We start from the raw sequence: 55,723 nt of genomic DNA, 5'->3' as shown, positions 1-55,723 counted from the left end.
TCCGCACCGTACGCCGCCTCGAGGCGCTCGAGGAAGGACGCGCGGCCGAGCACGTACTCCTGGGTGCCGACCTGCTCCACGACGTACACGGCGAGGAGGCAGCCCAGCTGCGCGGCGCGCTCGTGGTCGAGGCCCCAGCTGAGGGCGGCGAGGAAGCCCGCCCGGAAGGCGTCGCCCACACCGGTGGGCTCGACCTTGGCGATCTCGGGCACGGCACGCACGACGACGGGCTCGGACCCCTTCGTCTCCAGCCGGACGCCGTCCGGGCCGAGCGTGACGACCCACGTGCCGACGCGGTCGAGGACCTCGTCGTGGCTCCAGCCGGTCTTCGACTCGATGAGGGCGGCCTCGTACTCGTTGGAGAACAGGATCGCGGCGCCGTCGATGAGGGGGCGGATCAGGTCGCCGTCACCGAACGCCAGCTGCTGCGAGGGGTCGGCGACGAAGGCGTAGCCACGCTGGCGGCACTCGTCGGTGTGGCGCAGCATCGCGTCGGGGTCGTTCGGGCCGACCAGCACGAAGTCCACCGACCCCGCGCGGTCGACGATGGGCTTCAGCTCGATCTCGCGCGCCTCGCTCATCGCCCCGGCGTAGAAGGTCGCGAACTGGGCCATCGCGGCGTCGTTCGTGCAGACGAAGCGCGCCGTGTGACGCGTCTCCGAGACGTGGACGGAGTCGCAGTCGACGCCGTGGCGCTCGAGCCAGGCGCGGTAGTCGACGAAGTCCTCGCCGACCGCGCCGACGAGCACGGGCCGCAGGCCGAGGTTGCCGAGACCGAACGAGATGTTGGCCGCGCACCCGCCCCGCCGGACCTCGAGGTCGTCGACCAGGAAGGAGACCGACAGCTTGTCCAGCTGGTCCACCACGAGCGAGTCCGAGAACTTGCCGGAGAAGGTCATCAGGTGGTCGGTGGCGATGGAGCCGGTGATGAGAAGCGACACGTCGGCCGACCCTACGCGACGCGCGCGAACACTACCGATCGGTACCCCTCGGCCTACCCGGCGGTAGTGCCTACCGTCGAGGTCATGAGCACCGCCACCCCCGCCGACCGCCTCGCGTACGACGACCACGCGGCCCCCGCCGACCTGCAGCGCGACTGCCGCGAGACGCGCGCCGCGCTCCGCCCGAGCGACGTCGACGCGATCGCCGCCGCCGCACGTCGCCCCGCGCCCTCGCTCGACTACGCCGACCAGCGCCGCGACCTCAAGCCGCAGATCGAGGTCAGCGAGGCGGCCGCCCGGCTCGCCGCCGCGCTCTACCAGGACTGACCCGCACCTCCGCCCGCCCCCGGGCGCACGCGAACGGCCCCCGTCCTCCTCGCGGAGGACGGGGGCCGTTCGGCGTCAGCGGCGCGGGGCCGGACGACTCAGTGGAACGAGTCGCCGCAGGCGCAGGAGCCCGTCGCGTTGGGGTTGTCGATCGTGAAGCCCTGCTTCTCGATGGTGTCGACGAAGTCGATCTCCGCACCGTTCAGGTAGGGCACGCTCATCCGGTCGACGACGACGGAGACGCCGTCGAAGTCGGTGACGATGTCGCCGTCGAGCGTGCGCTCGTCGAAGAAGAGCTGGTAGCGCAGGCCCGAGCAGCCGCCCGGCTGCACGGAGATGCGGAGCGCGAGGTCGTCGCGACCCTCCTGCTCCAGCAGGCTCTTGACCTTGCTCGCGGCCGTCGCGCTCAGGTTGATCTGGTCGGTGCGACGCTCCGTCGCCTGGGTGTCGACCTGCTCGGTCATGTGCGTTCTCCCTACGGGATCTCGACGATTGTGGTGCTGCGGCGCGGTCCTCTGCGTCGTGCAACGTCATCAATGGTTGCACACCGGTGCCCTATTCCCGAGGTCCCGGGGGCACTTTATCCGGACCGCGGTCCGTTCCTCCCGGGTCAGCGTGACCAGGTGCGCGCGACGCGCTCGGTGGTGCGCACGAGCGCGTCGTACGCCGCGGCGACCGCCTCCTCACGGCCCACCTCGTCGACGAGGGAGTACGCCGCCTCGACCCCCAGCGCCCGCATCTCACGCGTGCCGACCAGCACCTCGCCGGCGACCACCACGCACGGTCGGACCGCCGCGGCGGCGAGGAGCGCGACCCCGTGGGGCACGGTGCCGGCACGGCTGGCGAAGTCGAACCGGCCCTCGCCCGTCACCACGAGCTCGGCCCGCCGGCACCGCTCGGCCAGCCCCACGGCCTCCAGCACCTCCTCGGCACCCGGACGGTGGCCGGCCCCGAGGAGCATCGGGCCGAACCCCAGCCCCCCGGCCGCGCCGCTCCCCTCCCGCAGCGACAGCCGACGATCGGTGGCGTGCGCCCAGGCCTCGAGCGCGTGGTCGACCGCCAGCACGCCGTCGTCGCCGAGCCCGAGGTCGGGCCCGAACGTCCTGGCCGCGCCGAAGAGCCCGGTGAGGGTGCAGGCGACGTCGACGGCCATCGTCAGGCCCACCCCCTCCAGCCGACGGCGCGGGGCGCTCAGGTCGACGGTCCGGACGTCGGCCAGCGGGAGCGGGCCGGCGTCCAGGGGCGCGTCGGCGGTGGCCCCCAGGGCGGCGAGCAGCCCGGCACCCCCGTCGAGGACGGCCGAGCCGCCCAGCCCGACGACGACGCGGCGCGCACCCGCGGCCACGGCGTGCCCGACGAGGTCCCCCACACCGACGGACGAGGCCGTCAGGACGCGCGCGGGGTCCCCCACCGCGTGGCCGCACGCCTGCGCCGCCTCGACGTACGCCGCCGGCCCGCCCTCCTCCTCCACCAGGAGCACCGCGGCGGGGGCCGGGGCGCCGAAGGGGTCGCGGGTGGTCACGCCGAGGAGCGATCCCCCGAGGGCGTGGTGGAGCACGTCGAGGAACCCGGGTCCGCCGTCGGCCACGGGGGCGAGGTCGACCTCGTCACCCGGCGAGCGCCGGCGCCACCCCTCCGCCATCGCGCGGGCCGCCTCCACCGCGCTCAACGTGCCGTCGAAGCGGTCGGGAGCCAGGAGCACGCGCACGGGTCCATCCTCACCCACGGCCGGAGCCACCCCTCTAGGATGGAGCCCGTGACCACCGTCGACCTCCCCCTGCTCCCCCTGGGCCGCGGCTCCGACCCGGCCACCGAGCCGGGCGTCGAGTGCCCCGGCGACCTCCCGCCGGCGTCCGACCCGCACCTGGTCGAGCGCGCCCGCGCCGCGAAGGAGGCGTTGGGCGACCAGGTCTTCGTGCTGGGCCACCACTACCAGCGCGACGAGGTCATCCAGTTCGCGGACGTCACCGGCGACTCCTTCAAGCTGGCGCGCGACGCCGCGGGGCGCCCGGACGCGCCGTACATCGTCTTCTGCGGCGTGCACTTCATGGCCGAGTCGGCGGACATCCTGACGACGGACGCGCAGCAGGTCATCCTGCCCGACCTCGCGGCCGGGTGCTCGATGGCCGACATGGCGCTCATCGGGCAGGTCGAGGACGCGTGGGACGCGCTCGTCGACGCGGGGATCGCGGACGACGTCGTGCCGATCACCTACATGAACTCCTCGGCCGACATCAAGGCCTTCTGCGGCCGCAACGGCGGCGCCGTGTGCACGTCCTCGAACGCCGACGTCGCGCTCGAGTGGGCCTTCGGCCAGCGCCCCGAGGGCACGGGCAAGGTGCTGTTCCTGCCCGACCAGCACCTCGGTCGCAACACCGCGGTGCTGCAGATGGGCATCGCGCTGGAGGAGTGCGTGGTCTGGAACCCGCACCGTCCCAACGGCGGTCTCACCGCCGAGGAGCTCCGCAACGCCAAGATGATCCTGTGGAAGGGCCACTGCTCGGTCCACGGCCGGTTCTCCGCCGAGTCCGTCGACCAGCTGCGGGCCACCGTGCCCGGGGTCAACATCCTCGTGCACCCCGAGTGCCGCCACGAGGTCGTCACCCGCGCCGACCTCGTCGGGTCGACGGAGTTCATCATCCGCACCATCGAGGCGGCCGAGCCCGGCTCGTCGTGGGCGATCGGCACCGAGCTCAACCTCGTGAAGCGGCTCGCCGACGCCCACCCGGACAAGAACATCTCGTTCCTCGACCGCACGGTCTGCTACTGCTCGACCATGAACCGCATCGACCTGCCCCACCTCGTGTGGGCGCTGGAGTCGCTCGTGGCGGGCCAGGTGCCGAACGTCATCTCGGTGGACGCCGAGACGCAGGAGTGGGCACGCGTCGCGCTGCAGCGCATGCTCGACCTGCCGGGTCGCACGGCCCGCTGACGCTCAGGCGTCGGGCAGCCACACCCAGGCGACGGTGCCGCCGCCCTCGCGCGGCTCGAGCCCGATCCGGCCGCCGTGGGCCTGCACGACGCGGCGGCAGGTCGCGAGACCGATGCCCGAGCCGTCGGCACCCTCGTCGAGCCGCACCAGCGGCTCGAACACGCGCTCCGCGTCCGACGGCTCGATCCCGAGGCCGCGGTCGGCGACCTCGATGCGCCACCCCTCCCCCGACCGACTGCCGGTGATGGCGATCTCGGCCGGCTGGCCGGGCCGGGTGAACTTGGCCGCGTTGGCGACGAGGTTCTGCAGCACCGCGCGGAGCTGGGTGGCGTCGCCGCAGACGGTGGGCAGGTCGCCCAACGTGACGTCCGCGCCCCGGAGCGCTCCGGCCAGGTCGGCGAGGATCACGGGGACCTCGGCCGCCAGGTGGACGTCCTCCCGGCGGAGCGAGCCCCCGACCCGGGCGAAGGCCAGCAGGTCCTCGATGAGCGCCTGCATGCGCTTCGTGCCGCGCAGGGCCCGCTCGACGGTGCTGGCTCCGGCCGGCACCTCCTCCTCGTCGAGCTCCTCCTGCAACAGGTAGAGCGACATCGCGACCGTCGACAGCGGGTTGCGCAGGTCGTGGCTCACCTGCCCGGCGAACGCGGCCAGGTGCTCGTTGGAGCGCACCAGCTCGTCGCGCATCTCCTCCATCCGCTCGAGGGAGTCGTTAAGCGCCCGGGTGCGGCGCGAGAGCTCGAGGATGTCGACGATCCGGTCCGCCATCGTGCGGAGGGCCGTCTTCTGGTCCTCGTCGAGCTCGCGCGGCTCGGTGTCGAAGATGCAGAGCGTGCCGATCGCGAAGCCGTCCGGGGTCAGCAGCGGCTGCGCGGCGTAGAAGCGGACGCCACCGAGCGGGCCGCTCACGAACGGGTTGTCGCGGTAGCGCTCGTCCCTGCTGGCGTCGGGAACGACGACCTGGCCGCCGATCGACAGCGAGATGGCGCACATCGAGTCCTCACGGCGGCACACGGAGGCCTCGAAGCCGACCGCGGCCACCTGGTGCTGCTCGTGGGAGGTGATGACGTTGACGGTCGCCATGGGGACGCGCGCGACGTACGCCGCCATCTCGACGACCGCCTGGAGCTCCTTGGGCGGAGGGTCGGAGACGATGGCGTAGCTGGCGATCGCCTCGTCCACCCGACGCAGCTGCTCGTGGGTCATCCTCGTTCCTCCCCGCGGCCCCAGCCGCTTGCCTCGGACCTCGCCGGCCCCCCGCTACAGACCCGGTGCTCCCCAGAGCGCCAGCCACCGCTGCAAGCTCTCCTCGACGGGGAGCTCGCCGGCCAGCTGGTCGCGCACGTTGATCTCGAGAAGGTTGTCACGCTGCTGGGGTCCGGTGGGCGCGAACGGGTAGAAGGTGCCCTGCTTGTAGAGGTACACCAGCCCCACGGTCCGCCCGTCCGCCCCGGCGAAGCCGACGACCGAGCACAGGAGCGCCGGGCCGAACCCCTGCTCCTCCAGCAGCACGTTGACGGCGTGCAGGTCGGTGCACAGGCCCGCGACGTCCTCCGGTGCCCGGCGGACGACCAGCCAGGTGAACCCGAAGTCGTCCACGGTGCGCTCCACCGGCGGCGTGCGTGGGTCGGCCTCGAGCAGTGCCTCGATGTCGTGCTGGGTCGCCGCGAAGGCAGCCCCCTCGGCGGCGCGGAAGCAGACCGAGCCCACGCCCGTCGCCCGCATCCCGAGAGCCGTCTCCAGCGTGATCGCCGCGCTCGGCACCCCGAAGAGCGCGTCGAGGTCGGCCTGCCGCGGCGCCCGGCGACCCAGGATGGCGTCCCAGAAACCCATCGTCGTCCTGCTCAGGCGCCCGGGCCGGGACGGCTCAGGTCGGCCTGGATCCGCGCCAGCTGCTCGAGCCGCTGCTCGAGCGAGGGGTGGGTCGAGGTCAACGTCGAGAGGGACGCACCGCTGATCGCGGGGGCGATGAAGAAGGCGTTCATGGCGCTCGTCGTGCGGAGGTCGCGCTGCGGGATCGAGGCCATCTCGCCGGTGATCTTCTGCAGCGCCGAGGCGAGCTTGGCCGGCTTCATCGTCAGGTAGGCGCCCGCCCGGTCCGCGCACAGCTCCCGGTAGCGCGAGAGCAGGCGCGTCAGGAAGAAGCTGATCGCGTAGACGACGAGCGAGACGACGAGCGCCACCAGCAGGAGCGCCCCGCTGTTCTTGTCGTTGCGACCGCGGCCGCCGGACAGCGCCCCGAACTGCGCGCCGCGGGTCACCATGCCCGCGACGATGCCCGCGGACGAGGCCACCGTCATGACCATGACGTCGCGGTGGGCGACGTGGGACAGCTCGTGGGCGAGGACCGCCTCGAGCTCCTCCGCGTCGAGCCGGCGCAGGATGCCGGTCGTCACGCAGACCACGGCGCGGTTGGGCGAGCGGCCGGTGGCGAACGCGTTGGGGATGTCCATGTCGGCGACCCCGACGCGGGGCTTGGGCATGTCCGCCAGCGCGCAGAGACGGTCGATCATCCCGTGCAGCTCCGGGGCCTCCTGCGGGCTGACCTCCCGTGCGCGCATGGCCCGCATGGCCATCGTGTCGGAGGTCCACCACTGGAAGAACGCGATGCCCAGGCCCACGATGCCGACGATCACCGCGAGGCCGGGGCTGCGGACGGCGACCATGATCGCCACCACCAGGGCGACGAAGAGGCCGCCCAGCAGGAACATGACGAGCGTCATCCGGGCGGTGAGCCCGGAGTCGGGGAGGAAGCGCGTGCGCGCCATCGGCGACCCGGCGTCAGCCGGGGATCAGGCCCTCGTCACCCAGCATCTCCCGCACCTCGTCGATCGAGGCGTCCTCGGGGGGCAGGATGAGGTCGGACTCGTCGAGCGACTCCGGGTCGTGGGGCACGCCCTCGGCGCGCACCCCGGCCAGCAGGGCCGCGAGCGCCGGGCGGAAGGCCGCCTCGTCGCCGGCCTCCACCGCCTTCTCGACGGAGTCGTCGAGCACGTTCAGGGACTCGAAGCAGGCGTCGGTGATGTCGAACTGGCCCTCGCCGAGGATGCGGACGATCATGCCTGCCCGCCCTCCTTCTGCTTCTGCGCCTCGCCCTGGAGGATGTCGCCGCTCGCGGAACCTCCCTCGAGCGCCTGGGGCGAGGACGGGGCCGAGAGACCCTTGAGCGCGGCGAGCTCCGCCTCGACGTCGGCGGTCGAGCTCAGCGCGTCGAGCTCACGCGCGATGTCGTCGCCGCGGTTGAGGGACGACGCGTCGTCGAGCGCGCCGGAGGCGAGCAGCTCGTCGATCGCACCGGCGCGCGCCTGCATCTGCGCGGTCTTGTCCTCGGCCCGCTGGATGGCCATGCCGACGTCGCCCATCTCCTCGCCGATGCCGGACATCGCCTCGTTGATGCGCGTCTGCGCCTCGGCGGCCGTGTAAGTCGCCTTGATGGTCTCCTTGCGGGTGCGGAAGGACTCGACCTTCGCCTGCAGGCGCTGCTGGGCCAGGACGAGCTTCTCCTCCTCGCCCTGCAGCTGCGTGTGCTGGGTCTGGAGGTCGGCGATCTGCTGGCCGAGCCCCGACTTGCGGGTCAGCGCCTCGCGCGCCAGGTCCTCGCGGCCGACCTGGATGGCCTTCTGCGCCTGGTCCTGCAGCTTGTCGGCCTGCTGCTGCAGCTGGTTGATCTGCAGCTCGACCCGCTTGCGGCTCGTGGCGACGTCGGCGACGCCGCGTCGTACCTTGCTCAGCAGCTCGATCTGGCGCTGGTAGCTGTAGTCGAGCGTCTCGCGAGGATCCTCGGCACGGTCGAGGGCCTTGTTCGCCTTCGACCTGAAGATCAGGCTCATGCGCTTCATCAGACTCATCGGGGTGCCTCTCCTCGGCGGCTCGCGACCTTCGCTGACGATCGGCCGCGGCGACGCGACCGGCCGACGCTGCGGCTTCCCGCTCAACAGTAGGGGCAAACCTCAAGCGGGGGCGACACCGGTGCCGGGCTCCGCGGAACGGGTCGACCGCTAGGATGCGCACGTGTGGCGCGCCCGTCGGCGTGCCCGTCCCGCCCGATCCACCGGTCCGCCGAGCGGGCCGCCCGTCCCGTGAGGCCCCGTTGTTCCGTCGCAGCTCCACCGCCAGCGAGAAGTCCGCCCCCTCCCCCGCGGAGGAGGTCGGCGCGGGGGACGCACCGCGCCCCGGGGGCAAGGGTCGCCCCACCCCGTCGCGCCGCGAGGCCGAGGCGGCCGCGCGCGCCCGGGCCAAGCCCGCGCGCTCCCGCAAGGAGCTCAACGCCAAGGCCCGCGAGGACCGGATGGCCCGGCAGAACAAGGTGCGCGAGGCGATGCGCACCGGCGACGACCGCTTCATGCCCGCGCGTGACCGCGGTCCCCGCAAGCGCTTCGTGCGGGACCTCGTCGACACCCGCTTCGGGTTCACCGAGCTCGTGCTGCCGCTCATGCTGCTCTCGTTGGTGCTCCAGTGGTCGGGCAACGCCAGCATGGTGAGCGCGGGCTACCTGATCTTCACGGCGCTGCTGCTGCTCATCGTGCTCGACCTGATCTGGCTCCGGCTGCGGCTGCGCCGCGAGGCGCGCAAGCGCCTCGAGGACCCCTCCGCCAAGGGCCTGATGTTCTACGCCGTGACGCGCTCCATGCAGGTCAAGCCCCTCCGCCTGCCCAAGCCGCAGCGCAAGATCGGCGAGCGGATGGCGGACACCTACCGGTGACCCACCGGTGACCGACCACGGCGTGCGGGTCGCCTGGGCCCGCGACGCCGAGGCACTGGCCGAGCTGCAGCTCGCCACCTGGACGGAGCGCCTCGCGGCACCCCGCGCCCTGCCCGAGGCCGCCGACGTCGCCGCGGCCTGGCGACGCTCCCTCACCGCGCCCGGTGACGCCCGGCTCCGCGTGCTGGTCGCCCTCGAGGGCGACCGGCTCGTGGGGTACGCCGTGGTGGGGCCCGACCCCGACCCCGACGCCTCGCCGGCCCGCGACGCCCAGCTGGCGGAGATCGCCGTGGCGCTCCCGTCGCGCGGTCGCGGACACGGCTCCCGCCTCCTCCACGCCTGCGTCGACACCTGGCGCGCCGACGGGTTCGAGCACGCCACCGCCTGGCTGGAGTCGAGCGACGACCCGCGGCGCGCGCTCCTCACCGCGGCGGGGTGGGCGCCCGACGGCGCGCACCGGGCGCTGGCCGACGAGGACGGCACCGAGGTGACCCAGGTCCGGCTGCACACCGCGCTGGCTTGAGGCAGGTCTCACCCGGACGGGGATGGGACCGCGCGGCTCGATGGGGCAGAATGTGATGCCCGTCACCCGCTGCCCCGGGTGGCGCGCACCGACCGCACCGCACCGACCCGAGGAGGAGCAGCGTGCTCGGACCCCTGCCCCGGCGTCACCGGACCCTCCTCGTGCTCGTCGCCGTCGCGGCGGGCGTCGCCGCCGGCCTGCTCGCCAGTGCGGCGAGCGCCGTGCCCGTGGTGCTCCCGACGGGCCTGGCCGCGGGGATCGCGGTCGGCATGCTCGCCGCCGTCGTGCTGCTGCACGACCCCCACCACCACCGCTGACGGACCCCACCGCCCCGCCCCGTCGGTCGGGTGACCCGGTGACCTAGCCTCCGGGGGTGGACGACTCGACCGCAGCACGTCGCGCACTCGTGCGCCAGGGTCTCGCGATCGGGGTCGCCACGGGGCTCTACGGCACGTCCTTCGGAGCCGTCGGCGTCGCGTCCGGACTGAGCGTCCTGCAGACCTGCGCCCTGTCGCTCCTCGTGTTCACGGGCGCCTCGCAGTTCGCCTTCGTGGGCGTGCTCGCCGCCGGCGGGTCGCCCTGGTCGGGCGCCGCGACCGGGCTCATGCTCGGCGCCCGCAACACGCTCTACGGCCTCGGGCTCGCCGACCGGCTGCGGTGGCGCGGCCTCCGCCGGGCGGGGGCCGCCCAGCTCGTCATCGACGAGTCGAGCGCCGTCGCGACCACGCAGGACGACCGGCCGCTGGCCCGGCTCGGCTTCCTCGTGACCGGGGGTGCGGTGTTCGTGCTGTGGAACCTCATGACCTTCGTCGGCGCCCTCGCGGGCACGGCCCTCGGCGACCCGCGCACCTACGGGCTGGACGCAGCCGTCGGCGCCGCCTTCCTCGCCCTGCTCTGGCCCCGGCTCGCGGACGGGTCCGCCGTCGCGGTGGCCCTCGCCGCAGCGGCCCTCGCGCTCGCCCTGGTGCCGCTCACGCCCGCCGGGGTGCCGGTGCTCGCCGCGGCCTCCGTCGCCGTCGTGGCCGCCCTCCTGCCGGCCCGGGTGGTCGCGTGAGTACGACGTGGGCCGCGATCCTGGTGCTCGCGGGCGGTTGCTACGCGCTCAAGCTGGCGGGCCTGTCCCTGCCGTCCGGCGTGCTGGAGCGACCGCTGGTGCGCCGCGTCGCCCTCACCCTGCCCGTCGCCCTGCTCGCCGCGCTCGTCGCGGTGCAGACGGTGGCCGACGGTGCCCGCCTGGTCGTCGACGCGCGGCTCGCGGCGCTGGCCGTGGCCACCGTCGCCCTGACGTTGCGCGCGGGCTTCCTCGTCGTCGTGGTGCTCGCCGCGGCCACGGCCGCGGGGCTCCGGGCCGCCGGGCTCGCCTGAGGGGTCAGTCCAGCTCGAGCAGGTGCTCGAGGCCGACCGTCAGCCCCGGGTGGTCCGCGATGGCGCGCACGCCCAGCAGCACGCCGGGCGCGAACGAGGCCCGGTCCATCGAGTCGTGGCGGATGGTCAGCGTCTCCCCCGGACCTCCCAGCACGACCTCCTGGTGGGCGATCATCCCGCGGATCCGGAGCGCGTGGACGCGCACGCCGTCGACGTCGGCGCCGCGCGCGCCCTCGAGCCCGGTGGAGGTCGCGTCGGGCATGGGCGGGCTGCCCGCCGCCCGGCGGGCGGCGGCGACCAGCTCCGCGGTGCGTCGCGCGGTGCCGGACGGGGCGTCCGCCTTCGTGGGGTGGTGCAGCTCGACGATCTCGACCGAGTCGTAGAAGCGGGCGGCCTCGGCCGCGAACCGCATCATGAGCACCGCACCGATCGAGAAGTTCGGGGCGATGAGCACACCGGTCGACGGCGCGTCGGCCAGCCAGCCGCCGAGCGTCGCGAGCCGGTCGTCGTCGAAGCCCGTGGTGCCCACGACCGCGTGGATGCCGTGGGCGATGCAGAACTCGAGGTTCGCCATCACCACGTCGGGGTGGGTGAAGTCGACGACCACCTGCGCCCCGCTGGTGCGCAGCACGTCGACGTCGTCACCGGCGTCGACCTCCGCGACCAGCGCGAGGTCGTCCGCCGCGTCCACCGCGGCGCAGATCTCGCGGCCCACCTTGCCCCGGGCGCCGAGCACCCCGACGCGGAGGGGGCTGGACGTCGTCGTACCCGCTGCGTTCTCGCTCACGGGGCCCCAACCTAGGGCACGCGGGAGACCGCAGGGCGAGGCGGTCGGTGCAACCGCTCTGGCGAGGTGGCAGGCTGTACCGCATGAGGCAGCAGACCATCCCCGCACGCATCCGCTGGGGCGTGGACGTCATGGACGTCCAGCCCGGCGACCAGCTGCTGGAGATCGGCTGCGGTCCCGGCGCGGCCGCCGAGCTCGTCTGCTCCCGCCTCGAGTCGGGCAAGCTCTTCGCGATCGACCGCTCGGAGTCGGGGGTGGACCGCACGAAGCGGCGCTGTGCGCAGTACGTCGAGGCGGGACGCCTCACGGTGCGCCAGATCGACCTCGCGACGCTGCGCGTCCCGGTCAAGCGGCTGCACAAGGCCTTCGCGTTCAACGTCAACCTGTTCTGGGTGCGGCAGGCCACCGACGAGATCGCGCTGCTCCACGAGAAGCTGCTGCCGGGCGGCCGGGCCTACCTGTTCTACGAGGCCACCATGCCCGAGGGCAAGGCCCGCGTCATCGAGGCGGCGACGAGCGCGCTGGCCGACGGCGGGTTCCGCGTGTCGGTGCTGCAGAGCCAGCAGCCCGCCGCGTTCGCCGTCATCGGCCAGCGCGTCACCGCCCAGGACTGAGCCCAGACGGGCTCAGCCCGGCCGGACGACCGCCAGCACCTCGGGTCCGCGCAGCACCTCCGCCGCGAGCGCGGCGACGTCCTCGGGCGTGACCGCGTCGATGCGGGCGATGACGGCGTCGACGTCGAGCAGGCGGTCACCGACGATCTCCGCCTTGCCGAGGCGGTGCATCCGCGACGCGGTGTCCTCCAGCCCCATGACGAGGCCGGCGCGCAGCTGGCCGGCGCCGCGGCGTACCTCGTCGGCGTCGAGGCCGCGCTCGGCGACGGTCTCGAGCTCCCGGCGCACGACGTCCAGGGTGGCGTCGACCTTGGAGGGGAGCACCCCGACGCCGACCCCCACGAGTCCCGCGCCGACGTGCTGCGTCGTGAACGCGTAGACCGAGTAGGCCAGGCCTCGACGCTCGCGCACCTCCTGGAAGAGGCGCGAGGACGTGCCGCCACCGAGACCGGTGGTGAGGATCCCCATGGCGAACCGGCGCTCGTCGCCGCGGGCCAGGCCACGCCGGCCGAGCACCACGTTGACCTGCTCGAACCCGCGCTCGGCGACGATCGTGCCGGCGCGCACGTCCTGCACGGCCGGGCGCGCGGGGGCGTGCAGCAGTGGCGCCGCCACCGGGTCGGCCGTGCGGTCGAGGAAGCCGCGGCGGTCGAAGGCCGCGGCCACGAGCCGCACCACCTCGTCGTGGTCGACGTTCCCCGCCGCGGACACGACGATCCCGGGTGCCGTGTAGTGCGCCCGCCAGAACTCACGCACCTGCTCGGCGGTGAGCGCCGCGATGGAGGTCTCCGTGCCGGCGATGGGGCGACCGTAGGGCGTGTCGCCCCACGCCTGCTCGGCGAACAGGTTGTGCACGACGTCGTCGGGGTCGTCGTCGTGCATCGCGATCTCGTCGAGGATCACCTCGCGCTCGGCCTCGACGTCCTCGTCCGTGATCGACGAGGAGGTGAGCATGTCGCCGAGCACGTCGATCGCGAGCGGCACGTCGGTGTCGAGCACTCGGGCGTGGAAGCAGGTGTACTCCTTCGCGGTGAAGGCGTTCACCTCCGCGCCCACCTCGTCGAGCTGCACCGAGATGTCGAGCGCCGACCGGGTGTCCGTGCCCTTGAACAGCACGTGCTCCAGGAAGTGCGACCCACCGTGCAGCGCCGGCGACTCGTGGGCCGAGCCCACGCCGATCCAGACGCCGATCGCGGCGGAGCGGACGCCGGCGACGTGCTCGGTGACGATCCTCAGCCCGCTCGGGAGCACCGTGCGTCGCACACCCGCGGGCAGCGGCTGCAACGCGACCGGCCGGTCAGCAGGGGGCTGCTGACCGGCCGGGGCGTGCTCGTGGAGCGAGGTCACTCGGCGGAGTCGCCACCCTCGGCGTCCGCGGCCGGAGCGTCCGCGTCCTCGACGACCGGGACCAGCGACAGCTTGCCGCGGTCGTCGATCTCGCCGATCTCGACCTGGATCTTCTGGCCGACCGAGACGACGTCGTCGACGGACTCGACGCGCTTGCCGTCGTTGAGGGCCCGCAGCTTCGTGATGTGCAGCAGGCCGTCCTTGCCCGGCATGAGGGCGACGAACGCACCGAAGTTCGTCGTCTTCACGACGGTGCCGAGGTAGCGCTCGCCGACCTCGGGCATCGTCGGGTTGGCGATGGCGTTGATCGCGGAGCGCGCGGCCTCGGCGGCCGAGCCCTCGTTGGCACCGATGTAGATCGTGCCGTCGTCCTCGATCGAGATCTGGGCGCCCGTGTCGTCCTGGATCTGGTTGATGACCTTGCCCTTGGGGCCGATGACCTCGCCGATCTTGTCGACGGGGATCTTCACCGTGATGATCCGCGGCGCGGTCGAGGACATCTCCGCCGGGGCCTCGATGGCGCCGGCCATGACGTCCAGGATCGCGAGACGCGCGTCGCGGGCCTGGGTCAGGGCACCGGCCAGGACCTGCGCCGGGATGCCGTCGAGCTTGGTGTCGAGCTGCAGGGCCGTGACGAACTCGCGCGTGCCGGCGACCTTGAAGTCCATGTCGCCCATCGCGTCCTCGGCGCCGAGGATGTCGGTCAGCGCGACGTACTGCGTCTGGCCGTCGACCTCGCCGGAGATGAGGCCCATCGCGATGCCCGCGACGGGCGCCTTCAGCGGCACACCGGCGTGGAGCAGGCCGAGCGTCGAGGCGCAGACCGAGCCCATCGAGGTGGAGCCGTTGGAGCCCATGGCCTCGGAGAGCTGGCGGATCGCGTAGGGGAACTCCTCGCGCGACGGCAGCACCGGCAGGAGGGCGCGGCGCGCGAGAGCGCCGTGGCCGATCTCGCGGCGCTTGGGCGAGCCCACGCGGCCGGTCTCGCCGGTGGAGAACGGCGGGAAGACGTACTTGTGCATGTAGCGGCGGTGCTTCTCCGGCGACAGCGTGTCGAGCTGCTGCTCCATCTTCAGCATGCCGAGCGTGGTGACGCCCAGGATCTGCGTCTCGCCGCGCTCGAAGAGCGACGAGCCGTGGACCCGCGGGATCACGCCGACCTCGGCGTGCAGCGGACGGATGTCGGCGAGGCCGCGACCGTCCATGCGGACCTTGTCGCGCAGGACGCGCTCGCGCATGAGCTGCTTGGTCAGCGAGCGGAAGGCCGCGCCGACCTCCTTCTCGCGACCCTCGAAGTCCGCACCGATCTTCTCGACCAGCTCGGCCTTGACGGCGTCGAGGCGCTCCTCGCGCTCCTGCTTGCCGGCGATGGTCAGCGCGGCGGCGGTCTGCTCGGAGACGGCGCCCTCGACCGCGGCGTACACGTCGTCCTCGTAGTCGAGGAAGATCGGGAAGTCGACGACCGGCTTGGCGGCGGCCTTGGCGAGCTCCGCCTGGGCCTCGACGAGCTGCTTGATGAAGGGCTTGGCCGCGTCGAGACCGCCGGCGACGACCTCCTCGGTCGGCGCCTGCGTGCCGCTGCGCACCAGGTTCCAGCTGCCCTCGGTGGCCTCCGCCTCGACCATCATGATCGCGACGTCGCCGGTCTCCGTGACGCGGCCGGCGACGACCATGTCGAAGACCGCGTCCTCGAGCTGCGTGTGCGTCGGGAAGGCGACCCACTGGCCCTCGATGAGCGCGACGCGCACGCCACCGACGGGGCCGGAGAAGGGCAGGCCGGAGAGCTGCGTCGACATCGACGCGGCGTTGATCGCGAGCACGTCGTAGGGCGCGTCGGGGTTGAGCGCCATGACGGTGATGACGACCTGGACCTCGTTGCGCAGGCCCTTCTTGAAGGTCGGGCGCAGCGGGCGGTCGATCAGCCGGCAGGCGAGGATCGCGTCCTCGCCCGGGCGACCCTCGGAGCGGAAGAACGAGCCGGGGATCTGGCCCGCGGCGTACATCCGCTCCTCGACGTCGATCGTCAGGGGGAAGAAGTCGAAGTGGTCCTTGGGGTGCTTGCCCGCGGTGGTGGCGGACAGCAGCATCGTGTCGTCGTCGAGGTAGGCCGTCACGGAACCGGCGGCCTGGCGGGCCAGCAGGCCCGTCTCGAACTTGATGGTGCGCTTGCCGAAGCGGCCGTTGTCGAGGACGGTCTCGACCGCCGAGATGACGGGGCCGGCAGGAGTGGTCTCGGTCAAGGAGATCCCTGTTCTGTGTGCGGAGCGAACCGCGATGCCCACCCGGCACTCGCCGGGTGGTGGCCGTCCGCGCACGGCGGGGCCGGTAGTAGTGGTTTCCGCGGTGCTGCGTGCCGGTCTTCGATCGAGGCCCGCGGAGCATCCGGGCGGCCTCCGCGAGGAGGCCACCGGGGATCCGAGGGCCACTACCGAGGACCGGGCCGGACGGTGCGGGCCGCTCCTGGTGGATGGAACTTCAGTCACTCAGGTTGTTCAGTTGTGAACCGGCTCCGACGATAGCGGGTCGTCCCGCCGAGGCGGAGCAGGCCTGATGCAGCAGGAGCGGCCGCCCGGCTGGGCGACCGCTCCTGGCGCGATCAACGACGGAGGCCGAGGCGCTCGATGATCGAGCGGTAACGGTTGATGTCCGTCTTGTTGAGGTAGTTGAGCAGACGGCGGCGCTGGCCGACCAGCAGCAGCAGACCACGACGGCTGTGGTGGTCGTGCTTGTGCTGCTTCAGGTGCTCCGTCAGGTGCGAGATGCGGTGGCTCAGCAGCGCGATCTGCACCTCGGGCGAGCCCGTGTCACCGGGCGTCGTGCCGTACTCGGCGATGATCTTCTTCTTGGTCTCCGCATCGGTCCCGATCGACATGCGGGCTCCTCTCGCTCGTTGCGCGGCGCGCCGGGGCCTGTCCACCCGGGCACTACGATCCGCGGCCGTTCTGACGGCAACCGCAGAAAGGTAGCAGCCCCGTGGGAGGCCGCCCAAAACGCCGCCGTCAGTCGACGAGCACCGCGCGGGCCGCGGCCCGCGCCGCCGTCGGGTCGACCGCCCCGAGGACCGCGTCGGCCGCCTCGCGGCACTGCTCCGCCGTCACCCGCGCCAGCTGTGCCCCGACCGCCCGTACGGCGCTGGGCGCCATCGACAGCGACGTGATGCCCATGCCGACGAGCGCGCAGGCGAGCAGCGGGTCGGCCGCGGCCTCGCCGCAGACCCCCACGGGCTTGCCCGCCTGCTGGCCCGCGGCCGCCGTGATGGCGACGAGGTGCAGCACGGCCGGCTGCCACGGGTCGGTGAGGTGGGCGAGGTCGCTGGCGAGCCGGTCGGCGGCCATCGTGTACTGCGTCAGGTCGTTGGTGCCGATCGAGAGGAAGTCGACGACCTCGAGCACGCGGTGGGCGAGCACCGCGACGGCCGGGACCTCGACCATGGCGCCGGCCTTGAGCCCGCGCGCGTGGACCTGCTCTGCGAACGCCTCGGCCTCGTCGCGGGTCGCGACCATCGGCGCCATCACCCACGCCTCGACGCCGGTCGCGGCCGCCGCCTCGGCGACGGCGTCCAGCTGGTGGGTGAGGAGCCCGGGGTTGTCGGCCGCGAGCCGGAGGCCGCGCACGCCGAGCGCCGGGTTCTCCTCCCCCTCGTGGGTCGCGAAGGCGATCGGCTTGTCGGAGCCGGCGTCGAGCGTGCGGACGACCACGTGGTGGCCGGCCTCCGCGTACGGCGCGAAGACGGCCTTGTAGAGCTCCGCCTGCTCCGCGGTGGTGGGCTCGGTCGGGCGGTCGAGGAAGGAGAGCTCCGTGCGGAACAGGCCGACGCCCTCGACGGGCTCCTCCGTGGCCGCCCGGGCGGACGCCGGGTCTGCGACGTTGGCGAGGAGCTTGACGCGCACGCCGTCGCTGGTCGCCGCCGGCCCGGTCCAGGCCGCCGTCGTGGCGCGGAGCTCGGCGTCGTCGCGCACCCGGCGCTCGGCGGAGGCGGGGTCGGGCCGCACCTCGAGCACGCCGGCCGTGCCGTCGACCAGCACGTCGACGCCCGCCTCGACGGCGAGCACCCCGGCGACGCCGACCACGCAGGGGATGCCGAGCTGGCGCGCGATGATCGCGGTGTGGCTCGTGGCGCCGCCGCGCTCGGTCACGAGGCCCACCACGACCGTCGGGTCGAGCCCGGCCGTGTCGGAGGGGGCGAGGTCCGCGGCGACGAGCACCACGGGGCTGCTCGGCATGACCACGCCCGGCTCCGGCACGCCGGCGAGCCGCGCGACCAGGCGGCGCTCGATGTCGCGCAGGTCGGTGACCCGCTCGGCCATGAGCCCGCCCTGCTGCTCGAAGAGGGCGACGAACGTGTCGACCGCGGCCTCGACCGCACCGAGGAGGTCGGCCCCCGCGCGCAGCTGCTTGCGGACCGCGGAGCGCAGGCCGCGGTCACGGGCGAGGCCTGCGCTGGCGGTCAGCACCTGCGCCGCGGCCCCCTCCACGCGCCCCGCCCGTTCGGAGAACCCGTCGGCGACGGCGGCGGCTGCCGCGTCGTACGCCGCGAGAGCGGCCTCCTCGTCGGCCGGCGCGGCGGCGCGGAACCGGGCCACGGCGGCGGGGTCCACCTCGGTCGCCACCCGCAGCACGGGCGCGTGGGCAACACCCGGGACGACGGGGGTACCGCGGAGGACGGGGGCGTCGGTGGAGTCAGCAACGGTGAGCACGCTCACAAATTACCCCCCTACCCCCCTTGACAGTCAACACAATCGGACATAGAACAACACAAACACAGGTTTCAGCCACATGAACCCAGATCGCCAGGAGGTGAACATGTACGCCGAGGAACGTCAGAACGCGATGGCCCAGCGCATCGCGACGGAGGGTCGGCTCTCGGTCGCGGCCCTGGCGAAGGAGTTCGACGTCACCACCGAGACCGTCCGGCGCGACCTCACCTCGCTCGAGCGCCAGGACCTCATCCGCCGGGTCCACGGCGGCGCCGTGCCGTCCAGCGCGCTCCACGTGATCGAGGCGGGCGTGCAGGACCGGGCACGCACCCGGCCCACGGAGAAGGACGCGATCGCCCAGCGTGCGCTGCGCTACCTCCCGGCGCCCGGCAGCACGATCCTGCTCGACGCGGGCACCACCACCGCGGCCCTCGCCGCGGCGCTCCCGCCGGCGCACCGACTCACCGTCGTGACCCACTCGGTCCCGATCGCCGCCCGCCTCGCCGGGCTGCCGCAGGTCGAGCTGCACGTGCTGCCCGGGCGGGTGCGGTCCACGACGCTCGCCGCCGTCGGCACCGAGACCGTGCACGCCCTCGGCCAGCTCCGCGTCGACGTCGCCTTCGTCGGCACCAACGGCGTGTCGACCGACCACGGCCTCTCGACCCCCGACGCCGACGAGGCGCACGTCAAGGCCGCCATCGTCGGCGCGACCCGATCGGTCGTCGTGCTGGCCGACGGCAGCAAGATCGGCGAGGAGCACATCCGCCGCTTCGCCGCCATCGAGGACGTCGACACGCTGGTCACCACCGGCGACGCCGACGACGACGAGCTGGAGGCCCTGCGCGCCAGCGGACTGGAGATCGACCTCGCATGATCCTCACCCTCACCCCCAACCCGAGCGTGGACGAGACGATCGCGCTCTCCGAGCACCTCGAGCGCGGCGCCGTGCACCGGGTCGCGACGACCACGTCGCAGTCCGGCGGCAAGGGCGTCAACATCTCGCGCGCCTCGGTCGCGGCCGGCGAGCCGTCGGTCGCCGTGCTCCCCGCCGACGCCGACGACCCGTTCGTCCTCGAGCTCGCCGCCAGCGGCATCGAGCTGCGCGCCGTGCCGACCGGGGGCGCCGTGCGCGTCAACGTCACGATCGCGGAGCCCGACGGCACCACCACCAAGCTCAACAGCCCCGGCACCGAGATCTCGGGCGCGGTGCTCGACCGCCTCACGGTCGAGCTCGAGGAGCTGGCAGCCGGTGCCGACTGGACCGTCCTCGCCGGGTCGCTGCCGCCGGGCGCGCCCGTCGACTGGTACGCCGCGCTCTCCGCCCGGCTCCGGGCCCGCGGCACCCGCGTCGCGGTCGACACGAGCGACGCCCCGCTGAAGGCGCTCGTCGCGGCCCTGCCCGGCTCCGCCCCGCACCTGATGAAGCCCAACGCGGACGAGCTCGCCTCGTTCACCGGGCTCGACGCCGCGACGCTCGAGGCGGAACCGGAGGCCGCGGCCGGTGCCGCGCGCCACCTGCTCGACCGCGGCGTCGACACCGTGCTCGCCACCCTCGGCGGCAACGGCGCGGTGCTCCTCGAACGAGGCCCCGACGGCACCGTCGGCGCCTGGCACGCGTCCCCGCCGCCGACCACCGTGGTCAGCACCGTGGGCGCGGGCGACTCCAGCCTCTTCGGCTACCTGCTCGGCCACCGGCGCTCCCTGCCCCCGCAGGAGCGTCTGGCCCTCGCCGTCGCGTACGGCAGCGCCGCCGCCGGGCTCCCCGGCACGACCATCCCCCACCCCGACCAGGTCCGCCCGGACCTGGTCATCACCCGCACCGTCCAGTTCACCCGAGGTGACGCATGACCCACGACACCAGCCCCGCGCTGATCACGCCCGACCTGGTTCGGCTCGACGCCGACCTCGGGACGGACAAGGACGGCGCCATCCGTGCGCTCGTCACGGTCCTGGCCGACGCAGGTCGCGCCCGGGACGCCGCCGTCGTGCTCGACGACGTCATGGCCCGCGAGGCCAAGTCGAGCACCGGCCTGCCCGGCGGGATCGCCATCCCCCACTGCCGCACGGCGGGCGTCGAGCACCCGACGCTCACCTTCGCGCGGCTGGCGCCGCCCGTGGACTTCGGCGCGAAGGACGGAGCCGCCGACCTGGCGTTCCTCATCACCGCGCCCGAGGGCGGCGGCTCGCTGCACATGAAGATCCTGCAGCAGCTCGCCCGCGCGCTCGCCAAGCCGGCGTTCACGCAGGCGCTGCGCGCCGCGACCACGCCGGAGGAGGTCGTGGCCGCCGTCGAGTCCGCCGTGACGCTGCCCGCCGAGGCCCCCGCCCCGGCCGCCGCTCCCGCCGCTGCCCCGGCCGCCGCCGCGTCGTCCACGCCGCCCTCGATCGTGGCGGTCACCGCCTGCCCGACCGGCATCGCGCACACCTACATGGCGGCCGAGGCCCTCGAGGCCGCCGCCGCCCGCGCCGGCATCACCATCCACGTCGAGACGCAGGGCTCCGCCGGCTCCACGCCGCTGGCCTCCTCGGTCATCGCCGCCGCCGACGCCGCGATCTTCGCGGTGGACGTGGGGGTGCGCGACCAGGGCCGCTTCGCCGGCAAGCCGCTCGTGCGCTCCTCGGTCAAGCGTCCGATCGACGACGCCGACGCCATGATCGCCGAGGCGCTCCGCGCCGCCAGCGACCCGTCCGCGCGCCGGGTCGAGGGCGGCTCCGGCAGCTCCGCGGGCGACGACGAGGCCACGGAGTCGTGGGGCGGGCGCACGCGCCGGGTGCTCATGACCGGTGTCTCCTACATGATCCCGTTCGTCGCGGCCGGCGGCCTGCTCATCGCGCTCGGCTTCCTGCTCGGCGGCTACGACATCACGAACGCGTACGGCGCGATCGCGGTCGACCACACCCTCACCAACCTGCCGAACCCGGCCGACTACGGCCTCGAGCACGTGCTCTTCGACTCGGGCCTCATGGCCTACCTGGGCGCCCTGCTCTTCATCATCGGCAAGACCGCCTTCATGTTCTTCATCCCGGCGCTCTCCGGCTACATCGCCTACGCGATCGCCGACCGCCCGGGCATCGCCCCCCGGCTTCGTCGTCGGCGGCCTCGCGATGAACATCTTCAACGTGACCGACGGTGCCGAGCAGGCCACGTCCCTCCCCGCGACCGGCTTCCTGGGCGCGATCGTCGGCGGCGTGCTCGCCGGTGTCATCGCCCACTGGCTCGCCGTGCGCAAGGTGCCCAGCTGGCTCCGCGGCCTCATGCCGGTGCTGGTCATCCCGCTCGTCGCCTCGGTCGTCGCCGGCCTGCTGATGATCCTGGTGCTCGGCAAGCCGATCAACTGGCTCATGACGAACCTGACCGACGGCCTCAACTCGCTCTCCGGCTCCAACGCGATCCTGCTCGGCGTGATCCTCGGCCTGATGATGGCGTTCGACATGGGTGGCCCGCTCAACAAGGTCGCCTACAGCTTCGCGGCCGTCGGCGTCGGCTCCGCGAGCCTCGCCAGCGACGCCCCCGAGCTGAAGATCATGGCCTCCGTGATGCTCGCCGGCATGGTGCCCCCGATCGCCATGGCGCTCGCCACGGTGCTGCGCCCCCGCCTCTTCACCGAGGCGGAGCGCGAGAACGGCAAGGCCGGCTGGCTCCTGGGCGCGTCCTTCATCTCCGAGGGCGCCATCCCGTTCGCCGCGGCCGACCCGCTGCGCGTCATCCCCTCCATCATGCTCGGCAGCGCCGTCACCGGCGGTCTCTCGCAGGCCCTCGACGTCACGGTCCGTGCGCCCCACGGCGGCATCTTCGTGCTCTTCGCCGTCGGCAACGTGCTGGGCTTCCTGATCTCGCTGGCCGCCGGTACCGTCGTGGGCGCCCTCGCCGTCCTCGTGGCGAAGACCTTCTTCGGCGCCACCCCCGCGGCCGCCGCCGGCGAGGCCGACACCGACCCGGCCATCCCGCTCACCAGCCCGGAGACCGCCCGGTCCCGCCGGGCCACCGCCTCGGCCTGACCCGGCCGAGCACTCCACCAGAGGAAGGGAACGACATGCCCACCGTGACCGCCGTCGTCGGCTCCGCCGACGGCCTGCACGCCCGCCCCGCCGGTCTCATCGCCGACGCCGCTGACGAGCTCGACGCCGATCTCACCATCGGCCTCCCGGGCGACGAGCCCGTCGACGCCGCCTCGGCGCTGCTCATCATGACGCTGGGCGCCGGCAAGGGTGACACCGTCGAGGTCGCCGGCGACGACGAGGCGGCCGTCGCCGCGATCGTCGCGCTGGTCGAGAAGGACCTCGACGCCTGACCCACGCTCGACGCGAACGGCCCGCACCCCCTCGGGGTGCGGGCCGTTCGTCGTGGGGGGCAGGCAGCATGTGTCACTTTCCCCGGTCGACCGGGGAAAGTGACACTTCGACCATCGAATTTGATGGTCAAAGCGGCGTGTTCCCCGGTCGACCGGGGAAAGTGTCGCGAGCGCCTCAGCCCAGCAGGGCGCGGGCGCGCTCGACGTCGTCGGCCATCTGCTCGACGAGGGCGTCGACGCCGTCGAACCGCACCATCCCGCGAAGGTGCGCGACGAACGAGACCTCGACCTCGACGCCGTACAGCTCCAGGTCGTCCCGGTCGAGCACGTAGGACTCGACGCGCCGCTCGCGGTCGCCCTCGAACGTCGGGTTGGTCCCCACCGAGATCGCCGCGGGCAGCTCCTCGCCGGTGTCCACCCGGCGCAGGCGTCCGGCGTACACCCCGTCCGCCGGGGCGGCGACGAGCGCGGAGGTGGGGACGTTGGCCGTCGGGTACCCCAGCTCGCGGCCCCGCTGGTCGCCCTGCACGACGGTGCCCCGGATCGTGAACGGGCGGCCGAGCGCCTCGGCGGCACCCTCGACGTCACCGGCGGCGAGGCAGGTGCGGATGTAGGTGGAGGACCAGACCTGCGGTCCCCCGTCCAGTGCGATGCCCTCGACGACGAAACCGTCCTGCTCGCCCTGGGCGCGCAGGCTCGCCACGTCGCCCGCGGCGCGTGCGCCGAAGCGGAAGTTGGCGCCGACGACGACGCCCTTGACGTGCAGCGCGTCGACGAGGACCCGCTGCACGAACTCCTCGGGCGACCAGGCCGCCACCGAGCGGTCGAACGGGACGACGAGCGCGTGGTCCACACCGGCCGCGAAGAGCAGCGAGAGCCGCTCGTCGACCGTGGTGAGGGCGAGGGGGGCGTGCTCGGGACGTAGCACCGCCATCGGGTGCGGGTCGAACGTCACGACCACGACGTCCTCGACGCCCAGCTCGGCCGCGAGCTCGCGGGCCCGCCGCACGACCTGCCGGTGCCCGAGGTGCACCCCGTCGAAGTTGCCGATCACCGCCACGGTGGGACCGACGTCCGCCGGGACCTCGCTCCACGATCGCCACGTCGTCACGGCGCCGATCCTAGACCGCGCGCCCTCACCGCCTGCGAGCGCGCTCAACAGAACACCGCGACGGCGCGCGCGGCCCCGTCCCGCGGCTCGTAGAGCGCCAGGAACTCGCCGTCGGGCGCGAACAGCGCGGTCAGCCCGTCCAGCGGTACGTCGAGCGCGCGGCCCACGCGGACCGCCCCGGCCTCGCGGGGGTCGAGGTCGCGGGCCGGGAAGGCGGCTCGGGCCGCGTCGGCCAGGGGCAGCGCCGCGTAGGTCTCCTGGAGCTGCTCGAGGGTGTGCGCCTCCGCGAGCCCGTAGGGCCCCACCGCGGTGCGGCGCAGCGCCGTCAGGTGTCCGCCGAGGCGGAGGGCCGCGCCGGCGTCGCGCGCGATCGCCCGCACGTAGGTGCCGCTCGAGCACCGCAGCGTCACGTCGACGTCGATGACGTCCACGCCGTCGGCCGCGGTCCGTCGCACGTCGCCGACCACCAGCTCGTGGACGGTCACGCGGCGCGCGGCCAGGGCGACCTCCTCGCCGTCCCGCACCCGCTGGTAGGCCCGCTTGCCGTCGACCTTGATGGCCGACACCGCGGTCGGGACCTGGTCGATCTCCCCCACGAAGCCGGCGAGCACCGAGAGCACCGCCGACGCGTCGACCGCCGCGACGGCGCCCGGCTCCGCGGTGGCGGTGACCTCGCCCTCCGCGTCGTCGGTGGTGGTGGCCACACCGAGGCGGATGGTCGCGGCGTACCCCTTCTCCGTCAGCATGAGGTGGCCGAGGAGCCGGGTGGCACGGCCGACGCCGAGCACGAGCACACCGGTCGCCATCGGGTCCAGCGTGCCGGCGTGCCCCACCTTGCGGGTGCCGGCCAGGCGCCGCACGCGCGCGACGACGCCGTGCGACGTGAGGCCCGCCGGCTTGTCGACGACGACGAGTCCGGCAGCGGGCTCGGTCATCGTGCGGCGTCGTCCTCGTCGAGGTCGTCGTCCTCGTCCTCGTCGAGGTCGTCCTCGTCGTCCTCGTCGCGCGGCTTCTTGTACGGGTCCTCGTCGCCGGCGTAGGCCGTGCCCCGGGCCGCCGCGACGGCCTCGTCCTGCGCCTTGGCGCGGGCGAGCACCTCGTCGAGCTGCCGGGCGGACTCGGGCAGCGCGTCCGCGACGAACTCGAGATTCGGGACGTGGCGCATGCCGAGCTGCTTGCCGAGCTCGGAGCGGATCATCCCCTTCGCCGACTCCAGCGCCGCCGCCGTGCCCGCGAGGTCGTCCTGCTCGCCGAGCACCGTGTAGAACACGCTCGCGTGCTGGTTGTCGCCCGTCACCCGCACGTCCGTGATGGTGACGAAGCCCAGGCGCGGGTCCTTGAGCCGGCGCTCGAGCATCTGGGCCACCACGACCTGTACCCGGTCCGCGATCCGCCGCGATCGGGGGTTGCTCATCTCGTTCTCTCCTGTGTCGTGGAACCGACCGCGGGCCGGGGCCGAGGGCTCGCGCCCCGGGCTCCGGCCCGCGTCCGTGTCGTGCCTGTACGCCGCTGGTGTCAGCCGCGCGGGATCTCGCGGAGCTCGAACGCCTCCACGATGTCGCCTTCCTTGATGTCCTGGAAGTTGCGCAGCACCAGACCGCACTCGAAGCCCTCGCGGACCTCGGACGCGTCGTCCTTCTCGCGCTTGAGCGACGCCAGGTCGAGGTTGTCGGCCACGACCTTGCTGTCGCGCAGCACGCGCACCTTGGCGTTGCGACGGATCGACCCGCTGGTGACCATGCAGCCCGCGATGTTGCCGATGCGGGAGCTGCGGAAGATCGCACGGATCTCCGCCTGGCCGAGGGTGTGCTCCTCGTACTCCGGCTTGAGCATGCCCTTGAGGGCCGCCTCGATCTCCTCGATGGCCTGGTAGATCACCGAGTAGTACCGGATCTCCACGCCCTCCTTGTCGGCCATCTCGGTCGCCTTGCCCTGCGGGCGGACGTTGAAGCCGATGATGATCGCGTCGGAGGCCGCGGCGAGGTCGACGTTGGTCTCGGTGATGGCACCGACACCGCGGTCGATGACCCGCAGGTTGACCTCGTCGCCCACGTCGATCTTCGCGAGGGCGTCCTCGAGGGCCTCGACCGAACCGGACACGTCGCCCTTGAGGATGAGGTTGAGCTCCTGGCTCTCGCCCTTCTCCATGGAGGCCATGAAGTCCTCGAGCGTGCGACGGACGCGACGCTTCGCCTGCAGCGCCGCCCGCTCGCGGGCCTCGCGCTTCTCGGCGATCTGGCGCGCCATCCGGTCGTCCTCGACCACGATGAAGTTCTGGCCCGCACCCGGCACCGCCGAGAGGCCCAGGACCATCGCCGGACGGGCGGGGTCGACCTCGGTGAGCTCGTTGCCGTGCTCGTCGAGCATCGCCCGGACGCGGCCGTAGGCCGGACCGGCGACGATCGAGTCGCCCACGCGGAGCGTTCCGCGCTGCACGAGGACCGTGGCCACGGGGCCGCGACCGCGGTCGAGGTGCGCCTCGACCACGAGGCCCTGCGCGTCCTGCGTCGGGTTCGCCCGCAGGTCGAGCGAGGCGTCAGCCGTGAGGATGACGGCCTCGAGGAGACCCTCGAGGTTGAGGCCCGCCTTGGCCGAGACGTCGACGAACATCGTGTCGCCGCCGTACTCCTCGGGCACGAGGCCGTACTCCGTCAGCTGGCCGCGGACCTTGGTCGGGTCGGCGTCCGGCTTGTCGATCTTGTTGACCGCGACCACGATCGGCACGCCGGCGGCCTTGGCGTGGTTGAACGCCTCCACCGTCTGCGGCATCACGCCGTCGTCCGCCGCGACCACGAGGATCGCGATGTCGGTCGCCTGGGCACCACGGGCACGCATGGCGGTGAACGCCTCGTGACCCGGGGTGTCGATGAGGGTGATGCGACGGTCGGCGCCGTCCACCGTCGTGGCGACCTGGTAGGCACCGATGTGCTGCGTGATGCCCCCGGCCTCCTTGTCCACCACGTTGGCGTTGCGGAGCGCGTCGAGCAGCTTGGTCTTTCCGTGGTCGACGTGACCCATGACCGTGACGACCGGCGGGCGGACGACCAGGTCGTCCTCGTCGCCCTCGTCGCTGCCGAACTCGAGGTCGAACGACTCGAGGAGCTCGCGGTCCTCGTCCTCGGGGGAGACGACCTGCACCTCGTAGTTGAGCTCGTCACCGAGCAGCTGCAGCACGTCGTCGTTGACCGACTCGGTGGCCGTGACCATCTCGCCCAGGTGGAAGAGCATCTGCACGAGCTGCGCCGCGTCGACACCGATCTTGTCGGCGAAGTCCGTCAGCGAGGCACCACGGGAGAGACGGATCGTCTCGCCGTTGCCCTTGCGCACGCCCTTGACGCCGAGCGTCGGGGCCTGCATGGCCTCGAACTCCTGACGCCGAGCGCGCTTGCTCTTGCGACCACGACGCGACGGGCCGCCGGGGCGACCGAAGGCGCCCTGCGTGCCACCGCGCTGACCGGGACGGCCACCGCCGGGACGACCGGCACCGGGGCCGCCGCCGTACCCGCCGGGACCACGGCCCGGGGCACCGCCGCCACCGGGAGCGCCACCCGGACGACCGGGACCGCCGGGGCGACCCGGACCACCGGGACGACCGCCGGGACCGCCACGGCCGGGGGCCGGACGGGCGCCGGGGCCCGAGCCGAACGCGGCCGGGGACTTCGGCATCATCGCCGGGTTGGGCCGGGGCATGCCCGGACGACCCGGAGCGCCGCCCTCACGGGCGGCCGGCGGCCGCGGCGGCCGCTGGTCGTTGCCCGCACCGGCAGGCGCGCCGCCACCGGCAGCCGGAGCAGCGGGACGACGGCCCATGCCCTGGTTGGAGGCGAAGGGGTTGTTGCCCGGACGGGGCGAGCCGGGGCGACCGACGGGACGCGGACCGGGGCCCTTGGGACCCGGACGGGAACCGCCACCGGCCGGGCCGGGACGCGGCGCACCACCGGAGGGAGCCCCACCGGACGGGCCGGGACGACCCGGCGTGGGCGCACCCGCACCGCCGGCACGCGCGGCCGGCGCCGACGGCTGGGCCGGGGCAGGACGCGCCGCCGGGCGGGCAGCGGGCTGGGCGGGCTGGGCGGGCTGGGCCGGAGCCGCCGGCTGCGCGGGCGCCGCGGGAGCGGGCTGCGCAGGACGGGCGGCGGGAGCCGCAGGGGCAGCCGGGGCCGGCGTCGCCGGCTTGGGCGCAGGGCGGGGGCCCGGCGTCGCGGGACGCGGGCCGGGGGTCGCCGGGGCACCGCCGGAGGGGCGGGGACCCGGTGCGGCCGGGCGGGCCGTGGGCTGCGCGGGGGCGGCCGGGGCGGAACCGCCGGCCGTCTTCAGCTCGTTGCCGAACTGCTTCTTGAACCGCATCTCGACAGGCGGCTCGATCGTCGAGGAAGCCGACTTGACGAACTCCCCCATCTCCTTGAGCTTGTCGAGAACGAACTTGCTCTCGACGCCGTACTGCTTGGCGAGCTCGTGAACTCGGGTCTTGGCCACGTTTCTCCTTCTGGCCTGCGACCCGGTTCCGGGGGGTCTCAGACCGTTGGTGGGTGTTGCACACTCATTGCGAGTTACTCATCGAGTGCTCATGAGCTGCGTGCTCCAGCTTCTGGTCGCGGTCACCCACGTCGGGCGACCTCGTCGGTCGGTCAGGTCGTGCTGCCACCACTCCTCGAGGGGGTGGTGGTGAGCGTGTCGAGGTGCTCCGCCACGGCGTCGACGGGCAGCCCTCCGCGCCGCAGGGCACGGGAGAAGGCCTTTCGCCGGACCGCGAGGTCGTAGCACTCGCGCACGGGGTGCAGGTGGGCGCCCCGCCCGGGTGCGGTCGCCGACGGGTCCGGCGCCACGACCTCACGGCCGTCGACGCCGAGCCGCACGGTCACCCGCAACAACTCGCTCTTCGCGGCCCGTCGTCGGCACCCGATGCAGGTCCGGACCGGGCCCGATCCCTCGAGGGGGTCGGGCGCACCGTCCATCCCCGCGTCAGCATGCCGACCGCGAGCCACTCGTCACACTCTACTCCTCCGCCCGTCCCGGACCGAAACCGCGTCGGGGAGCAGCGGCGGAGGCCCGGGCGAGCCCGGGGGGCTCAGCCCTCGGAGCCGGGGACGCCGTCGGGCGTCCCCTCCGGAGCATCCTCCGGCGTCTCCTCGTCGGAGCGGATGTCGATGCGCCAGCCGGTCAGCCGAGCGGCGAGACGGGCGTTCTGGCCCTCCTTGCCGATGGCGAGGGACAGCTGGAAGTCCGGCACGACCACCCGGGCGGAGCGTGCCGCCGCGTCGACGACCGTCACGCTCGTCACCTGGGCGGGCGACAGGGCGTTCGCCACGAGGCGGGCGGGGTCGTCGGCCCAGTCGACGATGTCGATCTTCTCGCCGTTGAGCTCGGACATCACGTTGCGGACGCGCTGCCCGACGGGGCCGATGCACGCACCCTTGGCGTTGACGCCGGGCACCGTGGTGCGCACGGCGATCTTCGACCGGTGGCCGGCCTCGCGGGCGATGGCGGCGATCTCGACGGTGCCGTCGGCGATCTCCGGCACCTCGAGGGCGAACAGCTTCGTCACGAGGTGCGGGTGCGTCCGCGAGAGCGTGACCTGCGGTCCGCGCATGCCCTTGCGGACCGAGACGACGAAGCACTTGATGCGCTCGCCGTGCACGTACCGCTCCCCCGGCACCCGCTCGCCCGACGGCAGCAGCGCCTCGAGCCGACCGAGGTCGACCATCACGTCGTCGGGGTTGCGACCCTGCTGGATGACACCGGAGACGATGTCGCCCTCGCGGCCGGAGAACTCGCCGAACTTGATCTCGTCCTCGGCGTCGCGCAGGCGCTGCAGCATGATCTGCTTCGCCGTGGTGGCCGCGATGCGGCCGAAGCCGGCGGGGGTGTCGTCGAACTCGCCCACCGGGTTGCCCTCGTCGTCGAGCTCCGTCGCGAGCACCCGGGCCCGGCCCGACTTGCGGTCGAGGTCGACCCGCGCCCGCGAGCTCGCGCCCGGGGACTTCTGGTAGGCCGTCAGCAGGGCCTGCTCGATCGCCTCGACGAGCACGTCGAAGGGGATCTCCTTCTCGCGCTCGAGGACGCGCAGGAGGCTCATGTCGATGTCCATCAGGCGTTCTCCTCCTCGGCGGCGCGGCGCCGGTTGAACTCGATCTGCACGACGGCGCGCGCGATGTCGGCGTACTCCACGCGGGCGGGCTCCGCGCCCGTCGTCTCGGGGTCCACGAGGGCCCCGGTCTCGTCGCTCCCGACGATGCGTCCGACCACGTCGCCGCCCTCGACGAGCGCGATGCGCACCAGGCGGTCCTCGTTGCGGCGCCAGTGGCGCGGGTGGGTCAACGGACGGTCGACGCCGCGGGAGGTGACCTCGAGGGTGTAGGGCTGCTCGCCCAGCACGTCCGCGTCGTCCAGCACCGTCGAGACGGCCTTCGTGGCGGCCGCGATCTCGTCGAGGTCGACGCCGCCGTCCTTGTCGACCGCGACCCGCAGCACCCTGCGCTTGCCGGCGGGCGTCAGCTCCACCGCCTCCAGGTCCATCCCCAGCTCCGCGAGAGGGCCGGCGATCGCCGACTCCACGGCGCCGACGACGGCGTCCTGCTTGCTGCTCACGCCTGCTGCCTCCTGTGCTGTTGTCGTGCTGCCCGGCGCGCACGCGTGCGCGCCGTCGTCCACCATAAGGCAGCCGGGGCGCCCCCCGAAACGCAGCGGACGCTAACCTCCCCGCGTGGTCCCCGCCCCGCCCCGCCCGCTCGTCCCGGCCCCGCCGTCGGACCGGTGGCTCACCTCGCGCCGCGCCGTCGTCGCGGCGCCCGCAGCGCTGGTCGCAGCGTCCCTGCTGGCCGCGTGCGACGGTGACCGCGGGACGCCGGACGGCGTGGTGAGCGCCACGGAGGACGGCACGTCCGCGGACGTCGAGCGGGTGGACGAGGCCCTCGCCGCGATCGGTACGGCGCGCGAGCAGGCCGCGACCGCCGCGGCGGCCCACGCGACCCTCGCGCCGGCCCTGGCGCCCCTGCTCGACGTCCACGACGCCCACCTCGCCCTGCTCTCGGAAGCGGCCGGGACCGACGGCTCGGAGGGCAGCAGCAGCAGCAGCACCGAGGGGACCGACGGCCCCGCGAGCACGGGCCCGACCGGTGTGACGGAGACCCCCGCGGACCCGGTGCTCGACCCCGCCGCCGCGCTCGCCGGGGTGCGCACCACCGAGACCGACCTCGCCACGACGCTGACGGACCTCGCGGTCGCCGCGGACAGCGGTCCCCTCGCACGGACCCTCGCCGCGATGGCCGCCGCCGTCGACCAGCAGCTGCTCCTCCTCGCGCGGGCGGCCGCATGACCACGGAGGCGCTCCAGACCGCCCTCGAGGCCGAGCACGCCGCCGTCTGGCTCTACGCCCTGCTGGGAGCCCGGGTGTCGGCCTCGACCGAGGCCGAGCTGCACACCGCCCTCACGAGCGCGTACGTCGCCCATCGCGCCCGCCGCGACACCCTCAGCGCCTTGGTGCTCGACGACGGGGCGGAGCCCGTGGCGGCCGCCGCCTCGTACGTCGCGCCGACGCCCCTCACGACGTCCGACGAGGTGCGGGCGGCGGCCGCCACGGCCGAGGGGGACGCCGCCGCGACGTACGGCTTCCTCGTGGCGAGCACCAGCGGCGAGCGGCGCCGCACGGCCGTGGCCGCCCTGCGGGACGCTGCCGTGCGCGGCCTCGGCTTCGGCGGCGTCGCCGAGGACCTGCCCGGCGGCGACTGAGCGCAGCGGCGGTCCGGGCGCCCCGGAGACGCACGAAGGGCCTCGGCCGGTCGGCCGAGGCCCTTCATGACTCGCGGCCCGATCCGCGAGATTCCCCGAGAGGTGCGACGTCGGACTCGGCTCCTCCGAGGAAGTCCCGAGATCTCCCCCGAAGGAGCCGAGTCCGTCGTTGCTGCGAAACGTCCGTCAGTTCGTTCCGTCTGCAGAAGTTTGTAACGCGCTGCCACCTCCCGTAAACGGCTGACGCGTTGCAACTTTCTGCATTGCGAGAATGTGAAGGTGTCCCCCGTCTCACATGTGGCCGTCGCGGAGGAACGCGCGGTGCCAGCCGAGGGCCTCGTCGAGCAGGTGCGGCGTGTGGCGGGCCTCGGGGCGCGCGGCCTTCGCCCGGTCGACGTAGTCGCGGAGCCGGTCCGCGTAGTCCGGGTGGGCGCAGTGCTCGATGATGCGGTCCGCCCGGTCGGTCGGCGAGAGCCCGCGGAGGTCCGCGAGGCCCCGCTCCGTCACGAGGACGTGCACGTCGTGCTCGGTGTGGTCGACGTGGCTGACCATCGGGACGACCGAGGAGATGCTGCCCCGCTTGGCCGTCGAGGGCGAGACGAAGAAGTTGAGGTAGGCGTTGCGGGCGAAGTCCCCGCTGCCCCCGATGCCGTTCATGATCGCGCTGCCCATGACATGGGTGGAGTTGACGTTGCCGTAGACGTCCGCCTCGATCATGCCGTTGACGGCGATCACGCCGAGCCGCCGCACCAGCTCCGGGTGGTTGGAGATCTCCTGGCTGCGCAGCAGGATCCGGCCCTTGTAGTGCCCGGGGTCGGCGAGGAAGCGCCGGGCCCCGTCCTCGGACAGGCCGAACGAGGTCGCCGAGACCGCGTCGAGCTTGCCCGCGTCGAGCAGGTCGAGCAGCCCGTCCTGGATGACCTCGGTGAAGGCGGTCATGCCCGTGAACTCGGCCGTGAGCAGGCCCTCCATCACCGCGTTGGCGACGTTGCCGACCCCCGACTGCAGGGGCAGCAGGTTCGGGGGGATGCGGCCGGCGGCGACCTCGTGGCGCAAGAAGTCGACGAGGAAGCCCGCCATGTCGCGGGAGGCGTCGTCGGGCGGGTTGAGCGGGGAGTTGCGGTCGGGGGCGTTCGTCTCCACGACCGCGACGACCTTCGCGGGGTCGACCCGCAGGTAGGGGTCGCCGATCCGCTGCATGGGGTGCGTCATCTGGATCGGCAGGCGGTGCGGCGGCAGGGCCGTGCCGTAGTAGACGTCGTGGAACCCCTCGAGGTCCCGGGGCTGCCAGTGGTTGACCTCGAGGACGACCTTCTCGGCGCGCTCCAGCCAGGCCTTGTTGTTGCCGACCGAGCTGCCGGGCACGAGCAGCCCGTTGGGCAGCACGGCCGCGACCTCGACGATCGCGACGTCGAGCGGGCCGTAGAAGCCGAACCACGCCTGCTGCGCCGTGTGGGAGAGGTGGGCGTCGACGTAGTCCACCTCGCCCGTGTTGATGAGCCGCCGCAGGGTCGGGTCGCCGTTGTAGGGCAGCCGCTTGTGCAACCCGTGCACCTCGGCGAGCCGCCCGTCGACCTCCGGGGCCGTCGAGGCGCCCGACCACAGCCCGATGCGGAACTCCTCGCCGCGGGAGTGGGCGACCGCGATCCGGTCGGCGAGCGCGCCGGGCACCGCCTTAGGGTGCCCGGCCCCGGTGAAGCCGCTGATGCCGACCGACATGCCGTGCGTGACGTGACGGGCCGCCTCCTCCGCCGTCGTGACGCGGGTGGAGAGGACGGGGCAGGTGATGCGGTCCGCGTGGGCCATCGACCGGGCTCCGGCTTCAGCCGCGGACGGCGGCGAGGGTGCGCTCGACCACGGCGTCGACCGCGACCTCCTCGCGCTCCCCGCTGCGGCGGTCCTTGATCTCGACCACGCCGTCGGCGAGGCCCTTGCCGACCACGACGATCGTCGGGATGCCGATGAGCTCCGCGTCCTTGAACTTCACGCCCGGGCTCACCTTCCCGGCACGGTCGTCGTAGACCACGTCGAGCCCGGCCGCCGAGAGCTCCGTGCTGATCCGCTCCGCGGCGGCGAACAGCTCCTCGCCCTTGCCCGCCGCAACGACGTGCACGTCCGCCGGGGCCACCTCGCGGGGCCACACGAGACCGGCGTCGTCGTGGTTGTACTCCGCGATGACGGGGACGGCCCGGGAGACACCGATGCCGTAGGAGCCCATCGTCACGGTGACCAGCTTGCCGTTCTCGTCGAGCACCTTGAGGCCCAGCGCCTCGGCGTACTTGCGGCCGAGCTGGAACACGTGACCCATCTCGATGCCGCGGGCGAGCTCGAGCGGCCCGGACCCGTCGGGGGCGGGGTCGCCGGCGCGCACCTCGGCCGCCTCGATCGTCCCGTCGGGCGTGAAGTCGCGGCCGGCGACGAGGTCGATGACGTGCTGGCCCTCGACGTTCGCGCCGGTCACCCACCGCGTGCCGGTGACGACGCGCGGGTCGACGAGGTAGCGGATGCCCGACTCGGACTCCTCGCCCAGGATGGTGCGACCCTCGTGCGCGGGCCCGATGTAGCCCTTGACCAGCGCGGGGTGCTCCTTCAGCTCCTCGTCGGTCATGGGCGCGACCTCGATGGGCTCGAGCTGGCCCTCGAGCCGCTTCTGGTCGACCTCGCGGTCACCCGGGAGACCGACCGCGAGCGGCTCACGGGTGCCGTCGGGGTGGGTCAGCATGAGGAGCACGTTCTTCAGCGTGTCCGCCGCGGTCCAGGGCCGGTCCTCGCGGGGGTGCGCCTCGTTGAGGTGGTCGACCAGCGTCGCGATGGTCGGGGTCGCGGGCGTGTCCTCGGCGTGGGCGGCGGGCACGTCGTCGTACGGCAGGGGGTCGGGCGCCGGGGTCGTGACGGCCTCGACGTTCGCGGCGTACCCCCCGGGGCTGCGCACGTAGGTGTCCTCGCCCACGTCGAGGCGCGCGAGGAACTCCTCGCTCCGCGAGCCGCCCATCGCGCCGGAGGTGGCCTTCACGATCGCGTAGTCGAACCCGAGGCGGTCGAAGATGCGGACGTACGCCGAGCGGTGGGCCTCGTAGGAGCGCTCGAGCCCGGCGTCGTCGATGTCGAAGGAGTAGGAGTCCTTCATGACGAACTCCCGCCCGCGCATGAGGCCGGCACGCGGACGCGCCTCGTCCCGGTACTTCGTCTGGATCTGGTAGAGCCAGACCGGGAGGTCCTTGTAGGACGAGTAGAGATCCTTCACCGTGAGGGTGAACATCTCCTCGTGGGTGGGGCCCAGGAGGTAGTCGGCACCCTTGCGGTCCTGCAGGCGGAAGATGCCGTCGCCGTACTCCGTCCAGCGGTTCGTCGCCTCGTAGGGCTCCTTGGGCAGCAGTGCGGGGAACTGCAGCTCCTGCGCGCCGATCACGTCCATCTCGTCGCGCACGATCTGCTCGACCTTGCGGTAGACGCGCAGCCCCAGCGGCAGCCACGTGTAGATGCCCGGCGCCGCACGACGGATGTAGCCCGCGCGGACCAGCAGCCGGTGGCTCGGCACCTCCGCGTCGGCGGGATCGTCGCGGAGCGTGCGGACGAACAGCTGGGACATGCGCAGGATCATGGGACGAAGGCTACTGGCGGGTGCGGCGACGCCGTGCAGGGGTTTCCCGGGGCGCCGCGCGGCCTCAGCGGCCGGCGCGCAGGGCGGCGCGCACGAGCGGCACCTGCAGCGGCAGGCGCGCGACGGTGCCCCAGCGGTACGCCGCGTTGCGGCTCCGGCGGGCCCGCCAGGCCATCGTGACGTTGCCCGGGAACACGCCGACCAGCAGGGCGGCGCTGGCCAGGCCGGCCACCTGCCGCGTGCGGGGGTGGAGCAGCCCGGCGGCGCACGCCAGCTCGGCCACGCCGGAGCCCTTGATGAGCTCGGTGTGCGCAGGCAGGGCCTTGGGCATCAGCGGCGTGAACGTCTCGGGACGCACGAGGTGGACGACGCCGGAGACGGCGAAGGCGGCGGCGAGGCCCCGCGCGGTCGGGCTGAGCGGCTGGACGTCGGTCGAGGTCATGGACGGCAACGTTACCGGCCGGTCACCGGGCGGCCGAGGACCCGACCCGGCGACGCAACGCCGTGCAGCGCTGTCGCCGGCACCGCGGCGTACCTAGCGTGCGTCGGTGATCCCGCACCCACCCGCGACGAAGGGCACCGAGATGAAGGCAGCGCGCTACCACGACCGTGGCGACATCCGCATCGAGGAGGTGCCGGAGCCGGTCGTCGCGCCGGGGACCGTCGGCATCGAGGTCGCGTTCTGCGGCATCTGCGGCACGGACCTGCACGAGTACCTCGACGGGCCGATCTTCGTCCCCCCGCACGGCCACCCGCACCCGATCTCGGGCGAAGCGGCGCCGATCACGTTGGGCCACGAGATGTCGGGGACGGTCTACGCGCTCGGCGAGGGCGTCGACGACCTCGCGGTCGGCGACAGCGTCGTGGTCGAGCCCTACATCGTGCGCGACGACGTCGACACCAGCACCGCCAACGACTCCTACCACCTCTCCCCCGACATGAACTTCATCGGCCTCGGCGGCCGCGGCGGGGGCCTGTCGGAGCGGATCGTGGTGCAGCGCCGCTGGGTGCACCCGGTCGGCGACCTGCCCCTGGACGAGGCGGCGCTGATCGAGCCGCTCGCCGTCGGCTACCACGCCTTCCAGCGCTCGGGCGGCTCGGCGGGCGACGTCGCGCTCATCACCGGCGCCGGGCCGATCGGCCTGCTCACGGCGGCCGTGCTCCGGGCCGAGGGCATCACCGTGATCATCTCCGAGCCCAGTCCGCTGCGCCGCCGGAAGGCGCTCGAGACCGGCGTCGCCCAGCACGTGCTCGACCCGACGACGCAGGACGTCGTCGCGGAGGTGCTCGCCCTCACCGACGGGGTGGGCGCGGACATCGCGTTCGAGGCCACGAGCGTGCAGCCGGCCCTCGACACGCTCGTGGAGGCGACGAAGCCGCGCGGCGTCGTGGTCGTGGTCTCCATCTGGGGCCACCGCGGCGAGCTGGACGTGCAGAAGCTGGTGCTCAAGGAGCTCGACCTGCGGGGCACGATCGCCTACGTCAACTCCCACCCCGCCACGATCGCGCTGGCGCGCGAGGGCAAGGTCGACCTGAAGCCGTTCATCACCGGGGTCATCGGGCTCGACGAGCTCGTCGACGCCGGGTTCGACACGCTGATCCACCGCAACGAGACGGCGGTCAAGATCCTCGTCGACCCGCGTCGCTGAGGGACGCCGTCAGAACATCACGGTCGTGAAGCGCGCCGTCTCCACGAAGCCGACGCGCTCGTAGGCCAGCCGCGCCCCGGTGTTCCACTCGTTGACGTAGAGCGAGACCACCGGGGCGATCTCGGCGCGCACCGTCTCCACGACGGCCGCCATGCCGGCCGTCGCCAGCCCGGCGCGCCGGTGCTCGGGCGCCACCCAGACACCCTGCACCTGCGCGGCGTGGGGCGACGTGCACGCCACCTCCGCCTTGAAGATGACGCGGCCCCGGTCGTCGAAGCGCGCGAACGACCAACCCCGCGCGACGAGCTGGGCCACCCGTGCGCGGTAGAGCTCCGCGCCGCCCCCGCGCTCGGGGGAGACGCCGACCTCCTCGGTGTACATCGCCACGCACGCCGGGTAGAGCGCGTCCATGTCGGCCGTGGTCGTCCGGCGCACCTCGGGGTCGGGCGCGACCAGGGGCGTGTCACCGATCTCCAGGTGCGGCTGCGCGAAGCGGATCTCGCGGGGAGCGCCCCACCGGGGCGAGACGCTGCTCCAGAAGACGTCCACCGCGGGCTGCGGGCCCACGATCGTCGACACCGAGCGGATGCGCTCGGGGGCGTGGGCCGCGAACGCCCGCACCGCCTCGGCGTCGGCGTTGACCGGCACCAGGTTGGCGGCGACGTGGCACGCCGCGACCAGGTCGCCGGCGTCGTAGTGGCCCCACACCTCACCGCCCAGCCAGCGCGGCTGCAGACGCGTCGTGCGGGCTCGGTGGTCGACGAAGACGTTGATGACGGGGTCGCGCTCGACGAGCGCGAGGAACTCGTCGAGGTCGGCCGGGCCCAGCACCCGGACCCCCTGCTTCGTCAGCACCACGCTGCGAGCCTAGGCGAGGGCGCCCCGTCATCCACAGGGCGGCACGCGGGGGTGGTCGGGTAGGTCCGGGCTGTCCTAGATTTGCCGTGGTTGTCGACGCGATCGGGCGCGTCGACGCGGGCTCGTCGGAGGGTCGCATGCAGTGCCGTGGAGGCAGGTTGGTCGGACTCGTCGTCGGTACGTCGCTGCTCGCGGCGTGCACCGGTGGCGGGGGCGAGACGGAGGAGGCGGGGCCGTGGCCCTCGTCGTCGGCGTCGGAGTCGGCTGCGGCGACGTCCTCGTCAGCGGCGACCTCGGCGCCGGCCGTTCCGGTGATGCCGGAGGAGGCGCGGGGCGAGGGTGACGCGGCCGCCGTGGCGTTCGTGGAGCACTGGGTGGAGCTGCTCAATTACGGCCTGATGACTGGGGAGTCTGGACCGGTGGAGGCGCTCGTCGATCCCCGGTGCATCACCTGCGCGGCATTGATCGACAGCATCCAGGAGGAGGGTGGGCCCGAGACAGAGGGCCAGTGGACACCGTCGGACCTACGTGCAGCGCCTGTATCCGACGACCAGGCCGATGTCGTCGTCACCGCTTCGATCACCATCGCGGGCGAGTCAAGCGAACCTCATGGGACGGCCACGTTCGGTCTCGGTCGGGGACCCGAGGGTTGGTCCGTCGCGTGGCTGACCGCGGAGGCGGCGGGATGATGGGCTTTGGACCGTTGCTCGCGATCTGTCTGTTGACGCCTACCGCCGCCGCAGATGACGACACGAAGGTCGACCCGGGTGTCGACGCCTTCGCCGTGATTGTCGAGCTGAGCGAAGCCGAGGCCGGTCGAGTTCAAGAGGACCGAGAAGTCGTCGCCAGCCAGCCCATCACCAGAGGTGACATCGTCGAGGCTCGCGTGGACTACCTCGCGACGACCGCCTGCACCACCGGGTTCAACGGCCTCACGTGCTTCGCGCCGACCCCATGCGCCGAGGGCGAATTCACGATGGTCACCCACTTCGCCTACGCGCTGACCGACATGACGCTGCCCAGCAACTGCACCCCCACCCCCGGCCAGGACCCCACCGCCGTCATCAACGCCGCGGTCTACCAAGCCTTCCGCGACGTACCCCTGCCCCAGACCGTCCTCCAGATCCAACCCCCCGACGGCACCACCCTGGTCAACCTCGCGACCAACTTCTTCACCACCACCCAACCCTTCACCACCACCGTCACCGTCCTCGGCTACACCGTCGAGCTCGACATCACCCCCACCACCTACACCTGGGACTTCGGCGACGGCACCACCACGACCACCACCACCCCCGGCGCGCCCTACCCCGACCTCGACATCACCCACGTCTACACCCGCACCGGCACCTACCCCACCACCCTCACCACCACCTGGTCCGCCGACTTCCGCGTCGACGGACGCGACTGGCAACGCGTCCAGGGCACCGTCGACATGCCCAGCCCCACCCTTGACCTCCAGGTCCGCGAAGCCACCCCCGTCCTCACGGGGTGACCACCCGCCACCACCCACAGCAAAGGGTCACCAACGACACTGGAACCGCCCCCCGGTCCGTCGTCCGTGACCCTTTCTCGGCAGGACCCGCCGGATAGCCACCAAGCCCGAGCAACGCGCCACGCGCAGGCCCAGCAAGTGGTCATTTACGACAGCGGGTCCGGCCCCCGGGCCGCACCAGGCGCACATTTCTCGGATCGACGCGCGACCGGAGACGCGAGCAAGCGCCACCCCCCAGACAACGTCGCCCAGCGCACCGATCCGAACTGGTCACCAACGACGACGGGCCCGACCCCCGACCTGCACCACGTGCACAGATCTCGGGGACGGGCCCGCGTCGTACCGTCAGATCAGGAGACGGAGACCTCGGCAGCAGCGCCCTCGACGGGCTCCATGCTCTCGGCGATCCGCATGGCCTCCTCGATGAGGGTCTCCACGATCTGGCTCTCGGGCACGGTCTTGATGACCTCGCCCTTGACGAAGATCTGGCCCTTGCCGTTGCCGGAGGCGACACCGAGGTCGGCCTCGCGGGCCTCGCCGGGCCCGTTGACGACGCAGCCCATGACGGCGACGCGCAGCGGCACCTCGAGCCCGTCGAGGCCGGCGGTGACCTGCTCGGCCAGCGTGTAGACGTCGACCTGCGCGCGACCGCAGCTCGGACAGGAGACGATCTCGAGCCGACGGGGGCGCAGGTTGAGCGACTCGAGGATCTGCAAACCGACCTTGACCTCCTCCACCGGCGGGGCGGAGAGGGAGACGCGGATCGTGTCGCCGATGCCCTGGCTCAGCAGCGCCCCGAAAGCCGTCGCCGACTTGATGGTGCCCTGGAACGCCGGGCCCGCCTCGGTCACGCCGAGGTGGAGCGGCCAGTCGCCGGCCTCAGCGAGCAGCTCGTAGGCCCGCACCATGACGACCGGGTCGTTGTGCTTCACGGAGATCTTGAAGTCCCGGAAGCCGTGCTCCTCGAACAGCGACGCCTCCCAGACGGCCGACTCGACGAGCGCCTCGGGGGTCGCCTTGCCGTACTTCTCGAGCAGCCGCTTGTCGAGCGACCCGGCGTTGACGCCGATCCGGATCGACGTGCCGTGGTCGGTCGCGGCCTGCGCGATCTCCTTGACCTGGTCGTCGAACTTCCGGATGTTGCCCGGGTTGACGCGCACGGCGGCGCACCCGGCCTCGATGGCGGCGAAGACGTACTTCGGCTGGAAGTGGATGTCGGCGATGACCGGGATCTGCGACTTCCGCGCGATGGCCGGGAGCGCGTCGGCGTCGTCCTGGCTCGGGCACGCGACCCGGACGATGTCGCAGCCCGATGCCGTCAGCTCGGCGATCTGCTGGAGGGTCGCGTTGACGTCGGACGTCAGCGTGGTGGTCATCGACTGCACCGAGATCGGGTGGTCGCTCCCGACGCCGACGGAGCCGACCTTGATCTGGCGGGTGGTGCGGCGCGGGCTGAGCACCGGCGGCGGGGCCGCGGGCATGCCGAGGGCGACAGAGCTCATGGGCTCGATGCTACGCGGCGCTCCCCCACCCCACCGACTCGGCGAGCCCCGGCACCGAGCGGCGAGCGCGGATCAGGAGTACGGGCTGAGCGGCACCACGAGGTCGCCGACGATGAGCACGACACCCATGACGAGGATGGCCGAGCCGACGACGTACGCCACCGGCAGCAGCCGCGCCACGTCGACGTACCCCGGGTCGGGCCGACGCCGCAGGCGGGCGAGCCGCCGGCGGACGCCCTCGTACGCCGCGCCCGCGATGTGGCCGCCGTCGAGCGGCAGCAGCGGGATGAAGTTGAACATGCCGATGAAGAAGTTGAAGCCGGCGATGAGCAGGAGCAGGAAGACCACCTTCTCCTGCACCGGGAACTCCTCGAGGGCCGTGGTCTCGCCGGCGATCCGTCCGCCGCCCACGATCGAGACGGGGCTCTCGGGGTCGCGCTCCTGGAGGCCGACGATGGCCCTGCCGACGCCGAACACCTTGGCCGGCAGCTGCACGAGCGCCTCCACGGTGCGCACCGCCATGGTGCCCATCTGGTCCAGCGTGTAGATCGGGCCGCCGGTCCCGAGCTCGGTCGTCGGCGTGACGCCGAGGAAGCCGACCTCGGTGGTCGCCGCCGGGTCCGCGTCCTCGTCGTTGCTGGGGCGCGCCGTGACCGTCGTGTTCGTCGTCAGCGTGAGCTCGCGGCCGTCGCGCTCGACGACGATCTGCGCCTCGCCGTCGGAGTTGCCGCGGATGAGGTCCTGCATCTGGCGCCAGTCGCCGATCCGCGTGCCGTTGAAGGCGACGATCTCGTCCCCGGGCTGCAGTCCCGCCGCCACGGCCGGCGTGACCGGGTCGTCGTCCGCCGTGCACTCGCGACCGGACTCGGCGTAGGGCACGACGCACTGGGAGATCGCCCCCACCGTCGTGGTGGTGCGCTGGTCGTCGGGGTTGCCGTACGTCGCGAAGACGCCCGCGAAGATGCCGAAGGCGATCGCGATGTTGACGGTCGGACCCGCCGCCATCACGACGATCTTCTTCCAGGGCGGCATCTTGTAGAAGAGCCGGTCGGCGTCCTCGGGGCCGATGGTCTCCCACTCGGCGGCCCGCGCGTCGCTCACCAGCTGGGTGAACATGCCGGTGTTGGACTTGCGGACCCGGTAGACGGGCTCGCCGCCGGGATCCACCCCGGCCTGCTCCGCGAGGTCGTCGGCGCCGGGCGGCAGCATCCCCACGATCTTGACGTAGCCGCCGAGCGGGATCGCCTTGACGCCGTACTCCGTCTCGCCGACCTGCCTGCTCCAGACCGTCGGGCCGAAGCCGACGAAGTACTGCGTCACCTTCCCGCCGAACGCCTTCGCCGGGATCATGTGGCCGAGCTCGTGCAGGGCGATCGAGACCAGGATCGCCACCACGAAGACGACGACACCGAGGGTGTAGAGCAGGGCGGCGGTCATGACGGTCCTTCGGTGTGCGGAGCGGGTCGTGCGGGTCTGCTAGGCCGAGGCCGTCCCGAGCAGGGACCGGGCGGTCTCGCGAGCCCAGGCATCGGCGTCCAGGACGGCGTCGACGGTGAGCGGCTCGATCGAGGGTACGTCGTGACGCCCCAGAACGCTGGCCACCGTCGGCACGATGTCGACGAACGGCAGGCGACCGGCCAGGAACTCCTCGACGCACACCTCGTTGGCCGCGTTGTAGACGGCCGGGGCGGTCGACCCCGCCGCACCGGCCCGGCGGGCCAGGTCGACCGCGGGGAAGGCCTCGTCGTCGAGCGGGTGGAACTCCCAGGTCTCGGGCCGTGACCAGTCGACGGCCGGCGCCGCGTCGGGGACACGGTCGGGCCAGCTGAGGCCCAGGGCGATGGGGATCATCATCGTGGGCGGGCTCGCCTGCACGAGGGTCGAGCCGTCGACGAACTCCACCATGGAGTGCACGACGCTCGTCGGGTGGACCACCACGTCGATGCGGTCGAACGGCAGCCCGAAGAGCAGGTGCGCCTCGATCACCTCGAGGCCCTTGTTGACGAGCGTGGCGGAGTTGACGGTGATGACCGGCCCCATCGCCCACGTCGGGTGCTGCAGGGCCTCCGCCGGCGTGACGTCCGCCAGCTCCGCGCGGGAGCGGCCGCGGAACGGGCCGCCCGACGCGGTCAGCACCAGCCGTCGCACCTCGTCGGCCCGGCCGCCGCGCAGGCACTGGGCGACGGCCGAGTGCTCCGAGTCGACCGGCACGATCTGGCCGGTAGCGGCCGCGCCCACGACGAGCGGGCCGCCGATGATGAGCGACTCCTTGTTGGCCAGCGCCAGGGTCGACCCGGCCTCGAGCGCCGCGAGGGTGGGGCGCAGTCCGACCGCGCCGGTGATCGCGTTGAGCACGACGTCGGCCTCGAGCCCGGCGGCCTCGACGGAGGCCTCCTCCCCCAGCCCGGAGTACGCCGGCGCGAACTCCGCCACCTGCTGCTCGAACAGCTCCGGGTTGGACCCTCCGGCCGTCAGGCCCACCACCCGGTAGCGGTCGGGGTGGCGGCGGGCCAGCTCGAGCGCCTGGGTACCGACCGACCCGGTGGACCCGAGCACGACGACGTCGCGGCGGTCCCGGGCGGTACCGCCCCCTGCGCGTGGTGCGGACGGCGAGGACGAGAGCGTCGAGGTCACGGGCGGAGTCTGGCAGGCCGACCGCACGCCGTGACCCCCGGCGCCCGCCATCGTTGACGACCTCAAGCAGATCTCCACGAATCTTCAAGGAATCTGCAAGCATGGCGTGGGGCGGACGGACGCACTGGGGCGCGTCCGTCCGCGCCCGCCCCGGCTTCGGGGCTCCCGGCAGACTGGCGGACGACCCAGATCCTGACCCGAGGAGCGACCTTGATCTTCATCACCGCGGTGTTCGACGTCCTGCCCGAGCACGCCGACGACTGGCCCGAGATCTCCCGCGAGTTCACCGAGGCCTGCAACGCCGAGCCCGGCTGCAAGTGGTTCTTCTGGTCGCGCTCGGTGAAGGACCCGCACCAGTACGTGCTCGTCGAGGCCTTTGACGACGGCGACGCCGGCGCGGCGCACGTGCAGTCCGACCACTTCCGGGCGGCGCAGGAGAAGCTCCCGCGCTACCTGGCGTCGACCCCGCGCATCGTCAGCCAGGACGTCGACGCCGACGACTGGTCCGAGCTCGGCGAGATGGCCGTCGACCGCGCCTGACCCGGGCGTCTCAGCGCCCCAGCGTCACGGGGCGGCCGCCGAGCAGCCCGCCCAGCCGGCGACCGATCTGGGTGCCCACCTCGGGCACCTCGCGGTGCAGCACCGCACGGTTGCCGACGACGTACGCGCACGCCTCGGCGGCCGCCGCGTGGACGTCGGCCGCGGGCCCGTCGACCTCCTCGGCGCGCGAGGCGGGTGCCGGGTCGGTGCGCCCCGCCCGCAGCGCGAGCTCCCAGGCGACCTCCCTCTCGGGGTCCTGCGGCTCCGGCCCCCGGTAGAGCACGGCCCCCGGACGGTGCACGTGGCCGGGCCACGGCGCGGCCGACACCACCAGGTGGGGGCGGTGCCGGACGGCGAGCGTCGCCGCGGAGGGGAGGTGCGCGGCCGGCGCCGACTCGGGATCGACCGTCACCGAGGCGTGCACCCGGTCGACCAGCACCGGGACCGCCCGGAGACGGAGGGTGGCGAGGAAGGCCAGCAGCTCGTCGTACTCGTCCATGAGCGCCACCAGCACCGACGCCCCCGGCGTCACGCCGAGCGCCCGCATCGCCCCGGCAAGGGCCCCGACCTCCTCCAGGACCGTCGCGAAGTCGACCTCGCGGTCGGGCGTCGAGACGGCCGGCGCCTCGGCACGGCCGCGGATCACGTGGAGGTCGAGGGCGTCGAAGGCGAGGTTCGTCACCCTCCGGAGCCTAGTGGCGACCGGCCGCGGATCAGGCCGCCCGTGCCGCCCGGACGGCACGGCGGTCGGCGACCACCTCGCGGTAGTGCCGCACCAGCAGCGCGTTGACCGCCGCCCAGGACCGACCCTCGACGCTGCGGCGCGCAGCAACGGCCGCGCGACGACGGAGGGGCGCGTTCTCGTGGAGCATGCGCACGTAGGTCGCCATCGCCGCGCCGTTCCCCGGCTCGTAGAGGTAGCCCGCCGTGCCGTCGTCCACCACGTCGATCGGCCCGCCGGCCCGCGGCGCCACGACCGGGACCCCCGAGGCCAGCGCCTCCTGCGCGGCCTGGCAGTAGGTCTCGTGACGACCGGTGTGGACGAAGACGTCGAGGCTGGCGTATGCCGCGGCCAGCTCCGCACCGTGCAGCACACCGAGGAACGCGGCGTCCGGCAGCAGCGCCCGCAGGCGCTCCTCCTCCGGACCGCCCCCCACGATCACCACCCGCACGCCGGGCAGCCGGTCGACGTGCGTCAGCAGCTCGAGCTCCTTCTCCGGCGCGAGGCGACCGACGTAGCCGACCAGCAGCTCGCCGTCCGGGGCGAGCCGCCGCCGGAGCTCGTCGTCGCGACACGCGGGGTCGAACTGCGTGAGGTCGACCCCGCGTGGCCAGCGGCCCAGACCGGGCACCTCCATCTGCTCGAGCTGACGGAGGCTGGCGGTCGAGGGAGCGAGCGTGCGGTCGACGCTCGTGTGGATGCGGCGCGTGAGGTAGGACATCGCCCGCGTGCCGCCCGCGATGCCGTAGCGGTCCGCGAAGCCGACGAGGTCCGTCTGGTAGATCGCGACCGTGGGGATGCCGAGGTCCGCCGCAGCGCGCGCCGCCTGGTAGCCCAGCGTGGCCGGCGAGGCGATGTGCACGACGTCCGGACGGAACCGCTCCATCGCCGCCCGCAGCCGGCGCTGGGTCTCCAGACCGATGCGGAAGTCGCGGTAGAACGGCAGGTGCGCACCCCGGCAGATGGTGACGGGGAACCCCGCGTACGTCGCGGGCCCGGTCGGCGCCACCAGCTCGGCCTCGTGCCCCTCGGCCGCGAGGTGCTCCAGCACCCGCCGCACGGAGTTGGTGACCCCGTTGACCTGCGGGAGGAACGACTCGCTGACGACCAGCACCCGCAGGCGGTCGCCGCGGCGCGGGAGGTGCGTGACGGTGCTCGGGCTCGAACGGTGCAGCCGCATGCGGCGGTCCTCCTCCGTCGGTGCACAGTCGTCGTCGCTGTGCGCTCACTGACGGATCGGACGCTAGGAGCGGGCCGGAACCACGCGGGGCGGCGCCGGTGGACGCCAGTTGAACCGGGCGGGAACCTCCACGGGACGCCGCTGCCTCCGCGTCATGCGGCGTTCACCCGGGCCGTCACGAACGACAGCGCGGTGGATCGCTGAGCAGACGGGTGCTCAGCGATCCACCGCGCTGGCGGAACGGCTGCGGGTGCGGGAGGGCGCCTACTCCGCGGCGGCCAGCTGGCCGCAGGCGGCGTCGATGTCGTCGCCGCGGGTGTCGCGGATCGTCGTGCTGATGCCCTTGGCCTCGAGCCGGCGCACGAACTCGGCCGTGTCGGCGTCGCGCGACCGCGTGAAGCGCGACCCGGGCACCTCGTTGAGCGGGATCAGGTTGACGTGCACCCAGCCCCAGTCACCGCGCGCGTTGAGCACGTCGGCGAGCAGGTCGGCCCGCCACGCCTGGTCGTTGACGTCGCGCATCATCGCGTACTCCACCGACACGCGGCGCTTCGTGCGGCGCGCGAACTCCCAGGCGGCGTCGACCGTCTCCGCTACCGAGTAGCGCGTGTTGATCGGGACGATGTCGTTGCGCAGCTCGTCGTCGGGCGCGTGCAGGCTCAGGGCGAGCGTGACCGGCACGCCCTCCTCCGCCAGCTGCAGGATGCGCGGCACGAGACCGACCGTCGAGACCGTGACGTTGCGGGCGGAGAGGCCGAGGCCCGCCGGCGCCGGGTCGGTCAGCCGGTGCACGGCCGCCACGACCGCCTTGTAGTTGGCGAGCGGCTCCCCCATGCCCATGAAGACCACGTTGGAGAGGCGTCCCGGGCCGCCGGCGATCTCGCCGCGCGCCATGGCGCGAGCACCGTCGACGACCTGGTCCACGATCTCGGCGGCGCTCATGTTGCGCTGCAGGCCGCCCTGGCCCGTCGCGCAGAACGGGCACGCCATGCCGCAGCCGGCCTGGCTCGACACGCAGATGGTGGCCCGCTGGGGGTAGCGCATCAGCACCGACTCCACGAGCGCCCCGTCGAAGAGTCGCCACAGCGTCTTGCGGGTGGTGCCCTTGTCGGCCTCCATCGTGCGCACGGGCGTCAGCAGGCGCGGGAACAGCGCCGCGGCCAGCTCCTCGCGCTGGGCCGCCGGCAGGTCCGTCATCTCGGCCGGGTCGGAGGTCAGGCGCGCGAAGTAGTGGTTCGAGAGCTGCTTCGCCCGGAAGCCCGGCAGGCCGGACTCCTCGAGCAGCGCCTTGCGCCCGGCCTCGTCGAGGTCGGCCAGGTGGCGCGGCGGCTTCGCGCGCCCCCGCGGGGCCTCCATCACGAGGGGCAGGGAGGTGCGCTGGGGCTCGGGCGTGGGGGTGTTCTCGGACATCGCCCCCCGATCATCCCACCGCGGCCACGTCTGCGCCGAAACGTGAGCCGAGGGGCTCCGGCGACGGTGTCAGCCCACGCCGATGAGCAGGAACAGCACGACGATCGCGGTGGTCGCGACCACGACGCCCGTGAGGGCGAGCCCGAGCACCATGTAGAGCCCGAACCGCCGCGTGCGCGGCAGCGCCACCAGGATCGCCGGGACCGCCAGGAGCAGCAGCACGAACGGCGTCAGCTCGGCCGACGTCTCCGCGTCGAACAGCCAGTCCGTGGCGCTGAAGTAGAGCACCGGCGCGAACAGCATGCAGACCAGCCCGACGTAGAACCCGCTGAGCGCGACCTTGGTCGACCCGGGTTCCTCGTCCTCGTCCTCGTCGCGGCCGGGCTCGACCTCCGGCTCCGGTACGGCGCGGACCACCGGCGCCGCGACCGTCGGGGGCACGACGGGCTCCGGCTCGGGCTCCGGCTCCGACTCGGGCTCCGACTCGGGCTCCGGCTCGGGCTCCGGCTCGGGCTCCGGCTCCCGAGGGACGTCGCGCACCGGCTCCAGTGCACCGGTGGCGGTCAGCACCTCGTCCGCGACGGGCTCGGGCGGCACGACCGGCTCGGGCGCGTCGACGACCGGCTCGGGCGCGTCGACGACCGTCGGAGCCGCCGGGGCCACGGGTGCCACCGGCGACGCGGCGGGGGCTGCCGCACCGACCGGCACGGCGTCACGTCCGCGGCGGGCCCGCTCCGCGGCGTACGCGGCTCCGGCGCCCGCGACGGCGACCGCCACCCACTTGGCTCGCACGGTGCGACCCCCTCTCGTCGGCGCTCACCCTAGTGCCGGCACGAGCGGCGGGCGCACGGCACGCCGGGGGTCAGAAGACCAGGTAGTGCAGCAGCAGCCACGTCGGGGCGACGGTGGCGAGCAGCGAGTCGAGCCGGTCCATGAGGCCGCCGTGGCCCGGGATCACCTGGCTCATGTCCTTGATGCCGAGGTCGCGCTTGATGACCGACTCGCAGAGGTCGCCGAGCGTGGCCATGACGACCGTGATGAGACCGAGGCAGATGCCGACCCACCAGTCGCCGTCGAGGAGGTACACGACGAGCAGCCACCCCACGACCACGCAGGCGACCGCGGAGCCCGCGAAGCCCTCCCACGACTTCTTGGGCGAGATCACACGGGCCATCGGGTGCTTGCCGAAGAGCACGCCCGCGACGTACCCCCCGATGTCGGAGGCGATCGTCACCAGCACGAAGACGATGACGCCGCGCACGCCGTCGTCGTACCCCTCGAAGCCGGTCGAGCCGCCCTCCGCCAGCAGCAGCGCGACGAAGGAGCCGAGGAACGGGATGTAGATGAGCGCGAAGATCGCGGCCGACGCGTTGCGCACGTAGCCGTCGACCCCCCGGTGCAGGAGCCACAGCATGATCGCCAGGCCGGTCACCGCCGTCGCGGTGACGAGGGCCGGGGGCCCGAAGAAGTAGGCGACCACGACCATGACGACGCCACCGACCATCAGCGGCTGCTCGGGGAGGTCGATGTCCTTCGCCGCGAAGCCCTGGTGGAGCTCCCACACGGCGACGACGACGGCGATCGCCACGATCACCATGAAGGCCGTCTTGTAGAACGCCAGGGACGCGGCGACGGCACCCAGGAGCACCACCGCGGAGGCGACCGCGGCGGGCAGGTTGCGACCTGCCCGGCCGTGGTCCTTCACGGGGGGTGCTGCCGGGGTGCCGGTGGTGTCGGGAGGAGTCACGCTCACGCTGTTCCGGTCTGCTCAGACCTCGAGCAGCTCGGACTCCTTCGCCTTGAGCAGGTCGTCGATCGCGTCGACGTGCTTCTTCGTGAGGCCGTCGAGGCGCTTCTCGGCACCGGTGACGTCGTCCTTGCCGACCTCGCCGTCCTTCTCGAGGCGCTCGAGGTTCTGCTTGGCGGTGCGGCGCAGGTTGCGCACGGCGACGCGCCCCTCCTCGGCCTTCGTGCGGGCGACCTTGATGAACTCCTTGCGGCGCTCCTCGGTCAGCTCGGGGAAGACGCAGCGCAGCACCTTGCCGTCGTTGGACGGGTTGACGCCCAGGTCGGAGTCGCGGATCGCCTTCTCGATGGCGTTCATGGCGCCCACGTCGTAGGGCGAGATGAGGATGATGCGGGCCTCGGGCGCCGTGAACGACGCGAGCTGCTGCAGCGGCGTCGGGGACCCGTAGTAGTCGACGACGATCTTGTTGAACATGCTCGGGTGGGCACGGCCGGCGCGGATGGCGGCGAACTCCTCGCGGGTCGCCTCGACCGACTTGTCCATCTTGCCGTCGGCCTCGTTCAGGACCTCGTTGATCACTGCTTGCTCCTCATCATCTGCGCGCGTCGCGCGTCGGGCTGGCGCCCAGCGACTCTGGTCTACGTTCGGTTCCCGCCGCAACCGGGCCGTGGCCGGTCGCGGCGGACTCAGCTCAGCTCTCGGCGCTGACGAGCGTCCCGATCTTCTCACCCTGCACGACGCGCAGGATGTTGCCCTGCGGCTGCATGCCGAAGACGACCATCGGCAGCTTGTTCTCGCCGCACAGCGCGAACGCCGTCTGGTCCATGATCCGCAGGCCCTGGCTGATCGCCTCGTCGTAGGTCACCGTGTCGAGCTTGACCGCGTCGGGGTTGGTGCGGGGGTCGGCGGAGTAGACGCCGTCCACGCCGTTCTTGGCCACGAGCACGGCGTCGCACTTGTTCTCGAGCGCGCGCTGCACGGCGACGGTGTCGGTGGAGAAGAACGGCATGCCCATGCCGGCGCCGAAGATGACGACGCGGCCCTTCTCCATGTGGCGGATCGCGCGGCGCGGGATGTAGGGCTCGGCGACCTGGCCCATCGTGATCGCGGTCTGCACGCGCGTGTCGACGCCGAGCTTCTCCAGGAAGTCCTGCAGCGCCAAGCAGTTCATGACGATGCCGAGCATGCCCATGTAGTCGGCGCGCGAGCGGTCCATGCCCCGCTGCTGCAGCTCCGCCCCGCGGAAGAAGTTGCCGCCGCCCGTGACGACGGCGACCTGCACGCCGGCCTCGACGACCGACGCGATCTCGGCGGCGATCTCCTGCACGACGTCGGGATCGACGCCGACGCTCCCTCCTCCGAAGACCTCTCCGGAGAGCTTGAGGAGGACGCGGCGGTATGCGGGCACGGGGTTCCTTTCGGTACGGCGCTGCGGCGGGTCGGCGTGGGTGGCTCGGTCAGGTGCGGGCGGGGTCCGCGACGACGCGGTCGGCGTCGGCGTGGTCGGCCTCGGTCCGGGGGTGGCCCGGGCACGACGAAGGCCGGCCCGCGTGACGGCGTGGTGCTCTGCACGTCATGCGGACCGGCCTCCTCGTGTGGCGGTGGATCACGAGGACCACTGCCGGGGTCTGTGCTGCCGGTGGACAGCGGGCCTCACCTTACTGGCCCGCGTGCCCGGAGGGGACGCCTCGGATCAGGCGCCCGCCTCGAAGCGCGCGAAGCGCGTCACCGTCGTGCCGGCGGCGTCGAGGATCTGCTTCACGGACTTCTTGTTCTCCGTCACCGACGGCTGCTCGAGGAGCACGACGTCCTTGAAGAACGCGTTGAGGCGACCCTCGGCGATCTTCGCGGCGACCTGCTCGGGCTTGCCCTCCTCCTGGGCCTGCGCCTGGGCGATCTCGCGCTCCTTCTCGACGACGTCCGCGGGGACCTCGTCACGCGTGAGGAACTGCGGGCGCATCGCGGCGGCCTGCATCGCGGCACCGCGGGCGGCCTCGGCGTCGCCCGAGTACTCGACGATGACGCCCACGGCGGGCGGCAGGTCGGCCGAGCGGCGGTGGAGGTAGACGACGGTGTCGCCCTCGAACACGGCGACCTGGCCGAGCTCGATCTTCTCGCCGATCTTGACCGCGAGGCCCTCGACGAGGGAACCGACGGTGCCGTCCGCGAGCGGGACGGCCTTGAGCGCCTCGGCGTCGGCCGGCTTGGCCTCCGCGGCGGCGTCCGCGATCTGCTGGGCGGCGGCGACGAAGTCCTCGCTCTTGGCGACGAAGTCGGTCTCGCTCTTGAGCTCGATGAGGGCGTTGCCCGACGCGGCGACGAGACCGGCGGAGGTCTCGCGCTCGGCGCCGCGCGCGGCGGCCTTGGCGGCGCCCTTCACGCGGAGGAGCTCGACGGCCTTGTCGAAGTCGCCGTCGGTCTCGGTCAGTGCCTTCTTGCAGTCCATCATGCCCGCGGCGGTGAGCTCGCGGAGCTTCTTGACGTCAGCGGCAGAGAAGCTGGCCATGGTGTCTTCTTCCTCTGGCTTCGGGGGTGGGGGGTGGCGCTACGTCGCGCCGGGCCCGCGGAACGCGTCCGCGAGCCCGGCGCGACGTCGGTGCTGGTCAGGTCGAGCCGGGGGCTCAGGCCTCGGCGGGAGCCTCGGTCGACTCGGCCGGGGCGGCCTCGGTCTCGACGGCCTCGACAGCGGCGTCGGCCTGCGCGGCCTCGGACGCGGCACCCGTGGCCTCGGCGGCCGGCGTGTCGCCCGCCTCGCCACCGGTCGCGGCAACAGCGGCCTGCTCGGCGTCGCCCGTCAGGAGCTCGCGCTCCCAGGCAGCCAGGGGCTCCTCGGCGGTCGCGCCGGCCTTGCCGCCCGAGCGCTCGATGAGGCCCTCGGCGACCGCGTCGGCGACGACGCGCGTCAGCAGGCCGACGGCACGGATCGCGTCGTCGTTGCCCGGGATCGGGAAGTCGACCTCGTCGGGGTCGCAGTTCGAGTCGAGGATGCCGATGATCGGGATGCGCAGCTTGCGCGCCTCCTCGACCGCCAGGTGCTCCTTGTTCGTGTCGACGATCCACACGGCGGAGGGCGTGCGGCTCATCTCGCGGATGCCGCCCAGCGTCTTGTCGAGCTTGTCGCGCTCGCGCTTGAGCTGCAGCAGCTCCTTCTTGGTGCGACCCGAACCGGCGACGTTGTCGAAGTCGAGCTCGTCGAGCTCCTTCAGGCGGTTGATCCGCTGGTGCACCGTCTGAAAGTTGGTGAGCATGCCACCGAGCCAGCGCTGGTTGACGTAGGGCTGGCCGACGCGCGTGGCCTGCTCCGCGATGGCCTCCTGCGCCTGCTTCTTCGTGCCGACGAAGAGGATCGTGCCGCCCTTGGCGACCGTCTCCTTGACGAACGCGTAGGAGCGGTCGATGTAGGCCAGCGACTGCTGGAGGTCGATGATGTAGATGCCGTTGCGGTCCGTGAGGATGAACCGCTTCATCTTCGGGTTCCAGCGACGGGTCTGGTGTCCGAAGTGGACGCCGCTCTCGAGGAGCTGGCGCATGGTCACGACTGCCATGGTGTTCTTCTCTTCTCCCGGAGGCGCACCCGTTGCGTCCGCCCTTGGCACGACGCGGACGTCGTGAGGCGCGGACCGGGAGCGGAGCTCCTGATCGTTCCCAGTTGTCACGACCGACGGTTGTCGGTCGTCCTGGTGCTCGCACGCGACCGGACCCGGTGGACACCGGGACTGAAGGCCGCGCCCTCGGTCGGTCACACCGCGCCGCCGGAGCGGTGCGAGGTGTCGCGGTCATCGAGCACGCGTAGTCAACCCACACAGCGGGCTGCGGCGGCAAGCCTAGACCCGCGCCCGCGTCGTACGCCAATCGTCCACAGCCGGCCCGCAGCGCCCGCTCGTCCACAGGACGGCTCGCACCCGGCCCGGTCGTGCTTCCCGGGCACCACGATGCCTGCATGCCCCGCCCTCGTCGCGCCGTCCTGCCCGCCCTCGCGCTCGTTGCCCTGCTGCTGAACGGCGGAGCCACGCACGCGGCGGACGACCCCGTCGGCTCGTGGCCGCTGCGTCCGGAGCCGACCGTGGTGACGCGCTTCGACCCGCCGACGAACCCGTACGGCGCGGGCCACCGCGGCGTCGACCTCCTGGGCCGACCGGGTCAGACCGTCCACGCCGCGCTGCCGGGGACGGTGGCGTTCGCCGGGCGGATCGCCGGGCGGGGTGTCGTCGTGGTGGGCCACGGGGCGACCCGCACGACCTACGAGCCCGTCGCGGCCTCGGTCTCCGTCGGGGACGCGGTGGCCGGCGGCGCCCCGATCGGCACCGTGGAGCCGACCGGGTCGCACTGCGCGCCCCGCACCTGCCTGCACTGGGGGTGGCGGGAGGGCGAGCAGTACCTCGACCCGCTCCGCCTCGTCGGCGACGGCCCCGTCCGCCTCGTGCCCCTCGACGGCCTGGGCGGCAGAGCGACGGCTCGCCCCCGTCCGGCCCGTCCGGCCCGACCCGCCGCGGTGTCGCCGTCGACCGCCGGCGCGGTCGAGCCGCGGGCCCGGTCGGGCCGGGCCGGGTCGGGCCGGGCCGGGTCGGGCCGGGCCGGGTCGGGCCACGCCGGGTCGGGCCACGCCGGGCTGCGGGCGATCTGACGCCGTCGGCGGCGCCACCGGCGTCGTACCGTCCCGCGGACGTCATGCGAGGCGGTGGCCGGGCGCTGCGATCCGCATGACGTCCCGCGCAGCGCCAGCGGCGCCGATCCCACCCCAGCCACCCCACCCCTCCGGGACGTCATGCGAGGCGGTGGCCCCGACCGGCGGTCCGCATGACGTCCGCGGGGGCGGCGAGCGGGGGCAGCACGAGGGGGCACGAACGACGCTCGGATCCACTCCGGATGCGTCGTTCGTGCCCCTTTCCTGCGTGGTTGCCCGGCGGCCTCAGCCGGGGTCGCTCCCCGGCTGCGGCGCGAGCCGCCAGCCCGAGCCGCTCTGCTCGACGAACCCGTCGGCGTCGAGCTCGGCGATGTCGCGCTGCGCGTCGGCCGGGGTGACGCCGGCCGCGCGGGCGATCGAGGCCAGCGTGGCGCCGCGGTGGACCGGCACGGCGTCGAGCACCTGCTGCTGCCGCCCCGTCAGGCGGTCGCGGGGCCGGGCCGGCCCGCGGGGTACGGCGAGGAGGTGCTCCCCCGACGCCCCGACGGCCTCGAGGACCTCGGCGCCGCTGGTCACCAGCAGTGCCGCGCGTGACCGGATGAGCTCGTGCACGCCCTGGGAGAGCCCGCTGGAGACAGGCCCCGGGAGGCCCATGACGACCCGGCCGACCGACTCGGCCCAGCTGGCCGTGTTGAGCGCCCCGCTGCGCAGTGCGGCCTCGATGACGACGGTGCCCGGGCACAGGGCCGCGATGAGGCGGTTGCGGGCCAGGAAGCGGATCCGCGTCGGGGCATGGCCGGGAGGCGCCTCGGAGACGATGGCGCCGTGGTCGCCGATGAGGTCGAGGAGGGCGGCGTGCGCAGCGGGATAGGCCTTGTCGACACCGCTCGCCAGCACCGCGATCGTCGGGCCGCCGCCGGCGAGGGCACCCCGGTGGGCGGCCTGGTCGACGCCGAAGGCGGCCCCCGACACGACGCACAGACCCGCGGCGGCGACGTCGGCGGCGATGTCGTGGGCCGCGCGACCGCCGTACGTCGTCGCCGCCCGCGAGCCGACGATCGCGACGGAGCGTCCCGCTCGGTCGAGCCGCAGCGGCCCCCGCACCCACAGGCCGACCGGAACTCCGCCCCGCCGGTGCAGGGGAGGGACGTCGGCGAGGTCGTCGAGCGCCGTCGGCCACTCGTCGTCCCCGGGCACCACGAAGCGGGCACCCTGACGCATCGCCAGCTCCAGACGCCGTGCGGGCTCGACCCCGCCGACGCGTGCGGCCACACCGGACAGGGCCCGGTCGACCCGCCCCGGGTTGCGGTGCGCCTCGCAGACCGCCTCGTGCACCGCCTCGGCGCCGACGCGACGCACCGCCTCCAGCAGGCGCACGTCGCCCGGCTCCAGGATCTGGCTGAGGGCGACGCGGGCGAGCCGCTCGCGGTCGTCGACGCTCATCCGGCACGCTCCACCAGCTCGGCGGGCAGGGGATCGCCGAGCCGCAGGGCCAGGGCGACGTCCACGTGCTGACGCCTCGGCTCGGCGGAGCCCGCGAGGTCCGCGACGGTCCAGGCCAGGCGGTGCACCCGGGTCGCACCTCGGCGCGTCAGCAGCCCGTCGTCGACGTGCTGCTCCACCCACCGGGCGCTCCGGTCGTCGAGGGGCCACGCCGCGCGGAGCGCGGCACCCGGCGCGTGCCCGTTGAGGCGCCAGCTGGCACCGGCGTACCGCTCCGCCTGTCGGCGTCGCGCCGCGGTCACGCGCGCCCGCGCCTCCGCACTGGTGGTCACCGCGGTGAGCGCGGGGCCGCTCCCCCGCGGCGGCGGTCGCACGTCGCGGAGGATGTCGACGCGGTCGGCGACCGGCCCCTCCAGCTTCTCCTGGTAGGTCCGCAGCTTCACCGAGGGGCACGTGCAGGCACCCGTGCCCGAGTCGCGCTCGCCGCAGGGGCAGGGATTGGCGGCGAGGACCACCATCGCTCGCGCCGGGAAGGTCGCGGTCTCCTCGCCCCGAGCGATCGTCACCTCGCCGCTCTCCAACGGCTCTCGCAACCCCTGCACCACGGTGCTGGAGAACAGCGGGAACTCGTCGAGGAACAGCACGCCGCTGTGGGCCCGGCTGACCGCGCCGGGACGGGCGCGGCCGCTCCCGCCCCCGAGGATGCTGGCCTGGCTCGCCCCGTGGTGGGGCGCCAGGTAGGGCGGGCGGCGGATCAGGGTCGTGGCCGCTGGCCCACCGGCCAGCGAGTGGATCGCGGTGAGCTCCAGCGCCTCCTCGTGGTCGAGGTCCGGGAGGATCGAGGGGATGCGCTCGGCCAGCGTGGTCTTGCCCGAGCCCTTCGGGCCCCGCAGCAGCAGGTGGTGGCCACCGGCGGCGGCGACCTCCGCGGCGTACACCGCCTCCCCCACCCCCAC

Annotated in this window: 56 protein-coding genes and 1 pseudogene (2 of these 57 only partly in view); 19 read left to right on the top strand and 38 right to left on the bottom strand. The window is 73.3% G+C overall.

The genetic code is table 11. The annotated features are described in order from the left end of the window. A protein-coding gene (locus QE405_RS02380) for a carbohydrate kinase family protein (RefSeq protein WP_307198621.1) crosses the window boundary here: on the bottom strand, positions 1-941 show its 5' portion. The gene continues 46 nt to the left of window position 1, outside the view; 941 of the gene's 987 nt are visible here — the first part of the coding sequence; the start codon lies at positions 939-941; its stop codon lies off the left edge, out of view. An 84-nt stretch (positions 942-1,025) separates the two neighbouring features. Between QE405_RS02380 and QE405_RS02375 the strand changes: the two genes are divergently transcribed. Beyond that, positions 1,026-1,268 (top strand): hypothetical protein, encoded by a 243-nt coding sequence (locus QE405_RS02375; RefSeq protein WP_307198620.1) that lies wholly within the window; start codon positions 1,026-1,028, stop codon positions 1,266-1,268. A 98-nt stretch (positions 1,269-1,366) separates the two neighbouring features. Here the strand turns inward: QE405_RS02375 and erpA are convergent, their stop codons facing one another. Both erpA and QE405_RS02365 read right to left on the bottom strand, forming a co-directional pair. Beyond that, complete coding sequence (erpA, locus tag QE405_RS02370; RefSeq protein WP_163773192.1) at positions 1,367-1,732, bottom strand: iron-sulfur cluster insertion protein ErpA; 366 nt, start codon at positions 1,730-1,732, stop codon at positions 1,367-1,369. Positions 1,733-1,878: 146 nt separating this feature from the next. Next, positions 1,879-2,976 (bottom strand): glycerate kinase family protein, encoded by a 1,098-nt coding sequence (locus QE405_RS02365; protein WP_307198619.1) that lies wholly within the window; start codon positions 2,974-2,976, stop codon positions 1,879-1,881. A 48-nt stretch (positions 2,977-3,024) separates the two neighbouring features. Between QE405_RS02365 and nadA the strand changes: the two genes are divergently transcribed. After that, on the top strand, positions 3,025-4,200 hold the full coding sequence (nadA, locus tag QE405_RS02360) for a quinolinate synthase NadA (protein ID WP_309631637.1): 1,176 nt from the start codon (positions 3,025-3,027) through the stop codon (positions 4,198-4,200). A gap of 3 nt (positions 4,201-4,203) precedes the next feature. Here the strand turns inward: nadA and QE405_RS02355 are convergent, their stop codons facing one another. The 5 genes from QE405_RS02355 to QE405_RS02335 are packed head-to-tail and all read right to left on the bottom strand — an operon-like array spanning position 4,204 to position 8,045. Beyond that, on the bottom strand, positions 4,204-5,403 hold the full coding sequence (locus QE405_RS02355) for a GAF domain-containing sensor histidine kinase (protein WP_307198617.1): 1,200 nt from the start codon (positions 5,401-5,403) through the stop codon (positions 4,204-4,206). 54 nt (positions 5,404-5,457) lie between these two features. Further along, the gene (gene pspAB, locus QE405_RS02350; protein ID WP_307198616.1) at positions 5,458-6,030 is read right to left on the bottom strand and encodes a PspA-associated protein PspAB; all 573 of its coding nucleotides are present in this window, start codon (positions 6,028-6,030) and stop codon (positions 5,458-5,460) included. Positions 6,031-6,041: 11 nt separating this feature from the next. Continuing rightward, positions 6,042-6,965 (bottom strand): zinc metalloprotease HtpX, encoded by a 924-nt coding sequence (gene htpX / locus QE405_RS02345; RefSeq protein ID WP_307198615.1) that lies wholly within the window; start codon positions 6,963-6,965, stop codon positions 6,042-6,044. 13 nt (positions 6,966-6,978) lie between these two features. Beyond that, on the bottom strand, positions 6,979-7,257 hold the full coding sequence (gene pspAA / locus QE405_RS02340; RefSeq protein WP_307198614.1) for a PspA-associated protein PspAA: 279 nt from the start codon (positions 7,255-7,257) through the stop codon (positions 6,979-6,981). Then, on the bottom strand, positions 7,254-8,045 hold the full coding sequence (locus QE405_RS02335; protein WP_307198613.1) for a PspA/IM30 family protein: 792 nt from the start codon (positions 8,043-8,045) through the stop codon (positions 7,254-7,256). The genes pspAA and QE405_RS02335 overlap by 4 nt, the downstream gene beginning before the upstream one ends. A gap of 242 nt (positions 8,046-8,287) precedes the next feature. On the opposite strand from QE405_RS02335, the gene QE405_RS02330 reads away from it, so the two are divergent. The 5 genes from QE405_RS02330 (at position 8,288) to QE405_RS02310 (ending at position 10,787) form a co-directional block, all read left to right on the top strand. Continuing rightward, positions 8,288-8,899: a DUF3043 domain-containing protein gene (locus tag QE405_RS02330; protein ID WP_307198612.1), complete on the top strand. Its 612-nt coding sequence runs from the start codon at positions 8,288-8,290 to the stop codon at positions 8,897-8,899. Between the two features lie 7 nt (positions 8,900-8,906). Next, complete coding sequence (locus tag QE405_RS02325) at positions 8,907-9,422, top strand: GNAT family N-acetyltransferase (protein ID WP_307198611.1); 516 nt, start codon at positions 8,907-8,909, stop codon at positions 9,420-9,422. Positions 9,423-9,544: 122 nt separating this feature from the next. Continuing rightward, positions 9,545-9,739: a hypothetical protein gene (locus QE405_RS02320; protein ID WP_307198610.1), complete on the top strand. Its 195-nt coding sequence runs from the start codon at positions 9,545-9,547 to the stop codon at positions 9,737-9,739. Positions 9,740-9,795: 56 nt separating this feature from the next. After that, a complete protein-coding gene (locus QE405_RS02315) occupies positions 9,796-10,476 on the top strand; it encodes an AzlC family ABC transporter permease (protein WP_307198609.1) in 681 nt (226 codons plus the stop codon). Further along, entirely contained in the window at positions 10,473-10,787 is a 315-nt protein-coding gene (locus QE405_RS02310) for an AzlD domain-containing protein (RefSeq protein ID WP_307198608.1), read from the top strand. Before QE405_RS02315 ends, QE405_RS02310 begins: the two co-directional genes overlap by 4 nt. Before the next feature lie 4 nt (positions 10,788-10,791). Here QE405_RS02310 and dapB read toward each other — a convergent pair whose 3' ends face one another. Next, positions 10,792-11,574 (bottom strand): 4-hydroxy-tetrahydrodipicolinate reductase, encoded by a 783-nt coding sequence (gene dapB / locus QE405_RS02305; protein WP_307198607.1) that lies wholly within the window; start codon positions 11,572-11,574, stop codon positions 10,792-10,794. An 83-nt stretch (positions 11,575-11,657) separates the two neighbouring features. Between dapB and QE405_RS02300 the strand changes: the two genes are divergently transcribed. Next, positions 11,658-12,188: a class I SAM-dependent methyltransferase gene (locus QE405_RS02300; RefSeq protein ID WP_307198606.1), complete on the top strand. Its 531-nt coding sequence runs from the start codon at positions 11,658-11,660 to the stop codon at positions 12,186-12,188. 12 nt (positions 12,189-12,200) lie between these two features. Here QE405_RS02300 and QE405_RS02295 read toward each other — a convergent pair whose 3' ends face one another. The 4 genes from QE405_RS02295 to ptsP all read right to left on the bottom strand — a co-directional run bounded on the left by QE405_RS02295 (position 12,201) and on the right by ptsP (position 18,238). After that, positions 12,201-13,535 (bottom strand): M16 family metallopeptidase, encoded by a 1,335-nt coding sequence (locus QE405_RS02295; RefSeq protein WP_307198605.1) that lies wholly within the window; start codon positions 13,533-13,535, stop codon positions 12,201-12,203. Further along, positions 13,532-15,775: a polyribonucleotide nucleotidyltransferase gene (locus QE405_RS02290; protein WP_307198604.1), complete on the bottom strand. Its 2,244-nt coding sequence runs from the start codon at positions 15,773-15,775 to the stop codon at positions 13,532-13,534. Before QE405_RS02290 ends, QE405_RS02295 begins: the two co-directional genes overlap by 4 nt. A 356-nt stretch (positions 15,776-16,131) precedes the next feature. Beyond that, complete coding sequence (gene rpsO, locus QE405_RS02285; RefSeq protein ID WP_307198603.1) at positions 16,132-16,407, bottom strand: 30S ribosomal protein S15; 276 nt, start codon at positions 16,405-16,407, stop codon at positions 16,132-16,134. 127 nt (positions 16,408-16,534) lie between these two features. Beyond that, positions 16,535-18,238 carry a phosphoenolpyruvate--protein phosphotransferase gene (gene ptsP, locus QE405_RS02280; protein ID WP_307198602.1) on the bottom strand — a complete coding sequence of 568 codons (1,704 nt, stop codon included), beginning with the start codon at positions 18,236-18,238 and terminating at the stop codon, positions 16,535-16,537. A 73-nt stretch (positions 18,239-18,311) separates the two neighbouring features. Between ptsP and QE405_RS02275 the strand changes: the two genes are divergently transcribed. The 4 genes and pseudogenes from QE405_RS02275 (at position 18,312) to QE405_RS02260 (ending at position 22,524) form a co-directional block, all read left to right on the top strand. Continuing rightward, a complete protein-coding gene (locus QE405_RS02275) occupies positions 18,312-19,106 on the top strand; it encodes a DeoR/GlpR family DNA-binding transcription regulator (protein WP_307198601.1) in 795 nt (264 codons plus the stop codon). Beyond that, entirely contained in the window at positions 19,103-20,080 is a 978-nt protein-coding gene (locus QE405_RS02270; protein ID WP_307198600.1) for a 1-phosphofructokinase family hexose kinase, read from the top strand. Before QE405_RS02275 ends, QE405_RS02270 begins: the two co-directional genes overlap by 4 nt. Beyond that, positions 20,077-22,231: pseudogene (locus QE405_RS02265) on the top strand (PTS fructose transporter subunit IIABC). Before QE405_RS02270 ends, QE405_RS02265 begins: the two are co-directional and overlap by 4 nt. A 35-nt stretch (positions 22,232-22,266) precedes the next feature. Beyond that, positions 22,267-22,524 (top strand): HPr family phosphocarrier protein, encoded by a 258-nt coding sequence (locus QE405_RS02260; protein ID WP_307198599.1) that lies wholly within the window; start codon positions 22,267-22,269, stop codon positions 22,522-22,524. A gap of 175 nt (positions 22,525-22,699) precedes the next feature. Here QE405_RS02260 and QE405_RS02255 read toward each other — a convergent pair whose 3' ends face one another. From QE405_RS02255 to rimP, 7 genes are all read right to left on the bottom strand, one after another. Beyond that, positions 22,700-23,635, bottom strand: a complete 936-nt coding sequence (locus tag QE405_RS02255; protein WP_307198598.1) for a bifunctional riboflavin kinase/FAD synthetase — start codon at positions 23,633-23,635, stop codon at positions 22,700-22,702. A 44-nt stretch (positions 23,636-23,679) separates the two neighbouring features. After that, positions 23,680-24,570, bottom strand: coding sequence for a tRNA pseudouridine(55) synthase TruB (truB, locus tag QE405_RS02250; protein WP_307198597.1), 891 nt, complete (start codon positions 24,568-24,570; stop codon positions 23,680-23,682). Next, positions 24,567-25,049, bottom strand: a complete 483-nt coding sequence (gene rbfA / locus QE405_RS02245; protein ID WP_307198596.1) for a 30S ribosome-binding factor RbfA — start codon at positions 25,047-25,049, stop codon at positions 24,567-24,569. Before rbfA ends, truB begins: the two co-directional genes overlap by 4 nt. Before the next feature lie 101 nt (positions 25,050-25,150). Further along, complete coding sequence (infB, locus tag QE405_RS02240; RefSeq protein ID WP_307198595.1) at positions 25,151-28,111, bottom strand: translation initiation factor IF-2; 2,961 nt, start codon at positions 28,109-28,111, stop codon at positions 25,151-25,153. Positions 28,112-28,263: 152 nt separating this feature from the next. After that, positions 28,264-28,590 (bottom strand): YlxR family protein, encoded by a 327-nt coding sequence (locus QE405_RS02235; RefSeq protein WP_307198594.1) that lies wholly within the window; start codon positions 28,588-28,590, stop codon positions 28,264-28,266. A 113-nt stretch (positions 28,591-28,703) separates the two neighbouring features. Continuing rightward, the gene (gene nusA / locus QE405_RS02230) at positions 28,704-29,723 is read right to left on the bottom strand and encodes a transcription termination factor NusA (protein ID WP_307198593.1); all 1,020 of its coding nucleotides are present in this window, start codon (positions 29,721-29,723) and stop codon (positions 28,704-28,706) included. Continuing rightward, positions 29,723-30,223, bottom strand: a complete 501-nt coding sequence (gene rimP / locus QE405_RS02225; protein WP_307198592.1) for a ribosome maturation factor RimP — start codon at positions 30,221-30,223, stop codon at positions 29,723-29,725. The genes nusA and rimP overlap by 1 nt, the downstream gene beginning before the upstream one ends. Positions 30,224-30,338: 115 nt before the next feature. Here rimP and QE405_RS02220 point away from each other — a divergent pair, with 115 nt between their 5' ends. Further along, positions 30,339-30,950, top strand: coding sequence for a hypothetical protein (locus QE405_RS02220; RefSeq protein ID WP_307198591.1), 612 nt, complete (start codon positions 30,339-30,341; stop codon positions 30,948-30,950). Beyond that, a complete protein-coding gene (locus tag QE405_RS02215; protein ID WP_307198590.1) occupies positions 30,947-31,363 on the top strand; it encodes a DUF4439 domain-containing protein in 417 nt (138 codons plus the stop codon). Before QE405_RS02220 ends, QE405_RS02215 begins: the two co-directional genes overlap by 4 nt. Before the next feature lie 291 nt (positions 31,364-31,654). Here the strand turns inward: QE405_RS02215 and QE405_RS02210 are convergent, their stop codons facing one another. From QE405_RS02210 to QE405_RS02200, 3 genes are all read right to left on the bottom strand, one after another. Then, positions 31,655-33,169: an acetyl-CoA hydrolase/transferase family protein gene (locus tag QE405_RS02210; RefSeq protein ID WP_307198589.1), complete on the bottom strand. Its 1,515-nt coding sequence runs from the start codon at positions 33,167-33,169 to the stop codon at positions 31,655-31,657. A 16-nt stretch (positions 33,170-33,185) separates the two neighbouring features. Beyond that, positions 33,186-34,964, bottom strand: coding sequence for a proline--tRNA ligase (locus QE405_RS02205; protein ID WP_307198588.1), 1,779 nt, complete (start codon positions 34,962-34,964; stop codon positions 33,186-33,188). A 64-nt stretch (positions 34,965-35,028) separates the two neighbouring features. After that, on the bottom strand, positions 35,029-35,406 hold the full coding sequence (locus QE405_RS02200; protein ID WP_307198587.1) for a DoxX family protein: 378 nt from the start codon (positions 35,404-35,406) through the stop codon (positions 35,029-35,031). A 106-nt stretch (positions 35,407-35,512) separates the two neighbouring features. Between QE405_RS02200 and QE405_RS02195 the strand changes: the two genes are divergently transcribed. Continuing rightward, positions 35,513-36,613 carry a 2,3-butanediol dehydrogenase gene (locus tag QE405_RS02195; RefSeq protein ID WP_307198586.1) on the top strand — a complete coding sequence of 367 codons (1,101 nt, stop codon included), beginning with the start codon at positions 35,513-35,515 and terminating at the stop codon, positions 36,611-36,613. Positions 36,614-36,622: 9 nt separating this feature from the next. On the opposite strand, the gene QE405_RS02190 is transcribed toward QE405_RS02195, so the two are convergent. Continuing rightward, the gene (locus QE405_RS02190; protein WP_307198585.1) at positions 36,623-37,471 is read right to left on the bottom strand and encodes a GNAT family N-acetyltransferase; all 849 of its coding nucleotides are present in this window, start codon (positions 37,469-37,471) and stop codon (positions 36,623-36,625) included. Between the two features lie 158 nt (positions 37,472-37,629). Here QE405_RS02190 and QE405_RS02185 point away from each other — a divergent pair, with 158 nt between their 5' ends. Beyond that, positions 37,630-38,160 carry a DUF6318 family protein gene (locus QE405_RS02185; RefSeq protein WP_307198584.1) on the top strand — a complete coding sequence of 177 codons (531 nt, stop codon included), beginning with the start codon at positions 37,630-37,632 and terminating at the stop codon, positions 38,158-38,160. A 32-nt stretch (positions 38,161-38,192) separates the two neighbouring features. Then, positions 38,193-38,966, top strand: coding sequence for a PKD domain-containing protein (locus tag QE405_RS02180; protein WP_307198583.1), 774 nt, complete (start codon positions 38,193-38,195; stop codon positions 38,964-38,966). 350 nt (positions 38,967-39,316) lie between these two features. Here the strand turns inward: QE405_RS02180 and ispG are convergent, their stop codons facing one another. The 3 genes from ispG to dxr form a co-directional block, all read right to left on the bottom strand. Next, on the bottom strand, positions 39,317-40,468 hold the full coding sequence (gene ispG / locus QE405_RS02175) for a flavodoxin-dependent (E)-4-hydroxy-3-methylbut-2-enyl-diphosphate synthase (protein WP_307198582.1): 1,152 nt from the start codon (positions 40,466-40,468) through the stop codon (positions 39,317-39,319). A 72-nt stretch (positions 40,469-40,540) separates the two neighbouring features. Beyond that, positions 40,541-41,905: a M50 family metallopeptidase gene (locus QE405_RS02170; protein ID WP_307198581.1), complete on the bottom strand. Its 1,365-nt coding sequence runs from the start codon at positions 41,903-41,905 to the stop codon at positions 40,541-40,543. Positions 41,906-41,944: 39 nt separating this feature from the next. Continuing rightward, positions 41,945-43,024 (bottom strand): 1-deoxy-D-xylulose-5-phosphate reductoisomerase, encoded by a 1,080-nt coding sequence (gene dxr, locus QE405_RS02165; RefSeq protein ID WP_307205469.1) that lies wholly within the window; start codon positions 43,022-43,024, stop codon positions 41,945-41,947. A gap of 288 nt (positions 43,025-43,312) precedes the next feature. Here dxr and QE405_RS02160 point away from each other — a divergent pair, with 288 nt between their 5' ends. Continuing rightward, positions 43,313-43,642 (top strand): putative quinol monooxygenase, encoded by a 330-nt coding sequence (locus QE405_RS02160; RefSeq protein WP_307198580.1) that lies wholly within the window; start codon positions 43,313-43,315, stop codon positions 43,640-43,642. Positions 43,643-43,652: 10 nt separating this feature from the next. Here the strand turns inward: QE405_RS02160 and QE405_RS02155 are convergent, their stop codons facing one another. The 9 genes from QE405_RS02155 to rpsB form a co-directional block, all read right to left on the bottom strand. Further along, entirely contained in the window at positions 43,653-44,324 is a 672-nt protein-coding gene (locus QE405_RS02155) for an AMP-binding protein (protein WP_307198579.1), read from the bottom strand. Between the two features lie 31 nt (positions 44,325-44,355). Beyond that, positions 44,356-45,543, bottom strand: coding sequence for a glycosyltransferase family 4 protein (locus QE405_RS02150; RefSeq protein WP_307198578.1), 1,188 nt, complete (start codon positions 45,541-45,543; stop codon positions 44,356-44,358). Positions 45,544-45,807: 264 nt separating this feature from the next. Continuing rightward, positions 45,808-46,953 (bottom strand): 23S rRNA (adenine(2503)-C(2))-methyltransferase RlmN, encoded by a 1,146-nt coding sequence (gene rlmN, locus QE405_RS02145; RefSeq protein ID WP_307198577.1) that lies wholly within the window; start codon positions 46,951-46,953, stop codon positions 45,808-45,810. A 69-nt stretch (positions 46,954-47,022) separates the two neighbouring features. Further along, positions 47,023-47,745, bottom strand: coding sequence for a hypothetical protein (locus QE405_RS02140; RefSeq protein WP_307198576.1), 723 nt, complete (start codon positions 47,743-47,745; stop codon positions 47,023-47,025). Between the two features lie 70 nt (positions 47,746-47,815). Further along, positions 47,816-48,706: a phosphatidate cytidylyltransferase gene (locus QE405_RS02135; RefSeq protein WP_307198575.1), complete on the bottom strand. Its 891-nt coding sequence runs from the start codon at positions 48,704-48,706 to the stop codon at positions 47,816-47,818. A 15-nt stretch (positions 48,707-48,721) separates the two neighbouring features. Continuing rightward, complete coding sequence (gene frr, locus QE405_RS02130; RefSeq protein ID WP_307205462.1) at positions 48,722-49,276, bottom strand: ribosome recycling factor; 555 nt, start codon at positions 49,274-49,276, stop codon at positions 48,722-48,724. 115 nt (positions 49,277-49,391) lie between these two features. Next, a complete protein-coding gene (gene pyrH, locus QE405_RS02125) occupies positions 49,392-50,108 on the bottom strand; it encodes a UMP kinase (RefSeq protein ID WP_307198574.1) in 717 nt (238 codons plus the stop codon). Positions 50,109-50,393: 285 nt separating this feature from the next. Next, a complete protein-coding gene (tsf, locus tag QE405_RS02120) occupies positions 50,394-51,206 on the bottom strand; it encodes a translation elongation factor Ts (RefSeq protein WP_307198573.1) in 813 nt (270 codons plus the stop codon). A gap of 115 nt (positions 51,207-51,321) precedes the next feature. Then, positions 51,322-52,245, bottom strand: a complete 924-nt coding sequence (rpsB, locus tag QE405_RS02115; RefSeq protein WP_307198572.1) for a 30S ribosomal protein S2 — start codon at positions 52,243-52,245, stop codon at positions 51,322-51,324. A gap of 395 nt (positions 52,246-52,640) precedes the next feature. On the opposite strand from rpsB, the gene QE405_RS02110 reads away from it, so the two are divergent. Then, positions 52,641-53,324, top strand: coding sequence for a M23 family metallopeptidase (locus QE405_RS02110; RefSeq protein WP_307198571.1), 684 nt, complete (start codon positions 52,641-52,643; stop codon positions 53,322-53,324). A gap of 285 nt (positions 53,325-53,609) precedes the next feature. Here QE405_RS02110 and dprA read toward each other — a convergent pair whose 3' ends face one another. Together dprA and QE405_RS02100 are read right to left on the bottom strand one after the other, a co-directional pair. Beyond that, entirely contained in the window at positions 53,610-54,767 is a 1,158-nt protein-coding gene (dprA, locus tag QE405_RS02105; RefSeq protein WP_307198570.1) for a DNA-processing protein DprA, read from the bottom strand. Further along, positions 54,764-55,723: the 3' portion of a YifB family Mg chelatase-like AAA ATPase gene (locus QE405_RS02100; RefSeq protein WP_307198569.1), read on the bottom strand. It continues 624 nt past the right edge of the window; the window shows 960 of its 1,584 coding nt (coding positions 625-1,584); its start codon lies off the right edge, out of view; its stop codon occupies positions 54,764-54,766. The genes dprA and QE405_RS02100 overlap by 4 nt, the downstream gene beginning before the upstream one ends.

Origin of the sequence: Nocardioides zeae (assembly GCF_030818655.1) — a bacterium.
Lineage (GTDB): Bacteria > Actinomycetota > Actinomycetes > Propionibacteriales > Nocardioidaceae > Nocardioides > Nocardioides zeae_A.
The sequence above is the reverse complement of the archived record's forward strand: the minus strand, read 5'-3'. Positions and strand labels throughout refer to the sequence as shown.

What these genes read in the sequence shown, in the direction of transcription:
- QE405_RS02375 (WP_307198620.1), top strand. Translation starts at nt 1,026, where the DNA reads ATGAGCACCGCCACCCCCGCCGACCGCCTCGCGTACGACGACCACGCG.
- erpA (WP_163773192.1), bottom strand. Translation starts at nt 1,732, where the DNA reads ATGACCGAGCAGGTCGACACCCAGGCGACGGAGCGTCGCACCGACCAG.
- QE405_RS02355 (WP_307198617.1), bottom strand. Translation starts at nt 5,403, where the DNA reads ATGACCCACGAGCAGCTGCGTCGGGTGGACGAGGCGATCGCCAGCTAC.
- pspAB (WP_307198616.1), bottom strand. Translation starts at nt 6,030, where the DNA reads ATGGGTTTCTGGGACGCCATCCTGGGTCGCCGGGCGCCGCGGCAGGCC.
- htpX (WP_307198615.1), bottom strand. Translation starts at nt 6,965, where the DNA reads ATGGCGCGCACGCGCTTCCTCCCCGACTCCGGGCTCACCGCCCGGATG.
- pspAA (WP_307198614.1), bottom strand. Translation starts at nt 7,257, where the DNA reads ATGATCGTCCGCATCCTCGGCGAGGGCCAGTTCGACATCACCGACGCC.
- QE405_RS02335 (WP_307198613.1), bottom strand. Translation starts at nt 8,045, where the DNA reads ATGAGTCTGATGAAGCGCATGAGCCTGATCTTCAGGTCGAAGGCGAAC.
- QE405_RS02300 (WP_307198606.1), top strand. Translation starts at nt 11,658, where the DNA reads ATGAGGCAGCAGACCATCCCCGCACGCATCCGCTGGGGCGTGGACGTC.
- rpsO (WP_307198603.1), bottom strand. Translation starts at nt 16,407, where the DNA reads ATGTCGATCGGGACCGATGCGGAGACCAAGAAGAAGATCATCGCCGAG.
- QE405_RS02275 (WP_307198601.1), top strand. Translation starts at nt 18,312, where the DNA reads ATGAACCCAGATCGCCAGGAGGTGAACATGTACGCCGAGGAACGTCAG.
- QE405_RS02270 (WP_307198600.1), top strand. Translation starts at nt 19,103, where the DNA reads ATGATCCTCACCCTCACCCCCAACCCGAGCGTGGACGAGACGATCGCG.
- QE405_RS02260 (WP_307198599.1), top strand. Translation starts at nt 22,267, where the DNA reads ATGCCCACCGTGACCGCCGTCGTCGGCTCCGCCGACGGCCTGCACGCC.
- truB (WP_307198597.1), bottom strand. Translation starts at nt 24,570, where the DNA reads ATGACCGAGCCCGCTGCCGGACTCGTCGTCGTCGACAAGCCGGCGGGC.
- rbfA (WP_307198596.1), bottom strand. Translation starts at nt 25,049, where the DNA reads ATGAGCAACCCCCGATCGCGGCGGATCGCGGACCGGGTACAGGTCGTG.
- QE405_RS02235 (WP_307198594.1), bottom strand. Translation starts at nt 28,590, where the DNA reads ATGGACGGTGCGCCCGACCCCCTCGAGGGATCGGGCCCGGTCCGGACC.
- nusA (WP_307198593.1), bottom strand. Translation starts at nt 29,723, where the DNA reads ATGGACATCGACATGAGCCTCCTGCGCGTCCTCGAGCGCGAGAAGGAG.
- QE405_RS02215 (WP_307198590.1), top strand. Translation starts at nt 30,947, where the DNA reads ATGACCACGGAGGCGCTCCAGACCGCCCTCGAGGCCGAGCACGCCGCC.
- QE405_RS02210 (WP_307198589.1), bottom strand. Translation starts at nt 33,169, where the DNA reads ATGGCCCACGCGGACCGCATCACCTGCCCCGTCCTCTCCACCCGCGTC.
- QE405_RS02205 (WP_307198588.1), bottom strand. Translation starts at nt 34,964, where the DNA reads ATGATCCTGCGCATGTCCCAGCTGTTCGTCCGCACGCTCCGCGACGAT.
- QE405_RS02200 (WP_307198587.1), bottom strand. Translation starts at nt 35,406, where the DNA reads ATGACCTCGACCGACGTCCAGCCGCTCAGCCCGACCGCGCGGGGCCTC.
- ispG (WP_307198582.1), bottom strand. Translation starts at nt 40,468, where the DNA reads ATGAGCTCTGTCGCCCTCGGCATGCCCGCGGCCCCGCCGCCGGTGCTC.
- QE405_RS02170 (WP_307198581.1), bottom strand. Translation starts at nt 41,905, where the DNA reads ATGACCGCCGCCCTGCTCTACACCCTCGGTGTCGTCGTCTTCGTGGTG.
- QE405_RS02150 (WP_307198578.1), bottom strand. Translation starts at nt 45,543, where the DNA reads ATGCGGCTGCACCGTTCGAGCCCGAGCACCGTCACGCACCTCCCGCGC.
- rlmN (WP_307198577.1), bottom strand. Translation starts at nt 46,953, where the DNA reads ATGTCCGAGAACACCCCCACGCCCGAGCCCCAGCGCACCTCCCTGCCC.
- tsf (WP_307198573.1), bottom strand. Translation starts at nt 51,206, where the DNA reads ATGGCCAGCTTCTCTGCCGCTGACGTCAAGAAGCTCCGCGAGCTCACC.
- rpsB (WP_307198572.1), bottom strand. Translation starts at nt 52,245, where the DNA reads ATGGCAGTCGTGACCATGCGCCAGCTCCTCGAGAGCGGCGTCCACTTC.
- QE405_RS02110 (WP_307198571.1), top strand. Translation starts at nt 52,641, where the DNA reads ATGCCCCGCCCTCGTCGCGCCGTCCTGCCCGCCCTCGCGCTCGTTGCC.
- dprA (WP_307198570.1), bottom strand. Translation starts at nt 54,767, where the DNA reads ATGAGCGTCGACGACCGCGAGCGGCTCGCCCGCGTCGCCCTCAGCCAG.